Genomic DNA, 57,671 nt, shown 5'->3' on the forward strand with positions numbered 1-57,671 from the left:
CATCGACCGAGCACTTACACCTATCGGTTATTCGTTCTGTTAAAGATCGGTGCAGATCGCTGCGTTTCGTTTCCGCCGCTGCGTTGTCTGCTGAGGAGGTGAAATATACGTTACAGCCCTCGCTCCGTCAACACCTATTTTGAAAAAAGAGAGGGTTTTTAAGATATCAACACCTAAGTCAATGATTTAAATGGATATCATCCATAAAGAATTTTACAAGAACTTTTGGGCAAGCCGGAAAAAAAGGCTTCCCAGCTTGTTGTCGTCGGCAGATAAGCTGCGAAAGCGGGCATATTTTCCCCAGTTTTTCCGAAAAACCCGCTTTCCGGCAAATTATTCGGCGCAGACTTTATGCCTTAGTCATTAATTGTTAAGCTAAGCGCATCCCCACCGCCCAGGAGCCCTCCTCATGCAGCAAACCTTGCGTCAACGATTGGAGGGCCTACCCGCGCCGTTTTACGCCTTGATGCTAAGCGACGTGCTGAGCGGGCTGGCGATGGGCGCCGGTTACGTCGCCATCAGCTGGTGGGTGGTGCAATCCGGCGGCGCGCGCGATATGGCGTGGTTCGGCTCGATCACCGCGCTGGTGATGTTGCTGTCGCTGCCGCTGACCGCGCCCTTGGGCGACCGCCTGCCCAAGAACCGGCTGATAGGCGGCGGCATGCTGTTGGCGATGTTGAGCGCCCTGCTGTTGGCGCTGATGGCGGCCATGGGCTGGTATCGCATCGGCTGGGTGATTGCGGTGGAGTCGCTGGCCATGCTGGCCTGGTCCATCGTGCTGCCGTCCATGCTGAGCATCGCCGCCGAGATGGTGCCGGCGGCCAGACTGGGCGATGCGCTGTCCTTGCAGAAAAGCTCGCAGTCGGCGGGCAATCTGATCGGCCCGGTCTTGGGCGGCGGCCTGATGGCGGCGACCTCGCCCACCCTGACCCTGCTGGCCTATGCCTTCTTGCTGGTGGTGGCCGCCGCGGCTTCCTTATATGTGCGCGTGCCGCCGCGCGCGGCAGGCGCCGTCCGCAGCCCCTGGCTGGAAGATATCCGCAGCGGCTTGTACGCGCGCTGGCGCATTCCGCTGGAACGCTATTGGACCTTGGCGGTATTCATCACCCTGGTGGCCTTCATGCCGCTGGTGACCACCCTGCTGCCGGTCAAGCTGCATGCGCTGGGTTTGTCCGCCGCCTGGCTGGGCGGTTGCGAGGCGGCGATCAGCGCCGGCATGCTGCTGGGTTCGCTATGGTTCACCCATGTGCTGCTGCGCCGCTTCAGCCGTTACCAAGCGCGCACCCTCGGCATGCTGGTCTGCGGCATATTGATGCTGGTGGTGGCGCTCAGCGACAACCCTTGGCTGATCCTGACCTGTTTCGCGGTGATGGGGCTGATGTTCGCGCTGAACCAGCTGATCGGCCAGACCCACCGCACGCTGGCGGTGCCGGAGAATTACCGCGCGCGCTTTTCCGCCATCAATGTGATGCTGGTGAAGATAGGCTCGATGCTGGGGCCGGCGCTGGCCGGAGCGCTGCTGCATGTGCTGCCGCTGGACCGGGTTTATCTGATCTTCGCGTTGCTGCATTTGGCCACCGTGCTGCCCATGCTGCTGTTGCCGGGCTTGAAGGCTTTCCTGGAGCTGGACCACGAGGAGGTGAAGGATTGGTATTGGCAGCATCACCCGGAGGCGTTCCGCGATTTGGCGGCCGTGCCAGCCGCCGCCAAGCCGGCCTGTGAGACGCGCTGAGGCGGATGCAAAAACGGCGGCCATCGGCCGCCGTTCGCGTTTCTATATATAAGGAGTAGATCAGAGCACGTAACGCGCCAGATCTTCGCGCTCGGCTACTTGTTCCAGCTTGCTGTCGACATAGGCGGCATCGATCTCGCAGCGGCCGGCCTTGGCGTCGAACGCCACTTCTTCCAGCAGCTTTTCCATCACGGTGTAGAGACGGCGCGCGCCGATGTTCTCGGTTTTCTCGTTGACCCGCCAGGCGATCTCGGCCAAGCGCTGGATGCCGGATTCGGCAAACTCCAGTTCCACGCCCTCGGTGGCCATCAACGCCTGGTACTGACGGGTCAGGCAGGCGTTGGTGCTGGTGAGGATGGCCTTGAAGTCGTCCACGGTCAGCGAGGAGAGTTCAACGCGGATGGGCAGACGGCCTTGCAGTTCAGGGATCAGGTCCGACGGCTTGGACAGCTGGAAGGCCCCGGAGGCGATGAACAGGATGTGGTCGGTCTTGACCATGCCGTACTTGGTGGACACGGTGGTGCCTTCCACCAGCGGCAGCAGGTCGCGCTGCACGCCGGCGCGCGAGACGTCGGCGCCGCCCTGGCCTTCGCTGCGGCTGGTGACCTTGTCGATCTCGTCCAGGAACACGATGCCGTTCTGCTCGACGTTCTTCAGCGCTTCAGCGCGCAGTTCCTCGTCGTTGACCAGCTTGGCGGCTTCCTCGTCGATCAACTGCTTGCGCGCCTCCGTCACCTTCATCTTGGCCGTCTGTTTCTTGCCGGAGCCCATGCCCTGGAACATGCCTTGCAGCTGGCTGGCGAAATCTTCCATCCCCGGCGGGGCCATCACATTCATCTGCGCCGCCGGCGCGGCGATTTCGATTTCGATCTCTTTATCGTCCAGCGCGCCTTCGCGCAGCATCTTGCGGAATTTCTGGCGGGTGGCGCCGTCTTCCGGCTTGGCCTCGGCTTCCGGCTCGCCGCCGAAGAAACCGGCCTGCTGACGCGGGCGCGGCAGCAGCACGTCCAGGATGCGGTCTTCCGCCGCGTCTTCCGCGCGCGGGCGGTTGCGCTTGATGGCGGCGTCGCGGGTGTCCTTGATCGCCACTTCCACCAGGTCGCGGATGATGGTGTCCACATCGCGGCCGACATAGCCCACCTCGGTGAACTTGGTGGCTTCTATCTTGATGAAGGGCGCGCCGGACAACTTGGCCAGGCGGCGGGCGATCTCGGTCTTGCCCACACCGGTGGGGCCTATCATCAGGATGTTCTTGGGGGTGATTTCGCTGCGCAGCGGCTCGGCCACCTGCTGACGGCGCCAGCGGTTGCGCAAGGCCACCGCCACCGCGCGCTTGGCGGCGTTCTGGCCGATGATGTGTTGGTCCAGCTCGTGGACGATTTCCTGCGGGGTCATTTGCGTCATGACGTTCTCCAGCCGGAAGCGGCGCTCCCGGCGATTTGATTCTTGAATCGGGCGGCTCAGTTGGCTGCCGGCTCTTTGCCTTCCGGCTCTTCGGCGTCGTCCAGCAGCTCGATCACATGGTTGTGGTTGGTGTAGATGCAGATGTCGCCGGCGATCTCCAGCGATTTCTTCACCACCACTTCCGGCGCCAGATCGGTGTTTTCAAACAGCGCGCGCGCCGCGGACTGGGCGTAGGCGCCGCCGGAGCCGATGGCGGCAATGCCTTGCTCCGGCTCCAGCACGTCGCCGTTGCCGGTGATGATCAGGGTGCTGTTCTTGTCGGCGACGATCAGCATCGCCTCCAGCCGGCGCAGCATGCGGTCGGTGCGCCAGTCCTTGGCCAGTTCCACCGCCGACACCAGCAGATTGCCCTGATGTTTTTGCAGCTTGGCTTCAAAACGCTCGATCAGGGTGAAGGCGTCGGCGGTGCCGCCGGCAAAGCCCGCCAGCACCTTGCCGCCGTGCAGCTTGCGCACCTTGCGCGCCGAGGCCTTGATCACGATGTTGCCCAGGGTGACCTGGCCATCCCCGCCCAGCGCCACGCGATTGCCGCGGCGAATGGACACGATGGTGGTTCCGTCGAACTGTTGCATGTTTTGTATTCCAATAATGTCGCCACCGGCACTCCGCCGTGGCCAATGCTGCAAAATATGCAGGCAAAACCATGGATTGCAAGCGCCGGGCCGCTCCGGCGCGCCGGCGGACGCGACGCTTGGCAAAATCCTTTTCCCGTCATTTATTTACCCATATCAATGACGTGAGGATATACGCGTTTTCCAGCTTGGATAATGAGAATAGTTTGTATTATCATCACCGTCATGAACCAGCGAATTCTTCAATACTCGGCGCTCTCCAGCACCGTGGGCCTGCATGCCCTGGTCTTCGTGCTGATGGGCGGCGCAGTGGCGATGCAGGCGCCGATCACGCTGCCGCGCGTCGCCAGCATGGAAATGATCAGCCTGGCCGCGCCCAGCAAGGCCGCCGCGCCGGCTGCGCCCAAGCAGCAGCCCAAGCCCGAGAAAAAGCCGACGCCGCAGGTCAAGCCCACCCCGACGCCGAAGCCGACTCCGGTCAAACCCAAGGTAATGGCCACGCCCACGCCGGCCGCGCCCAGCGCCAAGGCCATCAGCGTGCCCACCGCCGCCCCCGCGGCGGAAAGCAAGCCCAGCGCGGCCACCAGCTCCGCCGAAGGCGGCAGCTCGCGCGGCCAGTCCGCCGACGCCAAGCCCTCGATCACCGAGCCGATGTACCGGGGCGGCTATCTGAACAATCCCAAGCCGGCCTACCCGGCGCTGTCCATCGAGGAGGGCGAAACCGGCACCGTGCAGCTGCGGGTGCACGTATCCGCCCAAGGCCAGCCGCTGGACGTGGCGCTGGCCAACACCAGCGGCTTCCCGCGCTTGGACCGCGCCGCCCTGGCGGCGGTGAAGAAATGGACCTTCACCCCGGCCAAACGCGGCAATGAAGCCATCGCCTACACCTTTATCGTTCCCGTTGAATTTTCTTTGAAGTCTGCCAAATCATGAATCTAATGACTGTATTCCAACAAGGGGACGCCGTGCTGGTCGCGGTGTTCATGATCCTGGTCCTGATGTCGGTGCTGACCTGGTACCTGATCCTGGTTCGCGGCGTCAGCACCTGGCATATCCGCCGCGCCAACAAGCAGGCCGAGGCCGCGCTGTGGGACGCCCCCAACTGGAAACAGGCGGAAACCCAGCTGCAGGATTCCCGCGCGCCCTTCGCCAACCTCACCCGCCAGGGCCTGGCCGCGCTGCGCCACTACCGCAGCCAGGCTGAGCGCCCGCTGGGCCAGAGCTGCGATCTGGACGAATTCCTGACCCGCGCCATCCGCAAGGGCCTGGCCCAGGAAAACGGCAAGCAGGAAACCGGGATGACCGTGCTGGCCTCGGTGGGCTCCACCGCGCCCTTCATCGGCTTGTTCGGCACGGTATGGGGCATTTACCACGCGCTGGTGAACATCGGCGCGGCCGGCCAGGTCACCATCGCCGCGGTGGCCGGCCCCATCGGCGAGGCCCTGGTGGCCACCGCCGCCGGCCTGGCCGCCGCCATCCCCGCGGTGCTGGCCTACAACGCCCTGACCCGCATGCAGCGCATCATGGCTCAGGACATGGACTACTTCGCCCACGATCTGCACGCCCAGTTGCTGACTCAGTCCGGAGAGATCGATGGCCTTCGGTAGTTTCGACAAGGGCGGCTCCGCCCCGATGGCCGACATCAACACCACCCCGCTGGTGGATGTGATGTTGGTGCTGCTGGTGGTGTTCATCATCACCACCCCGCTGCTGACCAATACTGTCAAGCTGGATCTGCCGCAGGCCAGCGCCGCCGCGCAGCAGAGCCAGCCCAAGGAAATCCGCCTGGCCATAGACGCCGCCGGTGCGGTGTTCTGGAACGACGTCAAAGTGCCGGAAAGCGAGCTGGACGCCCGTTTCGCCGCCGCCGCCCGCGACAACCCGCAAGTGGAGCTGCACTTGTTCGCCGACAAGAGCGTGCGTTACGAAACCGTGGCCAAAACCCTGGCCAGCGCCCAACAAGGCGGCATCAGCAAGATCGGCTTCGCCACCGAAGCGCCGTAAAGACCGCCTGCGAGCAGGCCGGCGCCCGCCGGCCGCTCGCGCAGAGCCGTCACGCAAGCCCACGCCATTGGTTTGCTTGAGGACTCTGCCAGCCGGCCCCTAAGAACGTGTTTACGATCTCGCGAGCTAAGGCGAGACAAGGCGAAAATGGCTGAGAAAGCGGAATGTACGCGTGATACATGAGCATTTCGAAACCGTTTTTAACGCTGTGTCGCCGACGCGCAGCAGATCGTAAACAGGTTCTAAGAGCCTGAGCCGCAGTAGACGCGAGATCCGCGTCCCATACCCGCCAGCGCGCAGCCGCTTATCCAGCCGCTATTTCGCGCCGGTTCCTCATCCCTCTCCACCCACTCCACGGACTGCCGCCGCGCAGACCAGGAGGGCCTTCGTCCGCTCCTTGCCCGGACCAGGCCGGAGAAGCGCGCAGTCAGGCAAAGAAGAGCAGAGCCGGCCTTAGCCGGCCGGCGATTATAACGACACAAACAAAATGAGAACCCTGATGGAACATCTGCCCACCCCAAGCCGCGGCAGCGGCATCGTCGCGCGCAAGTTGCCCGCGAAAATCGGCGCCGGCATGCTCGCCGCCGCCCTCTCCCCCGGACTGGCCCTGGCCGCCGACGCGCCCACCAAACTGGAAACCGTGCGCGTGGAAGGCGAAACGCCGGTGCGCGGCAGCCTGAAGACCGAATCCAGCGCCATCGGCAAGCTGAACCAGAAGCTGAAGGACATCCCGCAATCGGTCACCGTGCTCAGCAAGCAATTGCTGGAAGACCAGGCCGTCTCCAATTTGAAGGACGCGCTGCGCAACGTGCCCGGCATCACCTTCGCCGCCGGCGAAGGCGGCCGCACCGGCGACCAGGTGGTGATCCGCGGTTTTTCCGCCTTCACCGACACCTATCTGGACGGCATGCGCGACATCGGCCAGTACAACCGCGACACCTTCAACCTGGAAAAAGTGGAAGTGCTGAAGGGCGCCAGCTCCATGCTGTTTGGCCGCGGCTCCACCGGCGGCGTGGTCAACCAGGCCAGCAAGACGCCGTTCGCCGGCTCTCTGGTGGCGGGTGAAATGAGCGTCGGCAGCAATCGCTTCGCTCGCTCCACCTTCGACATCAACCAGGCGTTCAGCGACAGCGCCGCGATGCGCGTCAACCTGATGGCCACCGACGACGGCAGCGACCGCGGCCCGGTGAAGAACCAGCGCTTCGGCGTCGCGCCGTCCCTGGCCTTCGGCCTGGGCGAACCCACCACCCTGGTGCTGTCCTACTTCCACCAGAAGGAAGACAATGTTCCGGACTACGGCATCCCGTTCAACGCCAACACCCAGCAGCCCATCGACGTGCCGCGCGACCGCTTCTACGGCCTGAACAGCGACTTCGAGAAAACCCAGACCGACATCCTCACCGCCAAGCTCACCCACCGCTTCAGCGACGACTTGGTGCTGAGCAACCAATTGCGTTTCAACCGCTTCTGGCGCGATGTCTCGCCGACCGCGCCGCGCATCCCGGGCATCACCCCCAGCAACCCGGTCACGGACAGCTCTCGCATCAATCGAAGCAAACCCATGCGCGACGGCATCGATTGGTCATGGAACAACCAGACCGATCTGGTCAGCAAGTTCGATACCGGCAGCGTGCGCCATACGCTATTGACCGGCTTGGAGCTGAGCAAAGAGAAATCCGACACCAGCCGTTACGCCTTGCTCAACACCCCGCCGAGCACCACGGTAGGCGCGCCGGATCCCGGCGTGCCCGTCGACCTCAGCCGCTACCGCAGCAGCAACACCCAGTTCGACGCCAGCAATATCGGCCTGTACGCGATGGACACGCTGGAGCTGAACCCGCAATGGAAGGCCGTGGTGGGCGCCCGCTTCGACCGTTTCAGCGGCGACTACAAGATCCGCGCCGGTAATCGTGACAGCTCCGTCAGCCAGGACCCCAGCCGCAGCTACGACGTCAGCCGCACCGACAATGTGTGGAGCTGGCGCGGCGGCCTGATCTGGCAGCCCAGCAGCGCCCAGTCCTACTATCTGAGCTACGGCACCTCGTTCAACCCCTCGGGCGAGGCCTACGCGCTGGACAAGGCCACCGCCAAAGTGGATCCGGAAAAAAACCGCAACATTGAACTGGGTGCCAAGTGGGATCTGTTCGACGGCGACGCCAGCCTGCGCGCGGCGCTGTTCCGCATCGAGAAGACCAACGAACGAAATACGGATGCCAACGACCCCAATACCGTGCTGCTGTCCGGCAAGCGCCACACCGACGGCGTGGAAGTGGAAGGCGCCGGGCGCTTGACCGAGCGTTGGGATGTCTTCGCCGGCCTCACCCTTATGAAATCCCGCATCGACAAGGCCGCGCCGCCGGCCTTGGGCGCCTCCGGCACCGAAGGCAATATGCCGCGTTACACGCCCAAGGTCACCGCCAACCTGTGGACCACCTACAAGTTCACCGAAGAAGTGATCGGCGGTTTCGGCCTGACCCATGTGGGCAAGCGCTACGCGCATGAAGCCAACACCAACTACCTGCCGGCCTACACCGTGGCCAACGCGATGCTGGCTTACGAGACCCGCAAGTACAAGGTGCAGCTGAATGTGAACAACCTGGCCAACAAGACCTACTTCGACGGCGGCTACCCGGCGCACGCCACGCTGGGCACCCCGCGCGAAGCGCAACTGACGGTCAGCTTCAAGTACTAAGCAGGTGATTACGATCTCGCGAGCCAGAACGAGACCAGGCGCAAACGGCTGAGAAAGCGGCCTGCGCCGATGGCGCATGTGCGCTTCGAAGCCGGCTGCTCATCGCACAATGTCCCTACCGGCGCGCAGTAGATCGTAAACCGCTTGCAAGCCGGCTCCGGCCCCCGGTTCGCCGGGGGCTTGGCCCCATTACGGAGACCCCATGTTATTGCACATCCCCGCGGTGCTGAGCGCCGAAGAACTGGCGCTGGGCCGCGAACTGCTGGCCCGCGCCGACTGGGCGGACGGCCGCATCACCGCCGGCAGCCAGTCCGCCCAGGTCAAACGCAATCTGCAGCTGCCGCAGCAACTGCCGGAAGCCCAACAACTGCAGGCCATGGTGGAAGGCGCGCTGCAGCGCAACGGCCTGTTTTTCTCCGCCGCGCTGCCGGCAAAAATCTTCCCGCCGCTGTTCAACTGCTACCAGGCCGGCATGGACTTCGGCAACCACGTGGACAACGCCGTGCGCCGCCACCCCTTCGACAACGGCTGGGTGCGCACCGACGTGTCCTGCACCCTGTTCTTCAGCCGCCCGGACGAATACGAAGGCGGCGAACTGGTGATTGAAGACACTTACGGCAGCCATAGCGTCAAGCTGGACGCCGGCGACATGGTGCTCTATCCGTCCACCAGCCTGCACCGGGTGGAACCGGTCACCGCCGGCGCGCGGCTGGCTTCCTTCTTCTGGGTGCAAAGCATGATCGGCGACGACGGCAAGCGCCGGCTGCTGTTCGACATGGACGCGGCGATCTCCAGCCTGCGCCAGCAATTGGGCGACAACGAAGCCCTGGTGGCGCTGACCGCCAACTACCATAACCTGCTGCGGATGTGGGCCGCGCCGTGAACGCCCGTTGACCATCCGCCAGCTTGTCCCGCACTTGCGCGCGGGATCGCGGACAAGCTCAACAGCGACACAAAAAGCACACACATTCGCAAGCGCTAATATGCGAACATGGAACGCTTAATCCCATCCGGCGGCGCGGACGCCGGATGCGCGTTTTCTCCGCCCTCGCGCCGTATAATCATCACCGCAACATCACACTTTTCGATTCCACTATGCGTACACTCACTCTCGGGCTGGCCGCCGGCCTCTACAGCAGCTTCAGCGCCGCCGCGCTGCAACCGGTCAGCGAAGCGCCGCTGGCGGTCAAAACCGCCGTCAGCTGCCAGCACAATAAAGACAACAGCCTGGACTGCGTCACCAGCAAGCAATTCACCATCCTGCACCCCTCCGGCCGCGAACAGCTGTCCCGCATCGACTTCACCTACCCGGCCGAAGACCGCCTGCGGGTGGAGCAGGCCGAAGTGATCCAGCCCAACGGCAAAGTGATCAAACTGGGCAAATCCCAGATCGAAACCCGCGCCGCGCCCAATCCGGACGCCGGCGTCAGCCGCGACATGCAAACCTGGATGGCCTTCCCGGAATTGTCGGTGGGCAGCACAGTGTCCTACCGCATCAAGACCCACAGCGTGGCGCAGCCCTTGGTGCGCCAGCTGCGCTACCAACTGGACCTGGGCCCGCAAAAAGCGCGCGAAGACAGCTTCAACTTCGACATCCAGTCCATGCGTCCGCTGATCTGGCGCGGCATGATGCTGGACGATTACGCGGTGGACGCCAGCGCGGACCGCAAACGCGTCAAGGTCTCGCTGCGCCGGCCGCGCTACCTCAACTACATCAACGAGTGGAACAACAGCGCGCTGCGCGAATGGCCGCAGTTGGTGATCGCCACCTCGGACCAGCCGCAAGACCACTTCGGCGCTCACGCCCGCCGTTACAACGAAATCCTGGCCGCGCCGCTGCCGCCGGCCGCCGCCGCCGTGGTGGCCGCCAACCAGGGCAAGCCGGCCGCGGAGCAGGCGGCCGCCTTCATGCAGCACATCAACCGCAACTACCGCTACCTCAACGACACCCGTCTGGCGGAACGCGGCCTGGTGCCGTTCACGCTGGCGGAAATCGAAAAGCACGGCTACGGCGACTGCAAAGACCTCTCCACCCTGCTGACCGCCATGCTGCGCCGCTCCGGCGTCGCCGCCGAGCCGGCGCTGATCTACCGCGGCAAGTTCGCCCCGCCGCTGCTGCTGCCCGGCATCGGCGCGCCCAACCACATGATCGTCCGCGCCGACATCGCCGGACAGACCTGGTGGCTGGACCCGACCAACCCCTTCTTCCAGCCCGGCCGCATCATGTCTGACCTGCAAGACCGCTGGGCCTTCATCATCGGCAAGGACGGCGTGGTCAGCCAGACCCAGGTGCCGATGGAGCCGGCGCGCACCGATCTGAACATCAAGCGCGAAAACGCGCTGCAAGCCGACGGCAGCGCCGACGTCCGCGCCGATATCGAACTGGGCAACTCCACGCTGATCGACACCATTCTGCAAGACCGTTACCAGGGCGTCAGCGCCACCGACCAAAGCCTGTGCAACCGGCTGAGCAATCAACCGGAAGGCTGCAAGGTCCAGCGCGACAAGACCTCCTTCATGGTGCCGTCCGTCTACCCGTTGCGCATGAGCGTGCGCGACCCGCGCATGCTGGAGAAGATCTCCGGCCTGTTTCTCTACGACTCCCACTTCAAGGGCGTGTGGGACAGCTTCGACAGCTACAAGCGCAACGGCAACCTGGCCGACGTCTACCTGGGCGACGCCAGCGCCATGCAGTCCGACGTGCTGCTCAAGGGCGCCAAGGCCATCCAGCCGGCCTTCGAGTGCAAGGTCAGCTCCCCCTGGTACGAGGTGAACGCCAAGCAGCAGCAAACCCCGGCCGGCATCCGCGTCCAGTACCGGATCAGCAATAAGGTGCGCTGGCTCAGCCACGCCGAGATCAACAGCCCGGAATTCGCCAAGCTGATAGACGATGCCCGCGCCTGCGTGTCCCAGATCCGCCAGATCGTCAAACTCTGAAAACCGCTTCCATGCCAGCGGCGCGCCCCAAGATGTTGAACCGGCTCTGACGCCCTGCCCACCCGCGCCGCAAAGGATGCCGAAGGCATCCTTTTGTTTTTGTAAGAACTGGATTATTAAGAAGTAATTTAAGCAGCACCCTGTCAAGCATGGGCAGTACAAATAAATAAACGCTTGCCCCTACTGGGCCAGTGGCCGAAAATGAACATTTAGAGGTTATGCAATCGACAAATAAGAGAGAAACAGACCATGACGCACCCCGCCGCCGGCCCGGCCAGCAAGGAAATCCGGCTCGCTCCTCATGAACTGATCATCACCAAGACCGACCCCACCGGCCACATCACCTACGCCAACCGCGTGTTCATGCGCATCGCCGGCTACGCCGAGCACGAACTGCTGGGCAAACCGCATAATCTGATCCGCCATCCCGACATGCCGCGCGGCGCCTACCGGCTGATGTGGAAAACCCTGCAACAGGGCCAGGAATTCTTCGCGGTGGTGAAAAACCACAGCAAAAACGGCGACTACTACTGGGTGCTGGCCAACGTCACCCCGGACTACGATCTGCGCGGCCAACTGCAAGGCTATTACTCCGTGCGCCGGCCGCCCAGCCAGGAAGCGATCAAGGCCATAGAACCCGTCTACGCCCAGATGCGCCAGATCGAAGCCAGCCACAACAAGGCCACCGCGCCTGACGCCTCCGTGGCCTGGCTGCTGCAAGTGCTGGCGGAAAAAGGCGTCAGCTATCAGGACTTCATCCTGTCCCTCAACGCCCAGGTGCTGCAAGCGCCGGGAGTCGCCGCATGAACCACGACAAAAAACCGCCCTTCCTGCGCACCCAGCTGGGCTGGTGCATCATCAGCTTCAACCTGCTGGTCGCCTTCTCGCTGCTGGACGGCTTCCTGTTCCCGGAAATCGTCGGCCACATCGTGGACGCGCTGCTGCTGGCCGTCTCCATCGCCCTGTCCCTGCTGCTGTGGCGCCACAGCGGCCGCATCTTCGGCCTGCTCAACACCCTGCACGAACAACTGGGCTACGCCAGCTCCGGCGAACTACACCACCGCGCCACCGGCACCCGCAACCTGGGCGAAGTGGGCAAGCTCGCCTGGCAGCTCAACGATTTCCTCGACCTGATCGAAACCTATTTCAAGGAAATCAACACCTGCTTCAAGGCCATCAGCGCCGGCGACTACAGCCGCCGCCCGCTGAGCCAGGGCCTGCCGGGCATCCTGGCCAGCTCGCTGGGCAGCGTCAACCACGCCATCCAGACCATGGCCGACAACGACGGCTACATCCGCCGCAACCGCCTGTCCTCCCAGCTGGCCGCGCTCAACAACCCGCATTTGCGCAAGGACCTGGCCAGCAATCAGAGCGATCTGGAAGACATCAGCCAGGCCATGGCCGACGTGGCCGCCATCACCCAGGACACCGCCGACGGCGCGCGCGTCAGCCTGGAAACCGCCCAGCACCTGTCCGGCCACCTGGACACCATCGCCGACAGCGTCAGCAGCATGGACACCGCCAGCACCGCGCTGGCCCAGGAATGGCAGGGCATAGAAACCTCGCTGGCCGACATCTCCGCCATCGCCGACCAAACCAATCTGCTGGCGCTGAACGCCGCCATTGAAGCCGCCCGCGCCGGCGAAACCGGCCGCGGCTTCGCCGTGGTGGCCGATGAAGTGCGCAAGCTGGCCGAACGCAGCAAGAGCACCGCCAACAATGTGCAGGACGTGCTGGAAAACCTGTCGCTGCGCATCGGCAATATGCAGACCCAGGCCAGCGCCGCCGGCAATGTGGCCAGCCAGGTCAAGGACTCGGTGGAAACCTTCCGCCAGCGCTTCAGCAGCCAGGTGGAGCAGTCGCAGCAGGTAATGGCGCAGGTGAACCGCGTGCACGACAAATCCCAGCTCAGCCTGCAAAAGGTGGGCCACGTGATCTTCAAGCAGACCGCCTATCACTCGATAGAGGAGGCCAAGCCGCTGGAGCAGGGCAGCGAGCTGCAAGGCTGGCTGCAACTGCAAGGCCAGCAGTCTTTTGGCCAGACCCGCTCCTGGAGCGAGCTGGCAGCCACCGAGCAGCAGGCCAGCCAGCACATCGGCGCCGCGCTGGCGGTGTTTGGCCAGGAAGGCCCGCTGGACGAGCAGGAGATCGTCGAGCGGATGCAGAAGCTGGAGCAGGACAGCGGCCGCATCCTGCGCTATCTGGACAAGCTGGGCGAGGAGAAGCACGGCCAGTAAGCCGCGCGACAGTGTCTGCCACATCGGCAAGACGGCATTGGAGCCTCGGCGGACATTCAAGCAAGCAGGAATCAAGCGGGGCCGCTTTGGGCTGCTCCGCTTTTTTGCGTGCGCCGGCTCGGCGGCAAACGGTGTCGGTGGGTATCGTCTAGCGGCTCCACCCACCCTACAAGACCATCCGCCGTAGGGTGAGTGGGACGCAGCGATACCCACGCGGAAACGCGATGGAATCGATGCTTGGGTCTTGGCGGCGGGCTTTGGTGGGTATCGCCTATCGGCTCCTCCCACCCTACAAATACCCCCGACCAAACCATCCGCCGTAGGGTGGGCTGAGCGCGGCGATGCCCACGCGGCAACGCGATGGGACCGATGCTTGGACCTTGGCGGCGGGGTTTGGTGGGTATCGCCTTTCGGCTCCTCCCACCCTACAAGACCGTTCACCGTAGGGTGGGTGGAGCGCAGCGATACCCACCGCAAGACGCTTAGCGGTTTCGCAGGCGGATGCGGCGGAAGCGCGCTTCCAGGCTGAAACGCTGTCCCAGCGCCAGGTAGATCTGGTGTTGGCTATCGACATGGCGGTAAACCCGGACCCGGTCGGCGCCCAGCAGCATCATGATTTCCAGATAGTTGAAGAAACCCATCCACTGGCCGCGGCCGGCGCGGTCGTCAAAATCGATGTCGCGCGCCACGCGGCTGAGCAGACCTTTACCGACGTATTCCCGGTTGTCCTTCAGCCATTGCAGCAGGTGGGCCGCGCATTCGCGGCCATAGGCGTGGTTGGCGAGGAGATCCTTGCTGGGCGTGGGCATTTGCCAGTAATGCGGGTAGGTGCGGCCGGGGCAGAAGCGGACGAAGGGGAGCAGTGCGCTCTGTTGTTCCAGGGCGTTCAGTTTGTAGCGGCGGCGCGGGGGAAAGTTTTGAGGCTGTTGCATGGTGTTTCTCCTGCTGTGACACAAGATAAACCACCTGCCGAGAGAAGCGGAGGTATTAGGCAGGCGCGTGGCAGGATTGGCGTACCGGATGAATCCCAGACCGGTGAGTGCATGGCACTCTCCCACCATGCGCCTGCCAAATGGCGCGGCCATGGTAAAGCAGCCTACGCAGTGGTGCGTAGGCCTGTTAGTTGGGATTCATAACGGGACGCCAATCCCGTGTGCCGCGTGTGGGCGGCAACGGGGGGATTGTTGCCGAGGGGGCGCTTGGGGTCAAGGTGGGGTGGTTGCTTTGCTTGAGCGTTGCTTACTTGTTGAGTGATCTGGTTTTGAATCCGCTGCGCGGATGATGATTTTGGTGCCGCTTTCCGCGCTAACCGAGCGAGGCAAGCGTAGCGTCGCGAGGGGACACCTGGGCGCTACACGAGGTGGTCTTTTTTGAATGAAGAGGGGTGGTTTAGCGAAGCGGGGCATTTCTGTGGATAACTTGGCTCCATTGCTCTTGTCTGTGGATAAGCCTAGCTCCCTAAAAGAAAGCATGTATCCGACGCGCCCCAGGTCCCTTCAAGCCTGCCGACGGGTGGCAGGCCCGAGGTCTTAAGCGGCTGCTTGTTCGAGCAGCGCGACGTTAGCGCGCTGCGAGTTCAGCCGCGCCTCGGGACTGACGGGAACCGGCGGGAAACCGTAGGCCAGGCTTGCAGGGCGGCCTTTGGGGTGAAGGGGAATTTGGCCGCGCAAATTCCCCTTCCTGCCCGCCGGGCAGCCCCGGCAATGAAAATCATCATCCGCGTAGCGGATTCAAAACCCTCATTTCACCTACAGATGGCTTACCTCTCCTACGCCCCCACAACAAATGTAAAAAGGGCGAAAACCCCAACCGAGGTTTCCGCCCTGCGACAACATCCGTTCTAACAAACCCTTGGCGCTAGGACCCCGCGCCCTGCCGCGCCGGCTCCCCGGCCGCCTCCGCCTCGGCGGCCGCGCCGCCGGCCAGACGCCGCAAAGACCCAAAAGCCCCGCACATCGCCAGGCTGGCCGCCGCGGCCGCCGCGCCGAACCAGCCCACCGCCGTCAACGGCGCCAAAGCCCGCGCCAACGCGCCCAGCCCCAAAGCGCCCAGACCGTCGCCCACCACATCCTGCGCGTTCCACAGGCTGTTCACCCGGCCCAGCAAATGATCCGGCGTATTGCCCTGCACCAAGGTGAACTGCAACAAGGACGCGATGGAGCCGAAATAACCCAGCAAGGCCAAGGCCAGCAGGCCGTAAGCCAGATGATGGACCAGGCCCAAGGACGCGATGCTCAGCGACGAAGCCAGCACGCAGCTCAACATCACCGCGCCGGGGCGGCTCAAACCGCCCACCCAACCGCTGGTGAACGCGCCTATCATCGCGCCCAAGGGCACCGCCGAATACATCAGGCCCACCTCGAAAGCGCCGCCGCCGTAACCGTCCTCCGCCAGCGAGGGATACAACACCCGCACCGCGCTGAGCAGGGTTTGCAATGTGCCCACCGCCACCACCGCGCCCACCACCTTGTTCTGCCACAGGAACTGAAAACCCTCCAACAAGGAACGCAGCGGATGCGCCGGCTCCCCGCCCTGCGGCTTCAAGGACGGCAAACGCGTCAGCGGGATCAGGGTGGCCAGCGTGCCGACGCCGGCCAGCAGATAGTTCCAGTTGACCCCGACGGCGGCGATGATCAAGCCGCCCAACAAGGGCGACAGCACGCCGCCGATGCGCATGGTCAGCATGCTCAGCGCGCCGGCGGCCGGCAGGTTTTCACGGCCGACCAGCACCGGGATGGACGCCATCAGCGAGGTGATGCCGATGCCGCTGAAAAAACCGTCCCAGGCCGACACCACGTAGAGCGCCAGCACCGAGGGATTGGTCATGAAGCCGTTGAGCGCCAGCGCCAGAAAGCCCAGACCGCACAGCGAGCGGCCCAGCAGGATCAGCCGGCGGCGGTCCATGCGGTCCGCCAGCACGCCGCCGCACATCAGGCCGGCGAACATGCCGACGCCGTCCAGCGCCATCGCCGCGCCCACTTGCAGCGTGGAGCCGGTGAGCTGATGGATTTGCACCGGCACCGCCACCATCAGGATGCCGAAGGCGAACACCGAGATCATGCGGGCGATGAAGATGGAGCGGAAATGCGGGTTGAGCCTGAGCAGGCTGAAATCAACGAAGATAGGCGACTTTTTCATGACAAAGTTTTATCTCGACAGGGGTGGAGGCCGCTTGGCATGCGCCGGCGCGCCCGGCGGACGGCGTGGTTTGCTTCCCGCGCGCGCCCGGCAAGATGGTGTTCCGTTATGGATGCCGCATGGTAACATCAGCAGTCTGTATTAGGAATCATTTGCATTTGATCATGTCAATCCGTCCCGCCTCGGCCCTGCCCGCGCCCACGGCGCCGCCAAGCCGCCGCCTGACTCTGTTGCTGTGCTGCCTGGCCGCGCTGGCGGCCATTGCCCTGTTAAGCCTGATGCTGGGCGCCAAATCGATTCCGGCCTCCGTCGTATGGCGCAGCCTGCTGCACGGCGGCGGCGATCCGGACAGCGTGATCGTACTGCAAGGCCGCTTGCCCCGCACCCTGCTGGGCCTGCTGGCCGGCGCGGCGCTGGGCCTGTCCGGCGCGCTGATCCAGGCGCTGTCGCGCAATCCGCTGGCGGACCCCGGCGTGCTGGGCGTCAACGCCGGCGCCAGCTTCGCCATGGTGCTGGGCGTGGCGGCCTGGGGCGTGGACAGCCAGCTGGGCTATCTGGGCTGCGCCGCCGCCGGAGCGCTGGGCGCCACCTTGCTGGTGTACGCGGTGGGCGCGCGCGGGCGCCGCATGGACCCGCTGCGCTTCGTACTGGCCGGCGTGGCCGTCAGCGCGGTGCTGATGGGCTTGTCCACCGCCATCACCCTGCTGGACCCGCTGGCCTTCAATCAGCTGCGCTACTGGAACGCCGGCACGCTGGACGTGCGCAGCATGACCCCGGTGGCGCTGGTGGCTCCGGTCATCGCCGCCGGCGGCCTGCTGGCGCTGCTGCTGGCGCGGCCCTTGAACACTTTGGGCATGGGCAGCGATCTGGCGGTGAGCCTGGGCGGCCGGCCGCTGCTGATCCAGGCCGGCGCGGTGCTGGCCATCACCCTGCTGTGCGGCGCCAGCACCGCCGTGGCCGGCCCCATCGCCTTCATCGGCCTGATGATTCCCCATCTGGCCCGCTGGCTGGGCGGCGCCGATCTGCGCTGGACCCTGCCCTTCACCTTACTGCTGGCCCCCATTCTGCTGTTGAGCTCGGACATCGTCGGCCGCCTGCTGACGCCGGGCGAGCTGCGGGTCTCCATCGTCACCGCCTTCATCGGCGCGCCGGCCTTGATCTGGCTGGCGCGCCGCCACGCCGCGCCCGGAGGCCGCTCGTGAAGCCGGCGGTGTTGAGCTGGGGCAGCCTGGACGGCCGCTGCAACGGCCGGCTGGCGCTGGGCGGGCTGTGGACCTGTTTGCTGTTGGCCGCCGCCTGCGCGGCGCTGGCGGCGATGAGCTTGCGCGCCGGCGCCTTGCCCATGAGCCTGGAACAAGTGTGGCAGGCCTTGCAGGGCCAGGGCGGCCGGCTGGAGGTGGCGGTGGTGCAGCAATGGCGGCTGCCGCGGGTATTGATGGCCTTGGTGGTGGGCGCGGCGCTGGGCATGAGCGGCGCGATTTTCCAGTCCTTGATCCGCAACCCGCTGGGCAGCCCGGACGTGGTGGGCTTCAACACCGGCGCCTATACCGGCGCGCTGGTGGTGATCACCCTGTTCAACGGCGGCCATTTCCAGATCGCCGGCGGCGCGCTGGCCGGCGGCCTGCTGTCCGCCGGCCTGGTGTATCTGCTGGCCTGGCGGCAAGGCGCGCACGGCTTCCGCCTGATCATCGTCGGCATCGCCGTCAGCGCCATGCTGAGCGCGCTCAATCACTGGCTGCTGATCAACGCCAGCCTGGAGGCGGCGATGAGCGCGGCCACCTGGGGGGCGGGCACGCTCAACGGCATGACCTGGAACAAGGGCCTGCCCTCCGCGCTGTGCTGCCTGCTGGCGATGGCGGCGGCGCTGACGCTGCAGCGGCGCATGCGCCTGCTGGAGATGGGCGACGACTGCGCCAGCGCGCTGGGCGTGCCGGCGGAGCGCACCCGGCTGTGGCTGATGGGCCTGGGGGTGGCGCTGATCGCTTCCGCCACCGCCGCGGCCGGGCCGATTTCCTTCATCGCGCTGGCCGCGCCGCAAATCGCGCTGCGCCTGCGCCGCACCCAGGCCACCAGCCCGCTGACCGCGGCCTGGACCGGCGCGCTCTTGCTGCTGGCCGCGGATTACGGCGCCCAGCAGTTCTTCTATCCTCGTCAGCTGCCGGTGGGCGTCGTCACCATCTGCATTGGCGGCCTGTATCTGCTGTGGCTGTTGCTGCGTCAAACCGGAGCCCGAAAACCGTGACTTCCCTGAATTTGAAACTGGACGCCGCGCCGGCGGCCGGCGCGGACCTGCCGCGGCTGCGCGGCGAGCGCCTGCGGCTGGGCTACCGCCAGCGCACCATTTGCGAGCAGTTGGACGTGCGGATCCCCGACGGCTCCTTCAGCGTGATCATCGGCCCCAACGGCTGCGGCAAATCCACCTTGCTGCGCAGCCTGAGCCGGCTGTTGAAGCCGCTGTCCGGCCAGGTGTGCCTGGACGGCCGCGACATCCACAGTTTCCCGGCCAAGACGGTGGCGCGGCAGCTGGGCTTGCTGCCGCAAAGCGCGGTGGCGCCGGACGGCATCGCCGTGGCGGACCTGGTGGCGCGCGGGCGCTACCCGCATCAGAGCCTGTTGCGGCAATGGAGCCGGGAGGACGAGGAGGCGGTGAGCCTGGCGCTGGCGGCCACCGGCACCGACGCGCTGGCGGACCGGCTGGTGGACGAATTGTCCGGCGGCCAGCGCCAGCGGGTGTGGGTGGCGATGGCGCTGGCGCAGCAAACGCCGCTGCTGCTGCTGGACGAGCCGACCACCTATCTGGACATCGCGCATCAGATCGAGCTGTTGGAGTTGTTCCGCCGCTTGAACCGCGACGGCGGCCGCACGCTGGTGGCGGTGCTGCACGACATCAACCACGCCTGTCGCTACGCCAGCCATCTGATCGCGATGCGCGACGGCCGCATCGTGGCCGAGGGCGCGCCGCGCGACATCGTCACCGCGGATTTGATCGAACAGGTGTTCGGCCTGCGCTGCCTGATCATCGACGATCCGGTCAGCCATACGCCGATGGTGATTCCGCGCGGGGCTTGAGAACCGGAGTTCAGCCCCCTCCCGCCGGCTCAACCTTCCGCCGGCTCCCGCCACAGCCAGGCCAGTCCGTCCAACAGGCCGCCGCGCCAGCACAGCCAGTCGTGGCCGCCTTCGAACGCCTGGTAGCGCACGCAATGGCCGGCGCGCTCCAGCGCCGCGCGCTGGCTGGCGTTGACGTCCAGCATCACTTCTTCGCGGCTGCCCACTTCCTGATAGATCCGCAGCCGTCCCGGCGGCAGTTCGCCGGCCTCCAGTTGTTCCGTCAGCCGGCCGCGGCTGCCGGGCAGCCGTCGTTCGCTGACGGCGCGGGCGCGTTCGTGCAGTTCCACGTAAGGCCACCAGAAGGAGCCGGACTGGCTGAGCACGCAGCCGAAGCGCTCCGGCCAGCGCAGGCCGGCGAACATCGCCGCCAGGCCGCCGTAGCTCTGCCCCGCCACCGCCGTGCGTTCCGGCCGCGCGCTGAACGGCGCGACGCGCTCCGCCTGCGGCAGCAGTTCCTGTTGCAGCGCCAGCCAGAAATCGGCGTTGCAGGGCAGGTCCTGCTCCCGATGCCGGTTGTCGATAACGTCCACCAAGAGATAAACCGCCGGCGGCAGCCGGCCGCGCCGGGTGTCCGCGTCCAGCGCGGCGAACACCGGCATGCGCTCGGCCCAATGCTGGCCGTCCAGCAAAATGGCCAGCGGCCGCTCGCCGCGCTCCTTGGCCGGCAGCGCGCCGGTTTGGTACAGCCAGACCCTGCGCGTCTTGCCCAGCCGCGCGCTGTCCCACTGGATCACGCTCAGCCGCGCCGGGTCCGCGCCCTGGCGGCGCAGATCCCAGGCTTGCCAGGCATGCTGGTCCGGCGCCGCGTCCAGGTGCAGCGCGGACAAGGGCGCGCCCCAGCTGCTGACATAGCCGGCGCGGGGGTTGAGCGGGTCCGCCGCCGCCCGGCTCATGATGTCCAGCCACCATTGGCGGTGGCGCAGCCGGCTGGCGCGCGCGTCGGCGTCCGGCGCCGGCGGAGCCTGCTCGGCGGTGACCGGAATATAGGCGTAGCTGCCGCGCCAGTTGGCCGGCAGCTCGGTCTGCCACCACCAGACGTCGGTGTCGCCCAGCCGCGCCAGCGACTGCGGCTGGGCGCGATGGTGATCGGTGACGGAATTGACGTCCACGTAGACGCGGGCCAGCGGAGAACGGGCGGCGGGTCCGTTGGGGTCCTGCCAGAGGAAGGTCACGCATACGCTGCCGTCCGGCAGGCGTTCGGTGAGCGGCGCGCCCACGGTGGCCAGACGCTCCCACCAGGCCGGCTGGCCCGCCTCGGGGTGTTGCAAGCAAGCCGCACTGCGCGCAGCGTGTTGATTCCACGCCGTTTCTTCCATTGTCTGCATCTTGTTTCCTGGCGTTTTCCGCGGTGCTTGAGCAAGAATGTTCGCACCTTATTTGCATAATGCGAATGAGAAATACTATCATTTGCCCCTGGTGATCGCAACGACCCGCAAGGGCCGTCCGCGCTCCTCGTTCCCCTCGCCGCAGTAGCCAACGATTCCTCGCCAGCCAGACGACGCCGCCGAACTTCAGAAGCGCGCCGATCTCGAGTCACGCACAAAAAAAACAGGAATCGCAGCACGATGGAACACAATCTGAAACGCCTCCCCCTTGCCCTGTCCGTCCGGCTGGCACTGGCCGGCATCGGCGGCCTGACGCTCTCGCACGCGGCGCTGGCGGCGCCCGACGCTCAGGACCAGCAAACCGCGCTGCCCACGGTCACCGTCACCGGTGAAAAACTCAAACGCTCGCTGAAGGACACCAGCACCGCGGTGACGGTGATCCGCGACATGGATCACGGCGGCGACAAATCGGTGTACGACAGCGTGGCCGCCACGCCCAACGCCAGCAGCAACGGCGCCGGCATCGTCAATATCCGCGGCGTGGAAGGCACCGGCCCCGGCACCGGCTACAACACCCTGGTTTCCGGCTCCCGCCCGCGGGTCAGCACCACGGTGGACGGCATGCCGGAAAGCTGGAACGGCCAGCGTTACGTGGACGCCAGCCCCTGGGACGTGGAACAGATAGAAGTGCTGCGCGGCCCGCAGTCCACCACTCAGGGCCGCAACACGCTGGCCGGCGCCGTGGTGATCAACACCAAGGACCCCAGCTTCGATTGGGAGGGCGCGCTGCGCGCCGGCTACGAAAACAAGAACGGCAAGGCCACGCTGGCCGGCATGGTGTCCGGGCCGATCACCGAGGAGCTGGCCTTCCGCATCGCCGCCGAAGGCCTGAACGGCCACAGCTACGTCAATTATCCGGGCGGCAACACGCCGTGGGACCCGTCCGACCTCAAGCACAGCAGCGCGCGCGGCAAACTGCTGTGGAAGCCCGGTGCCCTGCCCGGCTTCAGCGCCAAGCTGACGGTGTCGCACCGCAAGAACAAGGGCGAATACCTGAACTATGTGGACGGCAATTACTTCGATTACCAATACCACCGCCTGTCCACCGAGGCGCGTTATCAGGATTCCTTCAACAACACCGTCAGCACCGATCTGCAATACCAGTTCAACGACGCCTGGAGCGCCCAGTTGCTGCTGGGCCACGCCGACAACGTCAGCGCCTTCGTGGACAGCAGCGATTTCCGCATGCGGCTGGATGAGAAGAGCAATACCGCCGAGGCGCGGCTGAGCTATGCGCCGCAAAACGGCGCGCTCAGCGGCGTGGTGGGCGCGTATTACTACGATAGGGATCAGGACATGAACGCGGCGCCGCGCGTGGCGGCCAAGGACAAGCTGAAAACCCTGGCCGTCTACGGCGAGGCCACGCTGGCGCTGAACGAACGCTGGAGCCTCAATCTGGGCAGCCGCGTGGAGCGGGAGACGCAGCGCCGCAACACCACGCTGCAGCCGGGCATGCCCAAGCAGGCCCGCGCCGACTTCGATATCGGCGAAACGCTGTTCCTGCCCAAGGCCGGCCTCAGCTACAAATACAGCCCGGACACCACGCTGGGCTTCTCGGTGCGCAAAGGCTACAACGCCGGCGGCTCCGGCCTGGACAACAACAACGAGTACTACACCTACAACAAGGAAGAAGTCACCGCCTACGAGGCCAGCAGCCGCTCCAGCTTCCTGGAGCAGCGTCTCAGCCTCAACGTCAACGCCTTCTTCAACCAGTACACCGGCTACCAGGCCATCCTGGGCTCGCGCTTCACCAATATTCCCAAGGGCGAAAGCTACGGCCTGGAGCTGGAAACCAAGGCGCGGGCCACGCCGCGGCTGACGCTGAGCGCCGGCCTGGGCCTGCTGAACACCAAGGTGACTCAGAGCGACGCCGCCAACCCCGGCATCCAGGGCAATCAATTCAACTACGCGCCCCATCTGACGGTGAACCTGGGCTTCAAACAGCGGCTGGACCACGGCCTGTTCGTCGGCGGCAGCCTGAACCGCGTGGGGTCTTACTACTCCGACATCAACAATGAACGCAGCCGCTCCGCCGGCGACTACACCGTGGCCAACCTCAACGCCGGCTACGAAAGCGCCGCCTGGACGGTGCGCGGCTACATCAACAATCTGGGCAACCAGGGCGTGCTGTACGCGCAGCTGCCGGCGCGCGGCAACAATCTGGGCGTGGTCGGCGCGCCGCGCACCGTCGGCCTGACCCTGGATTACCGCTTCTACTGATTCCCTCTTGATAGCCCTTTTGCCCGTCGGCTCGCGCCGCGGGCTTTTTTTTGCCTGGCGCTCAGGCCATGCGGCGCCCCAGATCGCGCAGCACCTCGCGCGCCGCGTTGTGGCCGGGCGCGCCGGTGACGCCGCCGCCGGGGTGAGCGCCGGCGCCGCAGGTGTACAGGCCGGGAATGGGGCCACGGTAATCGGCGTGGCCCAGCATGGGCCGCGCCGAGAACAGCTGATCCAGGCCCAGCGCGCCATGGAAAATGTCGCCGCCCACCAGGCCGAAGGTGCGCTCCAGATCCAGCGGGCTCATGATCTGCCGCCCCAGCACCGCGCCCTTGAAATTGGGCGCGTAGCGGGCGACGGTGTCTATCATCAGGTCCGCCACTTCCTCGCGGTGATCGTCCCAGCTGGCGCCGTCCGGCAATTGCGGCGCCACGTGCTGGCAAAACAGGCTGGCCACGTGTTGGCCCGGCGGCGCCAAGGACGGGTCCAGCGTGGACGGGATCAGCACTTCCACGATGGGCCGGCCGGACCAGCCGCGTTCGCGCGCGTCGTGATAAGCGCGCTCCATATAGGCCAGGCTGGGCGCGATGATGATGCCGCTGCCATGGTGCTCCGCCTGCGCCTTGCCCGGCAGACAGCTGAAATCCGGCAGCTCGGATAGGGCCACGTTCATGCGGAAGGTGCCGGAGCCGCAGCGCCAGCTCTGCATCCTACGCAGGAAATCCGCCGGCAACGCCGCCGGGTCCAGCAACTGGGTGTAGAGCAGCCGCGGATTGAGATTGGACACCACCACGCGCGCGTCCAGCCGCTCGCCGCGGTCCGTCACCACGCCCACCGCCCGGCCCTTGTCCAGCAACACTTCGCGCACCGCGCTGTCGGTGCGGATCTCCGCGCCGCGCTCGCGCGCCGAGCGGGCCATGGCCTGGGTGATGGCGCCCATGCCGCCCAACGCGTGGCCCCACGCGCCTTTGCGGCCGTTGACCTCGCCGAACACATGGTGCAGCAGGACATAGGCCGAACCCGGCGCGTACGGGCTGGCGTAGTTGCCCACCACGCTGTCGAAGCCGTAAACCGCCTTGATCGGATCGCTGTCGAACCAGCCGTCCAGATAATCGTCGGCGGACTTGGTGAACAGGTCCAGCAATTCGCGTTGCTGCGCCCGTTCCAGCTTGCCCAGCCGCCGCCCCAGCCGGCCGGCCTTGAGCAGCTCCGGCAAGGCGTTCAGCCAGCCGCCCGCCACCGCATTGGGCGGCGTTTGCAGCACCAGCTCGCGCAGCAGCTCGGCGGCGGCGTCCAGATGCCGCGCGTAATCGTCCAACCGCTCGGCGTCGCGGCGCGAGAAACGCGCCACTTCGGCCGCGGTGCGGCCCGGCCCCACTTTCAGATAGCCCCCGTCGTCCAGCGGCAGGAAGTTGGACAAGGGCCGCTCCACCACCTTCAGGCCGTGACGCGCCAGCTCCATGTCGCGGCTCACCTTGGGATTGAGCAGCGACACCGTGTAGGCGGCCACCGAGTTGCGGAAGCCGGGATGGAATTCCTCGGTCACCGCCGCGCCGCCCACCACGCCGCGCCGTTCCAGCACTGTCACCTTCAGCCCGGCCCGCGCCAGGTAATGGGCGCACACCAGGCCGTTGTGGCCGCCGCCCACAATGATCGCATCCCGCATCGCTTCGCTCCTCGTCTCAGGGGAAGCCTCATTCTCGAATCAAGTTCGGCAAATTGCAGCGCGCATAGCGACGAACTGTCGGATATTATTGATCGGATTGACGAAAAGTCCGGCATAGCGCCAAATCGCCCACCCCGCACGGAGCCGCCATGGACGCCACCGATCAGCAATTGCTCGCGCTGCTGCGCGAAAACGCCCGCGCGCCCACCGCGGAGCTGGCGCGCCGGCTGGGCCTGTCCCGCACCACGGTGCAAAGCCGCATCGAAAGACTGGAGCGCGGCGGCGTGATCCTGGGCTACAGCGTGCGCACCAGCGCCGCTCACGACGCCGCCCAAGTGCGCGCGCTGGTGATGATCGCCGCCGAGCCGCGGCTGAGCCCGTCGATTGAAAGCGCCTTGCGCCGGCTGCCCCAGGTCCGCACCCTGCACTCGGTCAGCGGCGTCCACGACTTCATCGCCGGCGTGGAGGCCGCCGGCGTGGCCGAGCTGGACGGGCTGATCGACCGCATCGGCGCGCTGGACGGCGTGGAGCGCACCAGCACCGCCATCCTGATGACCACGCGGATAGACCGCTGAACCCGCCGGACCGCGCGCCAGCGCGGTCAAGGCCTGAAACGGCCGCGACATCGCCGCTCTCAAGCCGGCGCCCTCTCCTCTGCAGGCCGCCAGCCCCCACACCAGCAAGACGCACAGCAGGCGCGCGCGCCGGCCGCGGCCCAAGGTCTTAAACACGGGCCGGCGCCGGCCATGCGGCCGCCCGCCCAGGCGGGGGCTCCGGCGCGCCGCTCGCTTGATTTGCATCGCTCATCGTCCAGGCTCTTTCTTTGCTCCGGCGCCTAAACACGCTGGGCAGGGTTTGAGACAGCGCGCGAGGGCGGTCCGCCTCCGCGCAAAAGACGATGACTGTATTACATAAACTAATTATTGTTAAACGATAATAATTTGTCGTTCCATATGTATATTCTACGCAACACGCCTCCAAACAATCCAAAAGCCGCGCCCAGCCAGGCTTGAGGGCTCACCGCGCGCCGCACGGCGGCGGGCCCGAGCCGTGTGCTTGCCGCAACAGCATGCAAATCAAACTTGCACAGCAAAAAATGATCGTTTTACAATAAAAAATAATTGTTTTGCGATACTTTAGTAATTCCGGCCTCATTGTCTTTCCAACCCGTCACAAGGAACCCTCATGAACTCCACGCGATTGAGCCGCTATTGCGCCGCCATGGCCTACATCACCGTCTTGGGCATTGGCGCCATGCTGCTGCTGGACATCCTGTTCTGGCTCTTTCCCAAGTCCATCATCGACGCCGGCTTGACCGTCACGGTTGACACCGTCAGAGGGTTTTACGGCTCAAGCGAGTTCGATCTCCCTAGCTTGCCGCTGTGGCAACGCGCCGGCGGCGCGGTCCTGTCTTGCATCCCGCTGCTGATCCTGGCCCAAGGCCTGTATGCCTTGCACCGCTTGTTCAAGCTCTATGCGCGCAGGGAATACTTTACGGAACGCTCCGCGTCCTTATTATCCAAGGTGGGCTCCAGCGTGGCGCTCTGGGTGCTGGCGGACCTCGTCTCCCAACCGATGATCAGCGCCTGGCTGACCATGATGCGGCCGGAGGGACAGCGGCTGATCGCCGTCAGCTTCCACACCGAAAACCTGGAAAGCCTGTTCATTGCCGCCGTGGTCATGATCATTGCGCGCATTCAGCGAGAAGGCATTGCGCTGGCGTGCGAAAATAAGCAATTCATCTGAAAGCGACACATGCCCATCAAAATCCATCTGGACATGCTGCTCGTCCAGCGCAAGGTCAAATCCAAGGACCTGGCCCAGGCCATCGGCATCACCGAGCAAAACCTGTCGCTGCTGAAGCAAGGCAAGGTCAAGGGCTTCCGGCTCTCCACCCTGGAGGCGATCTGTCTGTATCTGGACTGCCAGCCGGGCGACTTGCTGCAGCTGGTGCCGGCCGAGCCGGACGCGGCCGGCAACGGCGAGTAAGCCGGCTTAACCATGCCCCAAGCGATTCACGTCCATGCCGCCCGCCAGGCCGGGCCGCTGCTCTTGCGCCGCTTCGACACCCCGCTCGGCACCATGATCGCCTGCGCCAGCCAGGATGGCCTGTGCCTGCTGGAGTTCACCGACCGGCCCATCGTGGACGCGGAGCTGGCGGCGCTGCGCCGCCTGCTGTCCGCCGAGATCGCCGACGGCGACAGCCCGCTATTGCGCCAGGCCGAACGCGAGATCGGCGAGTACTTCGCCGGCTCGCGCCGCGATTTCGACGTGGCGCTGCACCTGCCCGGCACCGCCTTCCAGCAGGCGGTCTGGCGATTGCTGCTGAGCGTGCCCTACGGCCGCACCCGCAGCTATCAGGAACAGGCCGCAAGGCTGGGCCGCCCGCAATCCGTCCGCGCCGTGGCCGCCGCCAACGGCGCCAACCGCCTCTCCATCATCGTCCCCTGCCACCGCGTGCTGGGCAAAGACGGCGCGCTCACCGGCTACGGCGGGGGGCTGGAGCGCAAGGCCTGGCTCCTGGCGCATGAGCGCGAGCGCGTCCTCTAACCATCCGCCCACGCCTTTCACACCCTTAGAACCTGTTCAAAGTCTGCTGCGCTTCAGCGATTCGACGTTGAAAACACCTTCGAAATGCTCATGTACCACGCGTACATTCCGCTTCCTCAGCTGTTTTCGCCTTGTCTCGCCCTTGCTCGCGAGACTTTGAACAGGCTCGGAGAGCCTGCTCAGGGTCCGCTGTACTTCCGCGGGATTGTAGACAAGGGCGTTGAAGCCGCGTCTTAATTCCCAAGCCCAGGAACTATGCGGCGCGCCCAATGAACTAACTATCGCCAAAGCATGATTGATTGACGGAAGCCATAGAGCTGATTGAAATTGCTCAATGGCTTCCCGCGGCAAGCTTCACTAAGCTGATCCCAGCAAGTCATTGAACACCTTGACCTAAGGAGTCTGTCATGAGCAGCGCGTCCAAGTGCCCGTTCCATCACGCCACCGGCAATCCGGCCGTGGTCAACGCCCAATCCAACCGCGACTGGTGGCCCAACCAGCTCAACCTCAACATCCTGCACCAGCACGCCCCGGCCTCCAATCCGCTGGACCCGGACTTCGACTACCCCGCCGCCTTCCAACAGCTGGACTACCCCACGCTGAAAAACGACCTCAAGGCGCTGATGACCACCTCTCAGGACTGGTGGCCGGCCGACTGGGGCCATTACGGCGGCCTGTTCATCCGCATGGCCTGGCACGACGCCGGCACCTACCGCACCGCCGACGGCCGCGGCGGCGCCGGCACCGGCAATCAGCGCTTCGCTCCGCTCAACAGCTGGCCGGACAACGGCAATCTGGACAAGGCGCGTCGTCTGCTGTGGCCGATCAAGCAAAAATACGGCAAGCAGATTTCCTGGGCCGACCTGATGATCCTGGCCGGCAACGTGGCGCTGGAATCCATGGGCTTCAAAACCTTTGGTTTCGGCGGCGGCCGTCAGGACATCTGGCAGCCGGAGGAAGACGTTTACTGGGGCGCGGAAACCAAATGGCTGGCCACCAGCGCCGAGGCCAACAGCCGCTACTCCGGCGACCGCCAGCTGGACAACCCGCTGGCCGCGGTGCAGATGGGCTTGATCTACGTGAACCCGGAAGGCCCGGACGGCAACCCGGACCCGCTGGCTTCCGGCCGCGACGTGCGCGAAACCTTCGCCCGCATGGCGATGAACGATGAAGAAACCGTGGCCCTGGTGGCCGGCGGCCATACCTTCGGCAAAGCCCACGGCGCCGGCGATCCGGCCTTGGTGGGCCCGGAGCCGGAAGCCGCGCCGCTGGAAGCGCAAGGCCTGGGCTGGATCAACCGCTTGGGCGACGGCAAGGGCGAATACACCACCACCAGCGGCATCGAGGGCGCGTGGAAACCCAATCCGACGCAGTGGGACAACGGCTATTTCGACACCTTGTTCGGCTACGACTGGGAACTGACCAAGAGCCCGGCCGGCGCCCATCAGTGGGTGGCCAAGAACGTCAAACCGGAACACCTGATCCCGGACGCTCACAACCCGGCGAAGAAACACCCGCCGATGATGACCACTGCCGATCTGTCGCTGCGCTTCGACCCGATCTACGAGCCCATCGCCCGCCGCTTCCATCAAAACCCGGCCGCCTTCGCCGACGCCTTCGCCCGCGCCTGGTTCAAGCTGACCCACCGCGATATGGGGCCCAAGGCCCGCTACCTGGGGCCGGAAGTGCCGGCCGAAGATCTGATCTGGCAAGACCCGCTGCCGGCGGCCTGTCAACCGCTGATCAACGACGCGGACATCGCCGCGCTCAAGGCCAAAGTGTTGGCCTCCGGCCTGTCGGTCAGCGAACTGGTGTCCACCGCCTGGGCCTCCGCCTCCAGCTTCCGCGGATCGGACAAGCGCGGCGGCGCCAACGGCGCCCGCATCCGCCTGGCCCCGCAAAAAGACTGGGCGGTGAACCAGCCGGCGCAATTGGCCCGCGTGCTGAAAGCGCTGGAAGCCATCCGCCAGGACTTCAACGCCGCGCAGAGCGGCGGCAAGCAAGTGTCGCTGGCCGACCTGATCGTACTGGCCGGCGGCGCGGCGGTGGAAGCGGCCGCCCAGGCCGGCGGCCACAAGGTCAGCGTGCCGTTTGCGCCGGGCCGGACCGACGCCAGCCAGGAACAGACCGACGTGGAATCCTTCAGCGTGCTGGAGCCGCAGGCGGACGGTTTCCGCAATTATCAGAAACAGGCTTATTCCTTGCCCGCGGAGGCGCTGCTGGTGGACAAAGCCCAGCTGCTGACGCTGAGCGCGCCGGAAATGACCGTGCTGGTGGGCGGCCTGCGCGTGCTGGGTGCCAATGCGGATCAAGCGCCGCACGGCGTGTTCACCGCTCGTCCGGGCGTATTGAGCAACGACTTCTTCGTCAACCTGCTCGATATGAACGTGGCCTGGCAGCCGGCTTCCAGCGCCAATGAGCTGTACGAAGGCCGCGACCGCAAAACCGGCGCGCTCAAGTGGACCGGCAGCCGGGTGGACCTGGTGTTTGGCTCCAACTCGCAGCTGCGGGCGCTGGCCGAGGTCTACGCTCAAAACGATGCGCAGCAGAAGTTTGTCCGCGACTTCGTCGCCGCCTGGAACAAGGTGATGAATCTGGACCGCTTCGATCTGAAATAAGCGCGGTTCATCCCTGCAAGCAACGCGCGGCCTCTGGGCCGCGCGTTTTTTTGCGCCGCGCTCAGCAAGGACTGTGCGCAAAAAAAAACGAAACGCCGGTCAAGGCGCTTCGTTTCGTGGTTCCGGCGTCGGATCAGACTTTAGGATGCGATCTTGGCGCAGGCTTCCTGCCGCCAGATCACCGAAGCCAGCTTCATCCGCTTGTCGAACAGCAGCTTGTACTGACAAGCCCGGGCTGGCCCGCCGTCCCTGGGGCTCAGATTCAGCACATAATCCCACTCCCGCACATCGATCATCCCTTCGGCGAAATGCGGGCGGCCGATCAGGCCGTAAACCTGTTCCTTGCTCAGGCCCGGCTGCACCTTGGCCAGATTGTCCGGATTGGGCACGCTGCCTTCCGGCTGCCAGCTGTTGTCTTCAATGCCGGGCCAGACCGGACTGGCCTGTTCGGCCAGACGGCCGTCGTCGGTGATCTTGCTCAGGCGGCTGCTGCCGCAACCCATCAAGGCCGCGCCGGCGGCCGCCAGCAGCAGGCAGCGGAAAGCGCCGCCGAATATAACTTGTTTCATCATCTCTCTCATTCACTATCAGCTGATTGATCTTGCCTGCCGCTTACCACTGAAAGCCCGCGCCCAGGCTGGCGCCGCCCTGACCGCGGGTATTGGTGGAGCCGGAGAACTTCACCACCCAGCGGCCATTGTCGGACAGCGAAGACAAGCCCACCGCGATGGCGGACTCGCCGCCGGTGGTGGCCGTGGCCACGGCCAACATGCTCTTGCCGGGCAGGAATGCCTGCGGCAGGCCGGCCATCGCCATCGCGCCGGCCGCCGCGCCCAGCGCGTCGCGGCGCGTATCGGACAGATCGGACCTGAGCTGCTTGAATTGCTGCTGATTGTTGAAGTTGGCCGCATTCAGCTGGTCCACGTTCACCGCGTCCGTGCCCTGCGCGCCCGCCGCCACATTGTGGATGGTCACCGGCCTGCCGCCGTCCCCGCCCACCAGGGTGACGTCGTTGCCGGCGCTTGTCGTCGTCGTCCGGCCGCTGGGATCGGAATACTGCACCGGCCCGCTTTTCTGCAGCCGGTCGATCGCATCGCCGACATTGTTCACGGTATTGCCGTAAACGGTGTAGTTCGGACCGTTCACCGCGCCGGTCTGAGCATTGTAGGACGCGCCGCCGCCCAAGGCCGCCGCGGTTCCGGCGCCGGCGTTGTCCACCTTGGCGCTCACCCGCTGCACCGCCTGGTTGGTCGCGTTCAGCTGGCTGCCGTTCACTGCGTCGGTGCTGGTCCCGCTCACCCGGCCGGCGGCGACATTGCTGATTTGACGCTCATTGCCCGCGCTGCCCACGCTCACCACGCTGGAAGGGGCCGCGCCGGCGTAGCTGTAGGTTACGCCGTCCACCACGCCGCTGGCGGTGGGATTGGCCGCCGCGGTCCGGCTGTTGGCGCCCAAGGCGACGTCGTTGACGTTGCTGGCCTGGGCGTTGCTGCCCAGCGCCAGCGCATTGTTGGCGTTGGCGGCGGCATTGTCGCCCACCGCCACCGCATTGCTGGCATTGGTGTTGGAACCGGCATGATTGCCGATGGCCACATTATTGCTGCCGGACACATTCTGGCCGGCCTGGTTGCCGGCGGCGAAATTGCCGCTGCCGGTCACGCCGCGCCCGGCATAGCTGCCCACCGCGGTATTGTTGTCCCCCGTGACATTGCTGCCGGCATTCGCGCCGTTGGCGGTATTGTTGCTGCCCTTGATGTTCCAGCCGGAGAAGGTGCCGCTGCTGGTGTTGTAGCTGCCGGTGACGTTGCGGTTGGAGTTGTTGCCCAGGCCGGCGTTGAAATCGCCCTGGATGTCTTGGGCCGCATTGGCCCCGCTGCCGGTGTTGCCGGTGCCGGTGACGTTGCGGATGGTGTTGATGCCGGTGCCCACGTTGGCGTCGCCGGTCACGTTGTAGCCGGAGTCGTTGCCCATGAAAGCGTTATTGTTGCCCTGCACATTGGTGCCCGCGTTCTGACCGATCGAGGTGTTGTAACTCCCCGTCACATTCACGCCGGCGGCGGCGCCAAAGGCCGAGTTGTTGGTGCCGTTCATATTGCTGCCGGCGCCCACGCCATAGATGGAGTTATTGCTGTTGCTCGCCACCGCCGGGTCCACCGAACCCGCGCCGTAGACATTATTGCTGCCGACGCTGGAGATCGTGTCGGCGCTCGCCAAGGCGGACCAGGAACAGGCCACGGCCAGGCTCAATGCGCTCAAGGCCAGAGAGGGTGAGGACAAACGCTTTGCTTCAGATGCTTTATTACTCATTTCACAGACCACATTCTTCAGATTGATGGAATTCACGTAAGGCAAGTCTTTGCAGGCAAGCCCGCCGCCGGCTCCAGGCTTAGGGCGGGATAAACGCGAAGACGCGCATTCCCGCCGAAAACCCATGGCCGGCCGCGGTTCGGTCCAGGGGCGCGACGCGGCTCCGCCGGCGGCGCTGGCTTGTCACTGCATTCAGGCACTCCGCTCGCGACACGCCGCGCTCGAACAGGGCAAGCTCTTGCAAACCCTTATTCGGCGCGGCGGGGCTACGCTATGCCTTTGATTTTTATGAATCCTAACATTCTGTTAATATCTGTGAAAATTGAAATAATTGAATCGATTAATTCGTTTTATCTATCAATATGCATGATTGATAGATAAAATTCAAATAGGATATCAACGGCTTACACGCCGCGTTTCCGGAGCCGGCGCCAAAACCATCCGGCCCCAGCGCGCTCGCCGCGCCGCGTCTCACAAAGCGCAGCGGACTTTGAACAGCTTCTGAGATAATTCCGTTCTTGCCATCCTCATCCGCGCCATGTCCATCCGCCCGTCTGCACCGCCCATCCGCCGGCTGAGCCCGCGCGACATCCCCGCCAACTGGCTGGACGCCTTCCAGCGCCGTCAGGATGTTGATCTGGTCTATCGCGCCGGAACCGATGGCCGGCAATGCGTGGCCGAGCCCTTCATCGACGACTGGTCCCCAGCGGAACGACGCGAGCTGACGCGGGAACTGGCGCGCATCGCCGCCGACGGCGCGGTGTTGGCGCTGGACATGGACGGCGGCCTGGCCGGCTTCGCCGCCATCGACCCGCAAGCGCTGGGCCCGGACGGCGGCTACCGGCAACTGAAAGAACTGCAAGTGGACCGCCGCTGGCGCGGCCGAGGGCTGGGGCGGGCGTTGCTGGCGGCGGCGGCCGCCGCCGGCCGGGCGCTGGGCGCGGACGCGCTCTACATCTCCTCGCATTCCGCCGTTGAAACCGTAGACTTCTACGAAGCCTGCGGCTGCGCGCCCGCTCGCTGGCTGTACGCGCCGCAACTGGCGCTGGAGCCTTTCGATTGTCAGCTGGAATTGGCGCTGAGCGCGCAGACTGTTGATTTTACTTAGCTATCCGCTTAGAATTTTGACCTGCTCATCTTGATGAGCGCCCTTCTTTATCCTCGCAAAGGCTTTGCATGTTGGAGATTGCAGCAATCCGATAACGCCGCCCGGTTTCCCGGCTGGCCGTTATCAAAATGCCCCTGAGCTGGTAGCGCCCGCATCGCGGCGGCTGCCCGTTTTCGCATTTGATTGCCGAATGATCATCCAATATGAATATCTCCAAGCCGGAGCAAAGGACGTTGCACGTCCTGGCCAAAGGCGGCCGCATCGCGCACCTGCGCGACGACGCGGGCCGTATCTTCACCGTGGAATGCTATACCCGTGAAGGGTATCTGCTGTCCGACTGCACCCTGCTCGTGTTCCAGAAGCTCAGGACCAAACGCCTGATCAGCTCCAAGAACGGCCAGCCTTACCAAATCAATAAGGCCGGCCTGCGCGCCGTGCGCGGCCAACTCGACAACCAATGACACCGCCGCCGCGCAGCCGCGCAAAAGCGGCGGCCGCGCTGGCGCGCCAGGAGAACGCTATGACTCTCATGCTGAGAAACGAACAAGACCGCGACATCGACGCCATTTTCGAACTGACCCGGGCCGCCTTCCTCGCCGAAGAACACTCCAGCCACACCGAGCACTTCATCGTCAACGCGCTGCGCCGCAGCGGCCAGCTCACGCTTTCCATCGTGGCGCTGGACGGCGAACGTCTGCTGGGCCACATCGCCGCCTCGCCGGTGCTCGTCTCCTCCGGCGCCGCCGGCTGGCACGGCATCGGCCCGCTGTCCGTGCATCCGGAACGACAGGGCCAGGGCATAGGCAGCCTGCTGATGAAACAGGCGCTGGCCGCGCTGCGCGAGCTGGGCACGTCGGGCTGCGTGGTGTTGGGCGATCCCGGCTACTACGCGCGCTTCGGCTTCCAAGCGCGGCCAGGCCTGATTTTGCCGGGCGTGCCGGCCGAATACTTCATGGCGCAAAGCTTGGGCGCGCCGCTGCCTTCCGGCAGCGTCAGCTACCCTCCGGCGTTTGAAGCCACGGCCTAAACGGTTTGGCGAGCCGGTCCGCGCCGCTGCGGCGGCCGGGCTGGCTGGGACCGCGCCCGCCGCAGGGTTCTGAAACCAAGCCCGACACTGCGGCTTGATGGCTTATTATCAACTTAATTGTTTCAAAAATGATTTAATGTCAATTAAATAATTGTCATAAATGACAGTATCGCCCACTCTCATGGCTAGACAAGAATCTACCCGCTTACTTAATAAGCAAATTGTTTAGCCGAAATGGCTGCTTAGAGCCCGGTCAAAACCTAGCGAGCAAGGGCGAGACAAGATGAAAACGGCGGAGCGAGAAGCGCGACTCGCCGTGCAACGCCTCACGACGCACAGCGGGCTTTGAATAGGCTCTTCCACAAGAAAGGGCGATTCCATGGCTTACCTCCCGGACAATGAACACTCCTCCCCGCTCGCCGCGCAGCTGAACCGACGCCAGCTCTTGCTGGGCGCGAGCGCGGGCGCCGCAGGCCTGATCCTGCCGGCGCCCGCCTCCGCCTTCCTCGGCTCAAGCGCTTTCCAGCTGGCCAAATACCAGCGGCTGATTCCCGAACTGTTCCAGCCCGTGCCGCGTCCGCCCGCCTACACCCCCAATCTGGTGATAGGCTCCGGCTTTGGCGGTGCCATCTCAGCGCTGCGTCTGGCCCTGGCCGGCCAGCAAGTCACGGTGCTGGAACGCGGTCACCGCTGGCCCAAGGGCCCGAAACGCGACATCTTCTCCAACGACACCTTCCCGGACGGGCGCGCGTTCTGGCATCGCCGCCAGGCCAAGATGCTGATAGGCGTGAACAAGTATTTCGACTCCTTCGGCGGAGTGCTGGATTCAACCGATTACCCGAATATGAACGTCTGGCGCGGCGCCTGCGTCGGCGGCGGATCGGTGGTGTTCACCGGAGTGATGATTCAGCCGGAACAGCGTTATTTCGAAGCCCTGTTCGGCCATTGGGTCAGCTATGCGGAAATGAACCAGACCTACTACCCCAGGGTCCGGCAAATGCTGCGCTTGGACGCCATGCCGACGGACATCTACAACAGCATTCCCTTCCACCATTCCCGCGTCTGGGACGCCCAGGTACGCAAGGCCGGCTACACCACCACGGCCAACGACTCCATCTTCAACTGGGACGTGATCCGCCAAGAACTGCGCACGCAATCCTGGCCCTCCGCCACCATGGGCTTGTCCAACCACGGCAACTCCAACGGCGCCAAATTCGACCTCAACCAGAACTACCTGGCCCAGGCGCAGGCCACCGGCCGCGCCGCGATCTATCCCGGCCACGAGGTGCTCAGCATCGCCTGGGACGGCAGCCGCTACGAGGTCGACGTGGTCAAACGCGCGCCCGACGGCCGGCAACTGGACCGCTACCGGCTCAACTGCGACCGGCTCTTTCTCGCCGCCGGCTCCATCGGCAGCTCGGAACTGCTGGTCAAGGCGCGGGCGCAGGGCACTTTGCGCAATCTCAACGAACACATAGGCCAAGGCTGGGGCAGCAACGGCGACACCATCGTCACGCGCAGCTTCAGCACGATATCGCTGGCCACCCAAGGCACGCCCAGCGCCTCCCGCATCCACGACTCGAACAGCGGGCTGCCGCTCACCCTGGAAAACTGGTACGTGCCGGGCTTGCCGCTGGACCTGACCACGGTGATCGGTTCGCTGGGCATGGCCTTCGATCAAAGCAATCGCGGGCATTTCAGCTATAACCCGACCACCGACCGCGTGGAGCTGAACTGGCCGAAGAACGGCAACCGCGACAGCGTGGCCGCGGCCAAGACGGTGAACGATAAAATCGCCGCGGCCACCCGCACCGTCCCGGGCTTTCCAGGAATCATAGCCGGCGTCACCGGCATGAACTGGACCGCGCATCCGCTGGGCGGCGCGGTGATAGGCAAGGCCACCGACGCCTGGGGCCGCGTCATCGGCCATCCCGGCCTGTACGTGATGGACGGCGCGCTGCTGCCCGGCAGCGCCGGCGCGGTCAATCCCTCCTTGACCATCTCAGCGTTGGCCGAGCGCAATATCGAGCACATCATCAAAAACGGCAAGTAAGGCCCGCCGCCGCCAAGCCATGGCGGCGGCCGCGTCTCACAAGGCCGTTCTTTGCAGCAAGCGCGCGCTGCCCTCGCGCGAGGCCCGCAGCGCGCGCTCGGCTCGACGCCGCATGTCCCGCTCCCAAACGCGCAGCGCCGCCGCCGCCTCGGCCGCCGTGCCCGTCGGCGCCAAAGCCCGCGCCAGTTCCGTGCCGTCGCAGAGCGCGGTATTGGCGCCCAGCCCGCCGGCCGGGCTCATCGCGTGCGCCGCGTCGCCCAGCAAGGCCACCCGCTCGCACCGCCAGGCCGGCACCTCGGCCGCCATGCGGATGGCGCGCGCGCCCAGGCACTGCGGATCGCCATGGACGAAAACGGCCTGCAAACGCGGGTGCCAGCCGCGCGTCGCCCGCAACACCCGCGCCCGCAGCGCATCGCTGCTCAAACGCTCCGCCGGCAAAGCCCCGCCCAAATCCTCGGCCCGCGCCACGCAGGCCCAATACCAGTAATCCAGCATCGGGCTCAGCGCCGCCTCCGGCGCCAGCCGCCGCGCCAACTCCGGCAAGGGCGCGCGAAAACGCATCGCCTCGATGACCGCCGTCAGGCCATCGCCGAACACCACGCACACGCCCTGACCCAACTCCGGCGTCAACGCCTCGGACGGCAGCGCGTCCCGCGGCGTAAGGCCGTAAAGCACCACCGCGCCCTCATCCGCTGGATCTCCGTCCGGCGCCAACTGCCGGCGCACCGTCGACGCCACCCCGTCCGCGGCGATCAGCACATCCACCTCGAACTCAGGCCGGTCCTGGAAATCCAGCAAGAAGCCGCCGGACGTCTCCCTGAAACCGCGCAGCGCGTGCCCCCAGCGGATCCGGTCCCCCAGGCCGCTGCTCAGGATTTCCCGCAGCGTCTGGCGGTTGGCGCTGAGATCGCGCTCCGCCGCGTCCTCGTCCTGCGCCGACGGCCGCCAATGCGCCGGCTTGCGTTCCGACCAGGCGCGCAGTTGCGGATCGACGAAACAATCGTCGCCGCCCAGCGAGCAGCTTTGCCGGAACAACTCGAACAGCCGCGGCGTCAAGACCTGCCGCAAGGCCTGCTGACCATCGCCGTCGATGCGCAGCCGATAACCCTGCCAGCGGCTGTCGGCGGCCTGGTCGCGTTCAAACAGCGTGGCGGCGACGCCGGCGCGCGCCAGGCCCTGGGCCAGGCACAGCCCGCCCAGGCCGGCGCCGACGATGCCAATGCGTAGAGATTGCATAGCTTGTCCTTTGCTCATCAGGAGGAAACCCGGTCAGGACCGCTGCCGCGCCGGCGGCCATCCCGACCCTTGCCGACGATTGTGCGCGCCTCCGCCAAAGCTGCTATAACGCTGTTTTGCCAACAAATGGTGAAAAATGGCCAAGATCGACATCACGCCGCCGGAAGACGCGCCGGACCTCAGCGAATGGACCGGCGGCCCGCCGCTGATCGCCGTCCCCGGCAACGACCGGGAAGACAGCGATTACCGGCTGGGCAGCCGCGAATACGACTGGCACAGCCATGCGCGCGGACAGCTGCTATGCGTGGAAACCGGCCTGATCCAGATCCGCACCCCGCGCGGCGCCTGGGTCCTGCCGCCGCACCGCGCCGGCTGGATTCCGCCCGGCGTCCCGCACCGGGTGCGCGTCAGCGGCGCGCTGACCGGCTGGAGCCTGCTGCTGAGCCCGGACTGGAGCCGGACGCTGAATCCGCAGCCGCAGGTGCTGGCGATCACCGAACTGATGCGCGCCGCGGTGCGCCGCGCGGTGACCTGGACGGATTACGCGCAATGGCGGCCGGAGCAGGAACGCATCGCCGCGGTGCTGCTGGACGAGCTGCGGCAAGCGCCGCAGCAGGCGCTCTGCCTGCCGATACCGGAACATCCGCGCCTCGCGGAACTGGCCCATCGCCTGCTGACCGAGCCCGCCGGCAAACACGCGCTGGCCGACTGCGCGGACGCGGCGGCGATGTCGCCGCGCACCTTGCGCCGCCACATTCAGGCGCAGACCGGCATGAGTTTTGGACAATGGCGGCAACAGGCGCTGCTGATACGCGGCATGGAAATGCTGGCGCGCGGCGTCGCCGTGGCCGTGGTGGCCGACGACTTGGGCTATGCCTCGCCCAGCAACTTCATCGCGATGTTCCGACGCGCCTTCGGCGATTCGCCGGCGCGGTTTTTCGCGCGGCAGGGGCCGGCATAAGGAGAATACGGGGGAAAAGAAGGAGGAGATGGTGGACCGAAGGAGGATCGAACTCCCGACCTCTGCATTGCGAACGCAGCGCTCTCCCAGCTGAGCTATCGGCCCAAATCGACAGCCATGATATGACAAGGGCCTTGCGCTTGCCAAGCCCGATCCCGCGGCTTCCGGCCAAGCTGGCGCATCCCCGCCACAATTCGCCATTTCAATGGCATGCCCGCCCACGGCGGGACTACACTGATCCGGCTTATTCCCACCTCATCGCCGGAGATTTCCATGCTGCGCATCCTGGGCCGCACCAGTTCCATCAACGTCCGCAAAGTGCTGTGGACCTGTCATGAAATCGGCATCGACTACCAACGCGAAGACTGGGGCCGCGGCTTCCAGTCCGCCAGCAGCCCGGAATTCCTGGCGCTCAACCCCAATGCGCTGATTCCGACAGTGGTGGACGACGGCCTGGTGCTGTGGGAATCCAACACCATCTGCCGCTACCTGGCCGACTCGCGCCGGGCCAGCCACTTGCTGCCCGCCGATCCGCGCAGCCGCGCCCAGGTGGAAAAATGGATGGACTGGCAGGCCACCGAGCTGAACGGCTCCTGGGGCTACGCCTTCCACGGCCTCAGCCGCCACAGCCCGGAACACCAGGACCCGGCGCGGATCCAGGCCAGCATCCAGCAATGGGGCCACTATATGACCATTCTGGATCGCCAGCTGGCTTCACAGGATACGCCCTATATCTGCGGCGACGATTTCACCCTGGCCGACATCGTGCTCGGCCTATCCATCCACCGCTGGCAGCTGACGCCTTTCGACAAGCCGGAGCTGCCGCATGCGCACGCCTATTATCAACGGCTGATTCAACGGCCGGGGTTTTTGACGCATGGAAGCGTGGGGGTGGCGTAACCCCAGCGAGGAGCAAGCGGGAAAATATCTTGGAGAACAGTGTGACCGACATTATTAAATTTCGAGACTCCGAATTGGTGATTGCTCTGGTTGGAGCAGTGGGTACCGACTTGCGAAAAGTCATCACACCTCTTCAAGAGAGATTGCGCTTATATAAGTACCGCTCTGAAGAAGTCAGAATTTCTAAGGAAGTCATAAAGCCTCTATTCACAGAAGAAGAACCCGAGTCTGCATTTGAACGTATTTCCTCTTATATGAACAAGGGAAACATAACTCGTTCATCCACCCAAAACAAAGCAGTCTTGGCCAATGGTGCATCGGCCATGATCTACAAGCGTAGAAAAAATAATTTTAACAATGCCGCCATAGGAAAAATGGCCTTCATTATTAATCAACTCAAAACCCCAGAAGAGATCAAGCGGCTACGGGAAATTTATCAGACAGGATTTTATTGTATTTCCATACATACAAGTAAAGAAAGGCGTCTTGCAAGTCTCATTCGAAAACCAATGACTCCATCACAAGCAGAAGAACTGATTCAACGGGACGAAGACGAAAGCGAAGACTATGGCCAAAAAACCAGAGATGCGTTTCACTTATCTGATTTTTTTATCAGTGATGACGGTCATGAGGACATGATAACCAATAGTATTGCGCGGATTGTTGATATTATTTTTGGAGCCCCCTTCAAAACGCCCACCTTTGATGAGTTTAGTATGTTCATGGCCTTCTCTTCCGCGCTCAGATCTGGCGATTTATCTAGGCAAGTGGGGGCTGTGATTACTAGCAAAAACTGCATCATCTCTACAGGTGCCAATGATGTACCCAAAGCTAATGGCGGTGTTTATTGGCCAGAGATAGATAAAAATGGTCAAGTTATCGATAGCATGGATGGGCGTGACTTCATGATTGGCCATGACTCAAATTCAAAAGAAAAACAAGAAATTATTGTAGACATTATTGGAAAACTAGGCAATGACTTTAACGAAACTCAAATCACTGAAATAAGAGAAATTCTAAATAAATCAAAAATAAGAGACATTACAGAATATGGTCGGGTTGTACATGCTGAAATGGATGCGATTTTAGCTTGCGCTCGCAATGGAACTTCTATAATTGGAGCCACTCTATACTGCACCACCTTTCCTTGCCATAATTGTGCCAAGCATATAGTAGCCTCTGGAATTAAACGAGTGGTTTATGTTGAACCTTACCCTAAAAGCAAGGCTATTAATTTTCATAAAGACTCGATAAGTGAAAATAGTGCAGATGGAGAAGAAAAAGTTGTTTTCGAACCCTTCATTGGTGTTGGCCCACGACGATTTTTTGATCTATTCTCAATGCATATCAGCGATGGCCAACCAATACAGAGGAAGAATCGGGATGGTACGGCTGTAACGTGGCCAGGAGACGAAGCTCCCACGTTACGTATGCAAATGCAGCCATTCAGCTATATAGAGAAAGAAACTATCGCAGCGAACGAGTTTACGCTTACAATCGCCAAGCTTAGCCAAGGAGGACAAGATGAGTAAGAACCGCACCGAAGAGCTGCTACTAGTTCTCAGCTCCGCAGGGAAGAGCATTGACACTTGGCCCGCCTGGAAACAGGCTCTGGTCTCCAGCCGCTCTCAGACCACCAACTCCAACACACGCCCACAGACCAACCTCAAGCCCCCCAAGCAGGACAAGCGCTGAATATGCTCCCGCCCAGAATGTTGAAGCCCGGCACCGCCGGGCTTCTCACTTCTTGGCTTGACTTAAGCCTTCCTTACCTTCCCCTCCAGCTCAAAACTCGCCTCCACCGCCCGGTGGTAGTCGTGCTGGCCATCGACATGGGCGAACACGTCCAAGCCGCGCAGCCCCAGAGATAGAACACGTTCCAGATGGTTGAAGAAGGCCACCCAAACGCCGCGCTGCTGCGCATTGGCGAAGTCGATGTCGCGGGCGATGCGACCGAGCAGGCCGGAGCCGACCAACAGCGGATTGTCCTTCAGCCATTGCAGCAGATGGGCGGCGTATTCGCGGCCGTCGGCGCAGGCCTGTGGATAAGAGTCGTAGCTGGGCTCGATCTGCCAGTAATGGGGATAAGTGCGGTCGGGGATGAAGCTGACGAAGGGCAACAGAGTTTCGACGGCTTCTCTTGAGGCGCCTTTGTAGCGGCGGCGCGGGGGAAAAAATGGATTCATATACAAGCTCCTGAGCAAAGCCTGTCGCTGAACTTGCGCAGTTCAGCGCCAAGACCACATGAAAATGAAAAATGCGACTCTGATTTCATTTGCCCATGTAGTTCTCTGAACCCATCACTATGGGAACAGACTAGAACGTAAGGGATTGGCGTACAGCCGTCACCATCGTGGCCGCGCAACGCGGCGCGATGGTTGGCACGCGCGCGGTTTGCAACGCGTGTTCCTTACTATTCAGGTTTGCACTCCCGATGCCGCCATTGCGCGGCACAAGGCGGATTGTTGCCGCTGTGGCGGGTGGGGTCAAGAGCAGGAGGAAGCCTGGGGGTAGACTTCCTCAATCAGCAACGCAAGCCGGTGGGCGCATCGAAGCTTTCCATCTCTCCCAACGAGGCGATCAGCTGTTCCAAGCGGGCGGCGAATCGGTCCACGGCTTCGATGAAATCATGGGACGATAGCGTATCGCTGGGCAAGTGTTTGACCAGCATGACGGCTCCGGTGCTGTCGTCAAACGCCAAGCTGCCCTCGCCGGCCTCGGCCAGCGTCAGATTAAGGACCAGCGCTTGTTGCCAGAACCCGGCACTGCCGTTGGCGCTGAATTCACCCAGCATGCCGTACAGGATGAGACTGTCGGGCAGGCTGCGAATAGAGAGCATCAACCGCTGGTCCAGCAACAGGAAACATTGCCCGTGCGAGTCCAGCGTAAGTTCCATGCCGATGGCGCGGCCCAGGCTGTCTAGAAGTTCTGCGTTTTTGTCCATGAAGATACCTTGTGAGCGGACCGGCAACGGTTCGCGGCGCTCATTGAATGGCGAGGCCTATCAGCTCTTCGCTGCGTTTGATCATGGCGTGGGCGGCCAGGTTCAGTTGCTCCGCGCCTTGGGGATGACTCTCCAGATAGTGGTGCAACGCCTCCACCAGACCGGCGGTTTTACGGGTGAGGGCGGCCGCGTCGTCGTCTATATTGGGGGCGCCTTCACGCATGGCCTTGACCAGCGCCAGGGCGTCAGCTCTGCCGACGGCCAATTGTTCGAAGTGGGTGCCGATGCGAAAGACCTGCTGAGCATTGCGCTCCTTCAACGCTTGGCGTTGCACGGCTTGGGCTTCCGGTCTTCTTTCCTTGTTGATTTGCTGCTTGAGCTGGCTGATTTCTCTCTTGAGTTCGCCCATGCGGCCCTGATTGAGGAAAACGTCCCATTCCGCTTTGACGCCGGGCTGTTGCAGCATGCCGCTGCAACGCTCGCCGATGTCGGCGACCTGGCGGTTGAGGCTGTCCATCCTGGCTTGCAGGCGCTCGGCATAGGCATGGGCCTTGTTGGGGTCTTCGGTGACCCAGCTGGCGCTGAACGGCACGAAGTTTTCCGCGCCGCCGGCGCGTAGCATGCGCAGCGCCATGGAGGCGCAGTTTTCCTCAGTGCTGGCCAGGGTATAGCCAATCCGGCCTTCGGCGGCTTCTTGCTTGACGTGGCGAGCCTCGTGGAGGATGGCTTTTTCATTGAGGCCGAACAATACGAATTTTGCGGTTTTGCCGCTGGCGGCCACTTCTTTATTGCGTCCCATCATCGGCAGATAGACTTTGCGGGCGCTGACGCCCCAGCCGCCGTCCCGCGTGCGTTTTTGTTCCGCGCGGGGGTAGTACTGGGCTTTGGCCATCAGGTCCTGGCTGGCGGCTTTATAACCCGCGGTACCCAGTTGCTGACGCGCGTCTTCGCCGTCGCTGAGTTTCTGCGCGGTTCGGCTGGAAACCTCTTCTTGCTTGTCCTCCCGGTAGCTGCTCAGGGAACCTCCCTGCCGCTGGCCAAACAGACGGCCGATTTGCCCGCCCTGGGCGTCGCTAAACGGCCACCAGCTGATGTGCTCCTGCACATGCTTATTGGCGTTCACATCGATTTTGTTCTTGATGGTGACGGAGGCGTGGCCGGGATGATCCATGCCCTTGCATTCCCAAGAGCGGAATACGACTTGCCGCGCCAAGGGCTTGGCGTCGCCCTGGCCATGAAAGCGTTCGGCCACGGCAATCAGTTGCTCCACCACCCGCTGCTTGAGCGGCGCGCCCTGGAGCCGGCCCATGCTGTCCAGCGCCGCTTGGGCGCTTTCCTGGCCATAACGCCGGGAGAGCGTGTTGATGAAGACGCCCAGAGCGGTTTGGTTTTCAGCCTGTACGCGCTGGCTATAGCTTTTGACGGCTTCCAGGTTTTTCAGCAGCGGTAGTTGGGACAGGCAGGCATAGAGCCGACCCTTGAAGCCTTGGCTGGCGACGGTCACCGTGGGTTCAGGCGTCTTTTCATTGACGACGACTCTGCCGCCAAGCCTGGCCGCCTGGACGAAAGTATTGAGATTGAGTGTGGTCATGGGCTGAAACGAGCGGGATGATGAAGCGAATGGTTTCGATAGTGAGTAAACCCCTGTTTCCCTGCTATCAAATTTCGCTCACCCGCCCGCGCGCCGCGGCCTTACGCGGCGCTCGGCTCAGGCCCGCATATGCAGCCCGTAGTAAACCGTCTCGTTCCAGTAGCCGGTAGTCAGCCCGGACAGGTATTGCGCCGCGCGGAACAAGTCCGCCGCGCTGCAGCAGCCGGCGCTGACATTGCCGCGGTAGAGCCCGCTATTGGGATCGAACACCCAGATGTAGTCGCTGCCCTTGTAGACGCCGACGGCGTGGCCGGAAGCGCCGCCGTTATGCATCAGGTTGAGGAACAGCGCGTCGCCGCGCACCATCCGATTTTCGATGATGTCTTGCCAGGCTTGGGCGCTGGCGCCGTGGGAGTTGTTGCAGTAGTGGCAGAAGGTGAGGCCGAAGGTTTCAGCGTGATTGGCGTCTCCCACCCGATTGTGGGCGGCCACCGAGGGATAGACCCGCTGCTCCAGGTAGGAGGCGAAGCGGAACAGATAGGCGCCGTTGTCGAACTGCTGGTAAAGCGCGTCCGCCTGTTGGGTGGTGGGCAGGTAGTCGCCGGCGCTGCTGCCCCAGTTGCGTTTGCCTACGCGGTCCTGGATGTGCTTGAGCCACAGGCAGACCGCGGCCTCGCACACTCCGGCGGCGTTGGCGCCGTTCCCGGCGTTATTGAAAGCTCTTTGCAAAGACCACGCCATCGCATCTCCCCTTGTTGTTCACGGTTTCCACTTGCAAAACACGCGCATGTCATGGCGCGATATTTTGAAATAAACCGTAAACGGCGTTTGCGCCAGTGGATTCCAGCGCGAACGCGGCCCGGCGGCGAGGCCGGGCCATGGAGATTCAATGCCATGCTGACAACGCGTCAGCGGATCGTAAACAGGTTCTCAGCGCCGGAACAGCTCGGCTTCGCTCGCCGGCTGCAGCCGCGGCGGGCCGGACAACGCTTGCAGGAAGGCGTGCAGCGCCTGCTTTTCCGCGGCGCTGAGGCCCAGCGGCTTAAGCAGCGGCGAGGGCTTGGGCAGGGTGTATTTTTCCACGCCCACCGCTTCCACCAGATTACCGCCGCTGTTGTAGAACTCGATCACGCCGGCGCCGTCTTCATCCAGCGGCATGTCGCCGGTGTGCATGTAGTCGCCGGTGTAGAGCAGATCGCGCAGGGTGGGGGTGCGGAATTTGCCCAGATCGGCGCGCAAGCCGGTGACGCCGCCGCGGCCCAGGTCTTCCTTATTGCGGCCGATGTAGTTGAGACCGGTGTTGTGGAACTGGTTGTCGGACAGCAGCGGGCTGTTGTGGCAGTTGATGCAGCGCGCCTTGGTGCGGAACAGATGCAGGCCCCACAGCGCCTGGTCGTTCAACGCGGCGCGCTCGCCCTTGAGGAAGCGGTCGAAGGCGCTGTCCTGGCTGATCAGGGTTCGCTCGAAGGTGGCGATGGCCTTGGCCATGCGGTCCAGATCCACCCGGCTGTCGCCGTAGGCGGCGGCGAATAGCGGCGCGTATTCCGGCGCGGCGGCGATCTTGGCCACGGCCTGGCCCAGCGGCTGATGCATTTCCAGCGGGTTGACCACCGGGCCCGTGGCTTGCTCTTCCAGGCTGGCGGCGCGGCCGTCCCAGAACAGCGCGCCGACGTAGGCGGTGTTGAGCAGGGTCATGGCGTTGCGGCCGCCCAATTGGCCGATGTGGCCTTGGGACACCGGACGCGGATCGCTCCAGCCGTGTTCCGGCGCGTGGCAGCTGATACAGGCGATGCGGTTGTTGCGGGACAGCCGGGGATCACGGAATAGTTTGTCGCCCAGCACCACTTTTGCGGCGCTATAGGGGTTGTCGGCCGGAAACGGCGCCGCGGGCAGCAGGCCCAGATCTCGGAAGCCGGCTTGCGCCGACGCGTCCAGCGTGGGCGCGGGCCAAGCCGCCTGGCGCTCCGCGCCGGGCTGGTATTGGCTGTAACGGGTCCGCCATTGCGCCAGCTGGGCGGCGTCCGGCGCCTCGCCGTCGCTGTCCGGCAGCGGCGGTTTGGCCGGACGGATGGAGAGGGCGACCAGCAGCGGCTGCTCGGCCTCAGCAGCGAGCCGGGCGGCGCTCTGTTTCCCGCCGTCGCGGTCCAGGCCGTAGAGTTCGCCGCCGGCGTCGCGCGCCCATACCCGCGCGGCGGCATTGGCGGCGGGATAGTCCGGATCCTGTTGCAGTTGCAGCCAGCGGATGGCCTCGGCCACCGTGGGCAGCCGCCAGTTGTCCTGCTGGCACAGCCGTTGCTGTTGCAATGCGGCCAGCGCCGGGTTGAGGCTGGCCGCGCCGGCCGGCCGCGGCCGGATCTGCCACAGGATGACGTCGCGCCAGCCGTCCGGATGTTGGTTGTCGTCGACGCAGGCGGCCTGGGCCGGTGCGGCCAGTTGGCCGTCGGCGCTGACCGGGATGTAGGCTGGCGGCTTTGTCTGATTTTGTTCCGGATTGGGATCGTCGGCCAGTTTGGGGCCGCGCACCAGACGCAGCCGCGCCGGCTGGCCCAGGCTGAGGCTGACGCTGGGCAGGGTGCGGTGGGTGTCGTCGAAGGCCACCGCCAGCGAACCTTCGCCGCGGCGGCTGGTGGCGGTCCAGTAGAAGGCGGCTTCGGCGTCCGGGAAGACGTGGCGGTCCATGGCCGGCAGGCCGCGCGAGCGGTCGTACTGGCTCCAGTCCAGCAGGGTTTTCAGTTCGCGCTCGGTGGGCAGCCGCCAGCCGCGTTCCGCGGCGATGTCTTCTTCGCTGTCTTCGAAGCCGCATAGTTTTTGCTTGCTCACGGCCTCGGTGTAGGTGACGGCCAGGCAGTCTTCCTGACCGGGTTCGCATTGGGCCGGGCGTTCCGGATTGCGGCTGGCGCTGGCGTAATAGCTGTGGAATTGGCTACGCAGGCCTTGCACGGATTTCACTTCCCAGATCAGGCCGGTCTGCTTGTCTTTCACGCAGCCGGCGCGTTCGCCGGCGTCGGTCAGCGGTGCGCCGTCCGCTTCGGCTAGTGCGGTGAAGCGCGGGCCGGGCGGCTGTTCGCGCAGCGCGGCCAGGCTCAGGCGGAAGTGGCTGGCCGCGTAGTCCGCGGCCACCACGCTGCGGGCGATGCCGGCGCTGTCCAGCAGGATTTGCAGATCGCCGGCCTGTTCCAAGCGCATGCTGCGCCGGAAGCGGGCGGCGGTGTCGGCGCTGATCTGGATGCCGTTGTTGGGATTGTCGTCTTCGTCCAGCGTCAGCAGCAGCTGCACTTGGCGCAGCACTTTGGGATCCGCCGGGTTCTGGCTGCCGGCCAGTTGCAGCGGAGTCAGCTGGGGCGCGCCCAGGCTGCGGCCCAGTTCCAGCTGGCCGATGCGGAAGACGACGGTTTCGCCGTCCAGATAGCGGAATTCGCCGTTGGCGGTGGTCTTGCCGGCATGGCTGCCGCTGTCGTAGTCCAGGCCCGCTACCGGGCTATCGACAAAGACGCCGGTGCGGACCGGCTGGGCGGCGGGGCCGCCGGAGCAGGCGGCCACGGCCAGGCTGCCCGCCAGAATGAGGGAGAGTGCAAGGCGCGAGTGCATTTTTGTAATTGAGAATTATTTTCAAAACGGCAGATTATGCGTTTGTAGAGTTGTTCGTACAAGAAGCATGTCGAGGATAGGCAAGCCGGGGTCGCGCCTTGCTCACTCGCGGTCACAAAGGTGGGCTTGCGGTTCTAGATCAGGAGAGACTGAATGCCGCGTCTTTCGCGACGCGGCATTAAAGGGATTGCGAGCAGCCAGTCATCAGAGCGGACGGCCCAAGCCGCGGAGGGGGGAGGGATTCTCGGAACGAACCGAGGCATAGCCCAGCGTGGACTTGGCCATGCCATGCGGCGGCGGCTCGTCGGCCAGCTTGGGACCTCGCACCAGACGCACCCTTGCCGCTTGGTCCTTGCCCAGACTGATACTGGCTAGGCTGCGGTGAGTATCATCGAAGGCAACCGCCACCGTCCTCTCCTCTGAATAGCTGGTGTCGGTCCAATAGAAGGTGGCTGCCGCATCCGGAAATGCGTAGCGGTCCAAGGCCGGCAAACCAAGGGCTTTGTCCCGCTGGCTCCAATCCAACAGTGTCTTCAGCTCTCGTTCTGTTGGCAGCCTCCAGCCACGATCTCCACCCGCCGTCTCATCGTTGAAACCGCAAAGCTTCTGCTGTCTGACAGACTGGACATAAGTGGCGACCAGGCAATCCGACTGATCGGATTCGCATTGGGCCGGCCGCGGGAGGATGCCGCCGGTGCTGGCGTAGTAGCTATGGAACTGGCTGCGCAGGCCTTGTTCAGCTTTCACCTCCCAGATCAGGCCGGTCTGCTTGTCCTGCACACAGCCGGCGCGCTGCGTGGTCCCATCCAACGGCACGCCATCGGCTTCGGCCAAGGGGATGAAGCGAGGAGTGGAAGGCTGAGTGAGCAAAGCAGCCAGGCTGAGCTGGAAATGATAGGCGGCGCGATCAGCGCTGATCAGGCGGCGGGCAATGCCGGCCTGATCTAGCAAGGTTTGCAGATCGCCAACCTGTTCCAGATTTTGGCTGTGGTTAAAGAGGGCGGCGGTCTCCGCCGCGATCTGAATGCCATTGTCGGGATTGCCGTCCTGGTCCAGGGTCAACAGCAGTTGTACCTGACGCAGCACCTTAGGGTCCGCCGCGTCCGACCTGCCGGCCAATTGCAGTGGGCTGAGATGGGGTGCGCCCAGACCGCGACCCAACTGCAACTTGCCAATGCTAAAGGCGACGGTTTCGCCATCCAGATAGTGGAATTCACCGGTTGCGGTGGTTTTACCGACGTGGCTGCCGCTGTCGTAGTCCAAGCCGGCTACCGGGCTATCGACAAACACGCCGGTACGCACCGGCTGAGTGGCGGGGCCGCCGGAACACGCGGCTACCGCCAGGCAGGCCGCAACAAGGAGGGGAAACTGGAAATGCCGGTTCATTCTTACAACAAACAATCATTTTTAGGACGAGCGATTATGCGTTTGTAGACTTCTCCGCACAAGGAAAATGTCGAAAACAAGCAATCCAAGGTCGCTATTAGGCTTTTGGCATGCCGCATGTCAATGCAGACATCTCGCTAACTGGACGATGCGCAGCGCCAAGACGTGCGGACCAGCGGCCGCAGACCTCCCCAAATTGTTCAATGCCTGCCCGGCCATTAGAACCTGTTTGCGATCCGCTGCGTGTTGGCGGGGTAGTTAGACAAGAGCGTTGAAACTGTTGTCGAAATGCAAAAGCTACCACTTTACACTCCGCTTTCTCAGCCGCTTCCACCTTGCCTCGCGAAACCGTGAACGGACACGAAGAGCAGAGGCGCAATGACTGAAACTAAAAAAAAGCAGCCCAAGGGCTGCTTTCGTATTGGACGCGCGGTTTCAGCGTCGCGCGGCGTCCGGCCACACCCAGTCGCCGGGCGGCGGGGTCTGGCTGCCGGACGGGCTCAGCACATCGGACCAGGCCTTGATGCTGCCCGCGTATTTGCACAATGCGGCGTAGGCGGAGACATTGCCGGCGTTGCCGTTGTATACGCCCACTTGCACGCCCTTGGGCGACAACAACGGGCTGCCGGAGTCCCCGCCGCGGCCCACCGTGCCGTTGGCCAGCAGGGACACGCCGTTGGCCAAGGGCGACGGCCCCAGCCGCTGGATATTGGCGACGCGGACGTCCATCAGACTGGCCGCCAGCTGGCCGCCGGTCTCCGCCATGCGCAGATTGGCTTGCATCGCGCCTATCGCGCCGTTGCAGTCCTCCTGCGCCACCACCGGCACCGTTCTGGCGCCGTCAAGGCCGGCGATGGGGCGGGATAGTTTCAGCAGGGCCAGGTCCACCGCTACGCCGTTGTGGTCGAACTTGATCCAATTGGGCTTGGCGTTGTTGCGCGCGGTTTCCACGCGCTGGGCGAAGTGACGGCCGTAATGAGCGGTCACGCTGTTCCAGTTGTCCAGAATGCAGTGCGAGGCGGTCAGCACCAGGTCCGGCCCCACCAGCGAGCCGCCGCAGATATTGCCGCCGGACGAGCCGCGGAAATCCAATTTGACGTAATGGGTTTCGGTGGGAGAGAACGGCGCGGCGGCGGTCAATTGCGCGCTGGCCAACAGGCATGCGGCGACAATGAGTTTATTCACGGAATATCCTTTTCAAAATCGTTATTGCGGTTTTCATCATCCAAAAATACCGGACGAGGCCGCCTTGATTCGCTCGGAATCTGCCAATTCCTCGTTGCGAGCCTGCCGTCCGGTTGCAATGATTATGTGATTTTCGAAATGATTTTCATGTGTGAATTTTCCATGCCCGGCCGCCGTTAAAATAACAAAGTCATAAGTTTTTATTAAAACTTCTTACTGCGCACGCGGCTAATCCGCCTGTGGCGCGCCGCGATACGATTGTGCTGAAACTGAAATAGCCGCTTTGTTAATTTTCACCGCTTTTCCAACAGTTTTAATAATCCATATTTAATTAACTTTGGATTGAATTATGATTTTTCGGATTAAACAAATAAAAACCGCATCGTAAACGATGCGGTTTTTATTCAGGGGGACGCCAAATGCGCTCAAGGCATGAACGCGACAACGCGTCAGCTTATCCACAGATCGGCAAGAACCGCCTTCTTATCCACAATCACGCCTGCGCCGCCGATCCTTGGTCCATCGGCAGCAAACGCGGCGTCCAGGCCAGCAAGGCCGCCCATAACGGCGCCAAGGCCAGCAACGTCAGCCACAGCGGCGCGCCGGCTTGCAGGGCGCGCAGTTGCAAGCCGCACCAGCAGAGCAGCGGCCCCGCCAGCGCGCCGACCAGCGCCAGCAGACGCGGCGACGGCCGCCAGACCGCCAGCAACCGCAACCACCAGCAGCTGAAGCTCAGCCACAAGACGACTCGCCACAAGGGCAGGCCGCCGACGCCGACGAGGCGGTACAGACCCAGCCCGGAGACGGCGAAGTCCAGCAGACAGGCGGCCGCGCTCAACAGCAGCGCGCGGGTTTTAAAGCCGGCCGGCAACGCTTGCCAGGCCAGCAGCGCGCCGGCCAGCAACAGCACCACGTAGCGGTCGCGGAAGCTGAACAGCAGCCAGGCGCCGACGCCGAAGATCAGGCTGCCCAGCAGCAGCCTGGGCCAGGGCTTGCCCGCCTCAGGCGTCATAGCCCAGATTGGGGGCGAGGTCGCGTTCCGCCTGTTCCACGCTGACGCCGCGGCGTTGGGCGTAGCTGGCCACTTGGTCGCGCTCGATCTTGCCCACGCCGAAATAGCGCGAGGCCGGATGGCTGAGGTAGAAGCCGGACACGGCGGCGGTGGGCAGCATCGCATAGCCTTCGGTCAGCGTCATGCCGATGGCCGGCGCGTCCAAGAGCTCGAACAGCGCGGTCTTGACGGTGTGGTCCGGGCAGGCCGGGTAGCCGGGCGCGGGGCGGATGCCTTGGTACTTTTCGTCGATCAGCGCTTCGTTGTCCAGCTGCTCGGCGGCGGCATAGCCCCAGAACTCGCGGCGCACGCGAGCGTGCATCAGTTCGGCGAAGGCTTCGGCCAGCCGGTCCGCCAGCGCCTTGAGCAGGATGGAGGAGTAGTCGTCGCCGGCGTCCTCGAAGCGTTTGACGTGCGGCTCGATGCCGATGCCGGCGGTAACGGCGAAGGCGCCGATATAATCCTGCACGCCGCTGTCCCGCGGCGCGATGTAGTCGGCCAGCGCCCAGTTGGCCTTACCGTCCATCTTGGGCAGTTGCTGGCGCAGGCCCACCCAGCTCATCAGGCTGGCGCGCTTGTCCGGATCTCGGATTTCAATATCGTCGTGGTTGACGCTGGCGGCCGGGAACAGGCCGATCACCGCGTTAGCCCCCAGCCAGTTCTCGGCAATGATCTGCTTGAGCATCACTTGCGCGTCCTCGTACAAGGCGCGCGCGGATTCACCGACGATCTCGTCGTTCAGGATGCGCGGGAAGCGGCCGGCCAGCTCCCAGCTCTGGAAGAACGGCGTCCAGTCGATGTAGGCGGCGATCTCGGCCAGCGGATAGCGCTCGAAACGGCGCACGCCCAGCCATTGCGGCGTGGGCGGCTGGTAGGCGGCCCAGTCTATCGCCTCCTTGTTGGCGCGCGCCTGTTCCAGGCTCACCACCTTGCGGCTCGCCTTATTGGCGTGGCCTTCGCGCGCGCGGTCCTGCTCGGCCTGGTTTTCCGCGACGAAGCCGTCGCGCAGGGTGTCGGACAGCAGGTTGGAGCACACGCCGACGGCGCGGCTGGCGTCCGGCACGTAGATCACCGGGTGCTGGTAGTGCGGGGCGATCTTGACCGCGGTGTGGACCTTGGATGTGGTCGCGCCGCCGATCAGCAGCGGGACGCTGAAGCCCTGGCGCTGCATTTCCTTGGCCACATGGCTCATTTCTTCCAGGCTGGGGGTGATCAGGCCGGACAGGCCGATGATGTCGGCCTTGTGTTCGATGGCGGCGTCCAGGATTTTCTGGCAAGGCACCATCACGCCCAGATCGATCACCTGGTAGTTATTGCAGCGCAGCACCACGCCGACGATATTCTTGCCGATGTCGTGGACGTCGCCCTTGACCGTGGCCATGATGATCACGCCCTTGGCCGGCGCGTCGGCCAGGCCCAGACGGATCTTTTCCTCTTCGATGAAGGGCTCCAGGTGGGCGACGGCGGCCTTCATCACCCGCGCGGATTTGACCACCTGCGGCAGGAACATCTTGCCGGCGCCAAACAGATCGCCCACCACGTTCATGCCGTCCATCAGCGGACCTTCGATCACATGAATGGGGCGCGCGGCTTTCTGCCGCACTTCCTCGGTGTCTTCGACGATGAAGGTGGTGATGCCCTTGACCAGCGCGTGCTCCAGCCGTTTTTCCACCGGCAGCGCGCGCCAGGCCAGGTCTTCGCCCTTTTTCTCGCCGGCGGCTTCGCCCTTGTATTTTTCCGCCAGCGCGATCAGGTGTTCGGTGGCGTCGCCGCCGTCCTTGGGCGCGCGCATCAGCACCACGTCCTCGATCCGTTCGCGCAGCTCCGGGTCCACCTCGTCGTAGACTTCCAGCGCGCCGGCGTTGACGATGCCCATGGTCATGCCGCGCTGGATGGCGTGGTAGAGGAAGACTGCGTGGATGGCCTCGCGCACCTTGTTGTTGCCGCGGAAGGAGAAGGAGACGTTGGACACGCCGCCGGAAATCTTGGCGTGCGGCAGCTGTTGCTTGATCCAGCCGGTGGCTTCGATGAAGTCCAGGCCGTAGCGCGCGTGCTCCTCGATGCCGGTGGCCACGGCGAAGATATTGGGGTCGAAGATGATGTCTTCCGGCGGGAAGCCCACTTCGTCCACCAGGATGCGGTAGCTGTTCTCGCAGATTTCTATCTTGCGGGCGTAGGTGTCGGCCTGGCCGGCTTCGTCGAAGGCCATGACGATCACCGCGGCGCCGTAGCGGCGGATCAAGCGCGCCTGTTCGACAAACTTGTCCCGGCCTTCCTTCATGGAGATCGAGTTGACGATGCCCTTGCCCTGTATGCACTTGAGGCCGGCCTCGATCACGTCCCACTTGGAGGAGTCGATCATGATGGGCACGCGGGCGATGTCCGGCTCCGACGCGATCAAGTTGAGGAAGCGCACCATGGCGGCGTGGGCGTCCAGCATGCCCTCGTCCATATTGATGTCGATGACCTGGGCGCCGTTCTCCACTTGCTGGCGCGCCACGTCCAGCGCGGTGGCGTAGTCGCCGTTGAGGATGAGCTTGGCGAAGACGCGGCTGCCGGTGACGTTGGTGCGCTCGCCGACGTTGACGAACAGATCCCCGTCGCCGATGTTGAACGGCTCCAGGCCGGACAACCGGCACTTGGCCTCTATCGCCGGCAGCGGACGCGGCGCGACGCCGTCCACCGCGCGGGCGATGGCGGCGATGTGTTCCGGCGTGGTGCCGCAACAGCCGCCCACGATATTGATCAGGCCGGACTCCGCCCATTCTCGGACGTACACGCCCATCGCCTCCGGCTCCAGGTCGTAGCCGCCGAAGGCGTTGGGCAGGCCGGCGTTGGCGTGCACCGACACATAGCCGGCGGACACCCGCGCCATCTCCTCGACATAGGGCCGCAGCAGGTCCGGGCCCAGCGCGCAGTTGAGACCGTAGCTGACTGCGTCGGCGTGGGACAGCGAGTTGTAGAAGGCCTCGGTGGTCTGACCGGTCAGGGTGCGGCCGGATTGGTCGGTGATGGTGCCCGAGATCATGATGGGCAGCCGCGGCGTGTCCGGCCGCTCGTCGAAGTATTTGTGGATGGCGAACACCGCCGCCTTGGCGTTCAGGGTGTCGAAGATGGTTTCCACCAGCAGCAGGTCCGCGCCGCCTTGCACCAGGCCGTCTATCGCCTCGGTGTAGGACGTCACCAGTTCGTCGAAGCTGACGTTGCGGTAGCCCGGGTCGTTGACGTCCGGACTGATGCTACAGGTGCGGTTGGTGGGACCGAGCACGCCGGCGCAATAGCGCGGCTTGGCCGGATTGGCGGCGCTGGCCTTTTCGCACAGTTCCTTGACCAGCCTGGCCGCGGCATGATTGATTTCCCACACCAGGCTTTCCATCGCGTAATCCGCCATGGCGATGGAGGTGGCGTTGAAGGTGTTGGTTTCGATGATGTCCGCGCCGGCGTCCAGATAGGCCTGGTGAATGCCGCCGATCACGTCCGGCCGCGTCAGCGCCAGCAAATCGTTGTTGCCCTTGACGTCGCTGGGCCAGTCGGCAAAGCGCTCGCCCCGATAATCGGCCTCCTCCAACTGATGGCGCTGGATCATGGTGCCCATGCCGCCGTCCAGGATCAGAATGCGTTGGGATAGGTGTTGCCGGAGGGGATGCGAGGATGTTTTTGTCATGGCGGCTGAACTTTTTTTGTCTACAACGATAACAAGCGCAACGGACTCAAAAGCTCATCTTAACACTCGCAATCAACTGTCCGGACGCTTGCTTAAGAATAAAGAGAGAACATCCATATGGCCATTACGAATAAGCTGTGGCTGCTCGCGGGGCTGGCGGCGGCATGGTGCGGGGAGGCGTGGGCGGCGGGCAGTTTACGGATAGGCGTGGCGGATACCGACGCGGCGCCGGTGGTGATGCTGTCGCCGGACGGCGAGCACCTGCGCGGCGGCCTGTCCAAGGATATCGGCGAGATGCTGGCGGCCGAGATGAGCCTGCGTCCGGAATTCATTCTGATCGCCCGCAAGCGGGTGGAGGCCTCCATCGAATCGGGCCGGGTGGACATCGTCTGCAACGCCAATCCGGACTGGTTCGGCAACGCCGCGCGGCTGGGCTGGACCCATGAGATCTATCCGCAGCTGGAGCGTCCGCTGACGCTCAAGCAAGCCACCGAGGTGCGCCAGGTGAACGACCTCGCCGGCAAGCGCATCGTCACCATACGCGGCTACAACTACCCGACGCTGGAGCGCTTCTGGCGCGGCAACCCGGCCTCTCACAACGAAGAGGCGCGGATGGAGCTGCTGATCAAATCGGTGCAAAAGCGGCTGAGCGACGCCGCCATCGTGTCGGAACTGGAGTTCGCCGCCTGGGCGCGCAACTGGCCGCAGGACGCGGCGCAGTTCAAGCTGCACCCGCTGGTGGTCACCTTCATGCCCACCATGTGCGCGGTGGCGCCGCATTCCGACATCAAGGTGGCGCAGTTGAACCAGGCGATAGACCGTCTGCAGAAAAGCGGCCGCATCAAGGCGGTGTTGAAAACCTATCAGTGGCAGCCGCAGGAATGAGCGCCGCCGGCCGGCGGCGCCGGCTCTAATCCTGGCCGCGGAAGCGCTGCTCCAGCCGGTGCATCACCTCCAGCGCGGTTTCCATCTGCTCGGCGGGAATATCCGCCAGCGCATGCCGGAAAAACGCCTCGCGCTTGGGCTGCACCTCCTCTATCAGCGCCTGTCCGGCCGGCGCCAGCGTCACCAGGGTCTGGCGGTTGTCGGCCGGATCGGTGATGCGCCGCACCAGTGCCTCCTCCTCCATGCCCTTCAACTGCCGCGTCAGCGCGCCCGGATCCATCATCAGCCGGGTGGCCAGCTGTTTCTGCGTCGCCTGCTCCAGATCGGTCAGCGCGGCGAGTATGCGCCAGCGCGGCAAGGGATAGCCCACCTGCTGTTCAAACGCCGCATACATGGCGCGGCCGGTGCGGCCGATTTGCTGCAGCAGATTGGGAGCGCGTTCAGTCATGGATTACCGCCGTCTTGGTTTTGACATCGCGCAATTCTACATGCGGGACTCGCCGCACAAGCAATAAGCCAAGCACCGCCAGCGCCGCCACCAGCCACTGGCTGAGGTGAATGGCGTCCACCAGCGCCAGCCGCGAGGCGTCCAGCAAGGCGCAGCCGTTGATCCGGGCCGCCGTCGTCAGTTGTTCGAAACGGGCGGCGGTGTCCGGGCTGAGCAGGATTTGCGGATCGCGCAGCCAGGCCTGCCACTGCGGCGCGGCCGGCAGGGCGTTGACGCCGGCGACGTAGCGGTGGGTGACGAAGACGCCCACCAGCGCGGTGCCCAACATGCCGCCTATCATCCGCGTGGACTGGATCATGGCGGTGGCCACGCCCAGTTGCTCTCGCGGCGCGCTCTGCTGCACGAAGATGGTCAGATTGGGCAGCAACAGGCCCAGGCCCAAGCCGCCCACCGCCATCAGCGCGGCCACCAGCCAGTGCGCAGTGCCGGCGTCCACCCAGGCCAGCGCGCCGGCGGTGAAGGCGAACAGCAGCAAGCCCAGGCCCAGCAGCAAGGTGGGGCGGCGCAGCCGGGTGACGATGCGGCCGTTCAGGATGCTGCCCAGGGTGATGCACACCACCAGCGGCGTCACCAGCAGGCCGGCCTGGTTGGGCGACAGGCCGAAGCCGCCCTGGAACATCAGCGGCGCGTAGTACATCACCGCGAACATGCCGCCGCCCAGCAACAGCGACAAGCCGAACAAGGGCACCAGGCTGCGGTGGCTCAGCATGTCCAAGGGCAGCAGCGGGTTGGGGCAGCGCCGCTCCCACCACAGCAGGCCGGCCAGCGCGGCCAGGCCGCTCAGGCCCAGGCCGGCCATCAGCCACAGCGGCTTGTGCAGCGGCAGCCATTCCACCAGCAATTGCATCGAACCCAGCAGCGCGGCGATCAGCAGTCCGCCCTGCCAGTCCAGCTTGGACGCGGCGCCGGCGCGGCGCATCGCCGGCAGATAGCGCCAGACGAACCACAGGCTGG

The 57,671-nt window shown here is 64.3% G+C and carries 46 protein-coding genes and 1 tRNA gene (1 of these 47 running past the window's edge); 26 read left to right on the forward strand and 21 right to left on the reverse strand.

What is annotated here, in order from left to right:
* Positions 1-409: 409 nt before the first annotated feature.
* A complete protein-coding gene (locus ACODRW_RS03520) occupies positions 410-1,732 on the forward strand; it encodes an MFS transporter (protein WP_488905178.1) in 1,323 nt (440 codons plus the stop codon).
* A 60-nt stretch (positions 1,733-1,792) separates the two neighbouring features.
* Here the strand turns inward: ACODRW_RS03520 and hslU are convergent, their stop codons facing one another.
* Both hslU and hslV read right to left on the reverse strand, forming a co-directional pair.
* Positions 1,793-3,136, reverse strand: coding sequence for an ATP-dependent protease ATPase subunit HslU (hslU, locus tag ACODRW_RS03525; RefSeq protein ID WP_107801420.1), 1,344 nt, complete (start codon positions 3,134-3,136; stop codon positions 1,793-1,795).
* 56 nt (positions 3,137-3,192) lie between these two features.
* A complete protein-coding gene (hslV, locus tag ACODRW_RS03530) occupies positions 3,193-3,768 on the reverse strand; it encodes an ATP-dependent protease subunit HslV (RefSeq protein WP_107801419.1) in 576 nt (191 codons plus the stop codon).
* Positions 3,769-3,993: 225 nt separating this feature from the next.
* Between hslV and ACODRW_RS03535 the strand changes: the two genes are divergently transcribed.
* The 8 genes from ACODRW_RS03535 to ACODRW_RS03570 all read left to right on the forward strand — a co-directional run bounded on the left by ACODRW_RS03535 (position 3,994) and on the right by ACODRW_RS03570 (position 13,638).
* Positions 3,994-4,701 carry an energy transducer TonB gene (locus ACODRW_RS03535; protein ID WP_107801418.1) on the forward strand — a complete coding sequence of 236 codons (708 nt, stop codon included), beginning with the start codon at positions 3,994-3,996 and terminating at the stop codon, positions 4,699-4,701.
* Positions 4,698-5,375: a MotA/TolQ/ExbB proton channel family protein gene (locus tag ACODRW_RS03540; RefSeq protein ID WP_107801417.1), complete on the forward strand. Its 678-nt coding sequence runs from the start codon at positions 4,698-4,700 to the stop codon at positions 5,373-5,375. Before ACODRW_RS03535 ends, ACODRW_RS03540 begins: the two co-directional genes overlap by 4 nt.
* Positions 5,362-5,772: an ExbD/TolR family protein gene (locus tag ACODRW_RS03545; protein WP_488905179.1), complete on the forward strand. Its 411-nt coding sequence runs from the start codon at positions 5,362-5,364 to the stop codon at positions 5,770-5,772. The genes ACODRW_RS03540 and ACODRW_RS03545 overlap by 14 nt, the downstream gene beginning before the upstream one ends.
* Positions 5,773-6,271: 499 nt before the next feature.
* Entirely contained in the window at positions 6,272-8,464 is a 2,193-nt protein-coding gene (locus ACODRW_RS03550; RefSeq protein ID WP_488905180.1) for a TonB-dependent receptor, read from the forward strand.
* Positions 8,465-8,666: 202 nt separating this feature from the next.
* Entirely contained in the window at positions 8,667-9,347 is a 681-nt protein-coding gene (locus tag ACODRW_RS03555) for a Fe2+-dependent dioxygenase (RefSeq protein ID WP_107801415.1), read from the forward strand.
* 212 nt (positions 9,348-9,559) lie between these two features.
* Positions 9,560-11,401 (forward strand): DUF3857 domain-containing transglutaminase family protein, encoded by a 1,842-nt coding sequence (locus tag ACODRW_RS03560; RefSeq protein WP_488905181.1) that lies wholly within the window; start codon positions 9,560-9,562, stop codon positions 11,399-11,401.
* Between the two features lie 249 nt (positions 11,402-11,650).
* Positions 11,651-12,208, forward strand: a complete 558-nt coding sequence (locus tag ACODRW_RS03565) for a PAS domain-containing protein (RefSeq protein WP_107801413.1) — start codon at positions 11,651-11,653, stop codon at positions 12,206-12,208.
* A complete protein-coding gene (locus tag ACODRW_RS03570; protein WP_107801412.1) occupies positions 12,205-13,638 on the forward strand; it encodes a methyl-accepting chemotaxis protein in 1,434 nt (477 codons plus the stop codon). Before ACODRW_RS03565 ends, ACODRW_RS03570 begins: the two co-directional genes overlap by 4 nt.
* 482 nt (positions 13,639-14,120) lie before the next feature.
* On the opposite strand, the gene ACODRW_RS03575 is transcribed toward ACODRW_RS03570, so the two are convergent.
* Positions 14,121-14,570: a hypothetical protein gene (locus ACODRW_RS03575; protein ID WP_488905182.1), complete on the reverse strand. Its 450-nt coding sequence runs from the start codon at positions 14,568-14,570 to the stop codon at positions 14,121-14,123.
* Positions 14,571-15,495: 925 nt separating this feature from the next.
* On the reverse strand, positions 15,496-16,776 hold the full coding sequence (gene entS / locus ACODRW_RS03580) for an enterobactin transporter EntS (RefSeq protein WP_253314799.1): 1,281 nt from the start codon (positions 16,774-16,776) through the stop codon (positions 15,496-15,498).
* A gap of 164 nt (positions 16,777-16,940) precedes the next feature.
* On the opposite strand from entS, the gene fepD reads away from it, so the two are divergent.
* The 3 genes from fepD to ACODRW_RS03595 are packed head-to-tail and all read left to right on the forward strand — an operon-like array spanning position 16,941 to position 19,845.
* On the forward strand, positions 16,941-17,978 hold the full coding sequence (gene fepD / locus ACODRW_RS03585) for a Fe(3+)-siderophore ABC transporter permease (protein ID WP_253314798.1): 1,038 nt from the start codon (positions 16,941-16,943) through the stop codon (positions 17,976-17,978).
* The gene (fepG, locus tag ACODRW_RS03590; RefSeq protein WP_488905183.1) at positions 17,975-19,018 is read left to right on the forward strand and encodes an iron-enterobactin ABC transporter permease; all 1,044 of its coding nucleotides are present in this window, start codon (positions 17,975-17,977) and stop codon (positions 19,016-19,018) included. The genes fepD and fepG overlap by 4 nt, the downstream gene beginning before the upstream one ends.
* A complete protein-coding gene (locus ACODRW_RS03595) occupies positions 19,015-19,845 on the forward strand; it encodes an ABC transporter ATP-binding protein (RefSeq protein ID WP_227106000.1) in 831 nt (276 codons plus the stop codon). The genes fepG and ACODRW_RS03595 overlap by 4 nt, the downstream gene beginning before the upstream one ends.
* A gap of 29 nt (positions 19,846-19,874) precedes the next feature.
* On the opposite strand, the gene fes is transcribed toward ACODRW_RS03595, so the two are convergent.
* The gene (gene fes, locus ACODRW_RS03600) at positions 19,875-21,212 is read right to left on the reverse strand and encodes an enterochelin esterase (RefSeq protein ID WP_488905184.1); all 1,338 of its coding nucleotides are present in this window, start codon (positions 21,210-21,212) and stop codon (positions 19,875-19,877) included.
* A 240-nt stretch (positions 21,213-21,452) separates the two neighbouring features.
* Between fes and ACODRW_RS03605 the strand changes: the two genes are divergently transcribed.
* Positions 21,453-23,492 (forward strand): TonB-dependent receptor, encoded by a 2,040-nt coding sequence (locus ACODRW_RS03605; protein ID WP_488905185.1) that lies wholly within the window; start codon positions 21,453-21,455, stop codon positions 23,490-23,492.
* A gap of 61 nt (positions 23,493-23,553) precedes the next feature.
* Here the strand turns inward: ACODRW_RS03605 and ACODRW_RS03610 are convergent, their stop codons facing one another.
* On the reverse strand, positions 23,554-25,155 hold the full coding sequence (locus tag ACODRW_RS03610; RefSeq protein WP_488905186.1) for a phytoene desaturase family protein: 1,602 nt from the start codon (positions 25,153-25,155) through the stop codon (positions 23,554-23,556).
* Between the two features lie 149 nt (positions 25,156-25,304).
* Between ACODRW_RS03610 and ACODRW_RS03615 the strand changes: the two genes are divergently transcribed.
* From ACODRW_RS03615 to katG, 5 genes are all read left to right on the forward strand, one after another.
* Positions 25,305-25,730, forward strand: coding sequence for an Lrp/AsnC family transcriptional regulator (locus tag ACODRW_RS03615; RefSeq protein ID WP_048415377.1), 426 nt, complete (start codon positions 25,305-25,307; stop codon positions 25,728-25,730).
* Positions 25,731-26,340: 610 nt separating this feature from the next.
* Positions 26,341-26,901 carry a DUF2975 domain-containing protein gene (locus ACODRW_RS03620; protein WP_048415378.1) on the forward strand — a complete coding sequence of 187 codons (561 nt, stop codon included), beginning with the start codon at positions 26,341-26,343 and terminating at the stop codon, positions 26,899-26,901.
* Between the two features lie 9 nt (positions 26,902-26,910).
* Positions 26,911-27,144: a helix-turn-helix domain-containing protein gene (locus ACODRW_RS03625; protein WP_107801404.1), complete on the forward strand. Its 234-nt coding sequence runs from the start codon at positions 26,911-26,913 to the stop codon at positions 27,142-27,144.
* A gap of 12 nt (positions 27,145-27,156) precedes the next feature.
* Entirely contained in the window at positions 27,157-27,705 is a 549-nt protein-coding gene (locus ACODRW_RS03630) for a methylated-DNA--[protein]-cysteine S-methyltransferase (RefSeq protein WP_107801403.1), read from the forward strand.
* A 407-nt stretch (positions 27,706-28,112) separates the two neighbouring features.
* The gene (katG, locus tag ACODRW_RS03635) at positions 28,113-30,323 is read left to right on the forward strand and encodes a catalase/peroxidase HPI (RefSeq protein ID WP_488905187.1); all 2,211 of its coding nucleotides are present in this window, start codon (positions 28,113-28,115) and stop codon (positions 30,321-30,323) included.
* Positions 30,324-30,463: 140 nt separating this feature from the next.
* On the opposite strand, the gene ACODRW_RS03640 is transcribed toward katG, so the two are convergent.
* Both ACODRW_RS03640 and ACODRW_RS03645 read right to left on the reverse strand, forming a co-directional pair.
* Positions 30,464-30,892 carry an outer membrane protein assembly factor BamE gene (locus tag ACODRW_RS03640; RefSeq protein ID WP_488905188.1) on the reverse strand — a complete coding sequence of 143 codons (429 nt, stop codon included), beginning with the start codon at positions 30,890-30,892 and terminating at the stop codon, positions 30,464-30,466.
* 43 nt (positions 30,893-30,935) lie between these two features.
* Positions 30,936-32,600 carry a YadA family autotransporter adhesin gene (locus tag ACODRW_RS03645; protein ID WP_158274397.1) on the reverse strand — a complete coding sequence of 555 codons (1,665 nt, stop codon included), beginning with the start codon at positions 32,598-32,600 and terminating at the stop codon, positions 30,936-30,938.
* A gap of 568 nt (positions 32,601-33,168) precedes the next feature.
* On the opposite strand from ACODRW_RS03645, the gene ACODRW_RS03650 reads away from it, so the two are divergent.
* The 4 genes from ACODRW_RS03650 (at position 33,169) to ACODRW_RS03665 (ending at position 36,818) form a co-directional block, all read left to right on the forward strand.
* Entirely contained in the window at positions 33,169-33,738 is a 570-nt protein-coding gene (locus ACODRW_RS03650; RefSeq protein ID WP_488905189.1) for a GNAT family N-acetyltransferase, read from the forward strand.
* A 203-nt stretch (positions 33,739-33,941) separates the two neighbouring features.
* Complete coding sequence (locus ACODRW_RS03655) at positions 33,942-34,199, forward strand: YjhX family toxin (RefSeq protein ID WP_107801397.1); 258 nt, start codon at positions 33,942-33,944, stop codon at positions 34,197-34,199.
* A gap of 59 nt (positions 34,200-34,258) precedes the next feature.
* Positions 34,259-34,765, forward strand: coding sequence for a GNAT family N-acetyltransferase (locus ACODRW_RS03660; protein ID WP_488905190.1), 507 nt, complete (start codon positions 34,259-34,261; stop codon positions 34,763-34,765).
* A 379-nt stretch (positions 34,766-35,144) separates the two neighbouring features.
* The gene (locus ACODRW_RS03665; RefSeq protein ID WP_488905191.1) at positions 35,145-36,818 is read left to right on the forward strand and encodes a GMC oxidoreductase; all 1,674 of its coding nucleotides are present in this window, start codon (positions 35,145-35,147) and stop codon (positions 36,816-36,818) included.
* 36 nt (positions 36,819-36,854) lie between these two features.
* Here the strand turns inward: ACODRW_RS03665 and ACODRW_RS03670 are convergent, their stop codons facing one another.
* Positions 36,855-38,054: an FAD-dependent oxidoreductase gene (locus tag ACODRW_RS03670; RefSeq protein WP_488905192.1), complete on the reverse strand. Its 1,200-nt coding sequence runs from the start codon at positions 38,052-38,054 to the stop codon at positions 36,855-36,857.
* A gap of 136 nt (positions 38,055-38,190) precedes the next feature.
* On the opposite strand from ACODRW_RS03670, the gene ACODRW_RS03675 reads away from it, so the two are divergent.
* Entirely contained in the window at positions 38,191-39,015 is an 825-nt protein-coding gene (locus tag ACODRW_RS03675) for an AraC family transcriptional regulator (protein ID WP_488905193.1), read from the forward strand.
* Positions 39,016-39,044: 29 nt separating this feature from the next.
* Here the strand turns inward: ACODRW_RS03675 and ACODRW_RS03680 are convergent.
* Positions 39,045-39,120, reverse strand: a tRNA-Ala gene (locus tag ACODRW_RS03680).
* Positions 39,121-39,288: 168 nt separating this feature from the next.
* Here ACODRW_RS03680 and ACODRW_RS03685 point away from each other — a divergent pair.
* The gene (locus tag ACODRW_RS03685) at positions 39,289-39,915 is read left to right on the forward strand and encodes a glutathione S-transferase family protein (RefSeq protein WP_488905194.1); all 627 of its coding nucleotides are present in this window, start codon (positions 39,289-39,291) and stop codon (positions 39,913-39,915) included.
* A gap of 41 nt (positions 39,916-39,956) precedes the next feature.
* On the forward strand, positions 39,957-41,447 hold the full coding sequence (locus ACODRW_RS03690; RefSeq protein ID WP_488905195.1) for an anti-phage dCTP deaminase: 1,491 nt from the start codon (positions 39,957-39,959) through the stop codon (positions 41,445-41,447).
* A 225-nt stretch (positions 41,448-41,672) separates the two neighbouring features.
* On the opposite strand, the gene ACODRW_RS03695 is transcribed toward ACODRW_RS03690, so the two are convergent.
* From ACODRW_RS03695 to metH, 9 genes are all read right to left on the reverse strand, one after another.
* On the reverse strand, positions 41,673-42,101 hold the full coding sequence (locus tag ACODRW_RS03695) for a hypothetical protein (protein WP_488905196.1): 429 nt from the start codon (positions 42,099-42,101) through the stop codon (positions 41,673-41,675).
* Between the two features lie 338 nt (positions 42,102-42,439).
* Positions 42,440-42,859, reverse strand: coding sequence for a chaperone SicP (sicP, locus tag ACODRW_RS03700; RefSeq protein WP_488905197.1), 420 nt, complete (start codon positions 42,857-42,859; stop codon positions 42,440-42,442).
* Positions 42,860-42,899: 40 nt separating this feature from the next.
* On the reverse strand, positions 42,900-44,450 hold the full coding sequence (locus ACODRW_RS03705; protein ID WP_488905198.1) for a type III secretion system effector BopA family protein: 1,551 nt from the start codon (positions 44,448-44,450) through the stop codon (positions 42,900-42,902).
* Between the two features lie 117 nt (positions 44,451-44,567).
* A complete protein-coding gene (locus ACODRW_RS03710; protein WP_488905199.1) occupies positions 44,568-45,191 on the reverse strand; it encodes a hypothetical protein in 624 nt (207 codons plus the stop codon).
* A 189-nt stretch (positions 45,192-45,380) separates the two neighbouring features.
* The gene (locus tag ACODRW_RS03715; RefSeq protein ID WP_488905200.1) at positions 45,381-48,038 is read right to left on the reverse strand and encodes a cytochrome c peroxidase; all 2,658 of its coding nucleotides are present in this window, start codon (positions 48,036-48,038) and stop codon (positions 45,381-45,383) included.
* 204 nt (positions 48,039-48,242) lie between these two features.
* Positions 48,243-49,424 (reverse strand): Lcl C-terminal domain-containing protein, encoded by a 1,182-nt coding sequence (locus tag ACODRW_RS03720; protein WP_488905201.1) that lies wholly within the window; start codon positions 49,422-49,424, stop codon positions 48,243-48,245.
* Between the two features lie 435 nt (positions 49,425-49,859).
* Complete coding sequence (locus ACODRW_RS03725) at positions 49,860-50,609, reverse strand: trypsin-like serine protease (RefSeq protein ID WP_107801385.1); 750 nt, start codon at positions 50,607-50,609, stop codon at positions 49,860-49,862.
* A gap of 493 nt (positions 50,610-51,102) precedes the next feature.
* Positions 51,103-51,621: a DUF2878 family protein gene (locus tag ACODRW_RS03730; RefSeq protein ID WP_488905202.1), complete on the reverse strand. Its 519-nt coding sequence runs from the start codon at positions 51,619-51,621 to the stop codon at positions 51,103-51,105.
* Positions 51,611-55,324 carry a methionine synthase gene (gene metH / locus ACODRW_RS03735; protein WP_488905203.1) on the reverse strand — a complete coding sequence of 1,238 codons (3,714 nt, stop codon included), beginning with the start codon at positions 55,322-55,324 and terminating at the stop codon, positions 51,611-51,613. The genes ACODRW_RS03730 and metH overlap by 11 nt, the downstream gene beginning before the upstream one ends.
* A 117-nt stretch (positions 55,325-55,441) precedes the next feature.
* Between metH and ACODRW_RS03740 the strand changes: the two genes are divergently transcribed.
* Entirely contained in the window at positions 55,442-56,209 is a 768-nt protein-coding gene (locus ACODRW_RS03740) for a substrate-binding periplasmic protein (RefSeq protein WP_488905204.1), read from the forward strand.
* A 25-nt stretch (positions 56,210-56,234) separates the two neighbouring features.
* Here the strand turns inward: ACODRW_RS03740 and ACODRW_RS03745 are convergent, their stop codons facing one another.
* Together ACODRW_RS03745 and ACODRW_RS03750 are read right to left on the reverse strand one after the other, a co-directional pair.
* Positions 56,235-56,657, reverse strand: a complete 423-nt coding sequence (locus tag ACODRW_RS03745; RefSeq protein WP_107801381.1) for a MarR family winged helix-turn-helix transcriptional regulator — start codon at positions 56,655-56,657, stop codon at positions 56,235-56,237.
* Positions 56,650-57,671, reverse strand: partial view of an MDR family MFS transporter gene (locus tag ACODRW_RS03750; RefSeq protein ID WP_488905205.1) — the 3' portion only. 559 nt of this gene lie beyond the right edge of the window; only the last 1,022 of its 1,581 coding nucleotides appear in the window; its start codon lies off the right edge, out of view; its stop codon occupies positions 56,650-56,652. The genes ACODRW_RS03745 and ACODRW_RS03750 overlap by 8 nt, the downstream gene beginning before the upstream one ends.

The sequence above is a fragment of the Chromobacterium sp. FG89 genome, from assembly GCF_057808735.1.

Coding starts and splice junctions, on each gene's coding strand:
- ACODRW_RS03560 (WP_488905181.1), top strand. CDS start 9,560: ATGCGTACACTCACTCTCGGGCTGGCCGCCGGCCTCTACAGCAGCTTC.
- metH (WP_488905203.1), bottom strand. CDS start 55,324: ATGACAAAAACATCCTCGCATCCCCTCCGGCAACACCTATCCCAACGC.
- ACODRW_RS03565 (WP_107801413.1), top strand. CDS start 11,651: ATGACGCACCCCGCCGCCGGCCCGGCCAGCAAGGAAATCCGGCTCGCT.
- ACODRW_RS03685 (WP_488905194.1), top strand. CDS start 39,289: ATGCTGCGCATCCTGGGCCGCACCAGTTCCATCAACGTCCGCAAAGTG.
- ACODRW_RS03545 (WP_488905179.1), top strand. CDS start 5,362: ATGGCCTTCGGTAGTTTCGACAAGGGCGGCTCCGCCCCGATGGCCGAC.
- ACODRW_RS03570 (WP_107801412.1), top strand. CDS start 12,205: ATGAACCACGACAAAAAACCGCCCTTCCTGCGCACCCAGCTGGGCTGG.
- ACODRW_RS03650 (WP_488905189.1), top strand. CDS start 33,169: ATGTCCATCCGCCCGTCTGCACCGCCCATCCGCCGGCTGAGCCCGCGC.
- ACODRW_RS03660 (WP_488905190.1), top strand. CDS start 34,259: ATGACTCTCATGCTGAGAAACGAACAAGACCGCGACATCGACGCCATT.
- fes (WP_488905184.1), bottom strand. CDS start 21,212: ATGCAGACAATGGAAGAAACGGCGTGGAATCAACACGCTGCGCGCAGT.
- ACODRW_RS03575 (WP_488905182.1), bottom strand. CDS start 14,570: ATGCAACAGCCTCAAAACTTTCCCCCGCGCCGCCGCTACAAACTGAAC.
- ACODRW_RS03720 (WP_488905201.1), bottom strand. CDS start 49,424: ATGAACCGGCATTTCCAGTTTCCCCTCCTTGTTGCGGCCTGCCTGGCG.
- ACODRW_RS03540 (WP_107801417.1), top strand. CDS start 4,698: ATGAATCTAATGACTGTATTCCAACAAGGGGACGCCGTGCTGGTCGCG.
- hslV (WP_107801419.1), bottom strand. CDS start 3,768: ATGCAACAGTTCGACGGAACCACCATCGTGTCCATTCGCCGCGGCAAT.
- hslU (WP_107801420.1), bottom strand. CDS start 3,136: ATGACGCAAATGACCCCGCAGGAAATCGTCCACGAGCTGGACCAACAC.
- sicP (WP_488905197.1), bottom strand. CDS start 42,859: ATGGACAAAAACGCAGAACTTCTAGACAGCCTGGGCCGCGCCATCGGC.
- ACODRW_RS03705 (WP_488905198.1), bottom strand. CDS start 44,450: ATGACCACACTCAATCTCAATACTTTCGTCCAGGCGGCCAGGCTTGGC.
- ACODRW_RS03740 (WP_488905204.1), top strand. CDS start 55,442: ATGGCCATTACGAATAAGCTGTGGCTGCTCGCGGGGCTGGCGGCGGCA.
- ACODRW_RS03615 (WP_048415377.1), top strand. CDS start 25,305: ATGGACGCCACCGATCAGCAATTGCTCGCGCTGCTGCGCGAAAACGCC.
- ACODRW_RS03675 (WP_488905193.1), top strand. CDS start 38,191: ATGGCCAAGATCGACATCACGCCGCCGGAAGACGCGCCGGACCTCAGC.
- katG (WP_488905187.1), top strand. CDS start 28,113: ATGAGCAGCGCGTCCAAGTGCCCGTTCCATCACGCCACCGGCAATCCG.
- ACODRW_RS03710 (WP_488905199.1), bottom strand. CDS start 45,191: ATGGCGTGGTCTTTGCAAAGAGCTTTCAATAACGCCGGGAACGGCGCC.
- ACODRW_RS03665 (WP_488905191.1), top strand. CDS start 35,145: ATGGCTTACCTCCCGGACAATGAACACTCCTCCCCGCTCGCCGCGCAG.
- ACODRW_RS03535 (WP_107801418.1), top strand. CDS start 3,994: ATGAACCAGCGAATTCTTCAATACTCGGCGCTCTCCAGCACCGTGGGC.
- ACODRW_RS03610 (WP_488905186.1), bottom strand. CDS start 25,155: ATGCGGGATGCGATCATTGTGGGCGGCGGCCACAACGGCCTGGTGTGC.
- ACODRW_RS03620 (WP_048415378.1), top strand. CDS start 26,341: ATGAACTCCACGCGATTGAGCCGCTATTGCGCCGCCATGGCCTACATC.
- ACODRW_RS03555 (WP_107801415.1), top strand. CDS start 8,667: ATGTTATTGCACATCCCCGCGGTGCTGAGCGCCGAAGAACTGGCGCTG.
- ACODRW_RS03640 (WP_488905188.1), bottom strand. CDS start 30,892: ATGAAACAAGTTATATTCGGCGGCGCTTTCCGCTGCCTGCTGCTGGCG.
- ACODRW_RS03730 (WP_488905202.1), bottom strand. CDS start 51,621: ATGACGCCTGAGGCGGGCAAGCCCTGGCCCAGGCTGCTGCTGGGCAGC.
- ACODRW_RS03695 (WP_488905196.1), bottom strand. CDS start 42,101: ATGAATCCATTTTTTCCCCCGCGCCGCCGCTACAAAGGCGCCTCAAGA.
- fepD (WP_253314798.1), top strand. CDS start 16,941: ATGTCAATCCGTCCCGCCTCGGCCCTGCCCGCGCCCACGGCGCCGCCA.
- ACODRW_RS03550 (WP_488905180.1), top strand. CDS start 6,272: ATGGAACATCTGCCCACCCCAAGCCGCGGCAGCGGCATCGTCGCGCGC.
- ACODRW_RS03605 (WP_488905185.1), top strand. CDS start 21,453: ATGGAACACAATCTGAAACGCCTCCCCCTTGCCCTGTCCGTCCGGCTG.
- ACODRW_RS03670 (WP_488905192.1), bottom strand. CDS start 38,054: ATGCAATCTCTACGCATTGGCATCGTCGGCGCCGGCCTGGGCGGGCTG.
- ACODRW_RS03715 (WP_488905200.1), bottom strand. CDS start 48,038: ATGCACTCGCGCCTTGCACTCTCCCTCATTCTGGCGGGCAGCCTGGCC.
- ACODRW_RS03630 (WP_107801403.1), top strand. CDS start 27,157: ATGCCCCAAGCGATTCACGTCCATGCCGCCCGCCAGGCCGGGCCGCTG.
- entS (WP_253314799.1), bottom strand. CDS start 16,776: ATGAAAAAGTCGCCTATCTTCGTTGATTTCAGCCTGCTCAGGCTCAAC.
- ACODRW_RS03655 (WP_107801397.1), top strand. CDS start 33,942: ATGAATATCTCCAAGCCGGAGCAAAGGACGTTGCACGTCCTGGCCAAA.
- ACODRW_RS03745 (WP_107801381.1), bottom strand. CDS start 56,657: ATGACTGAACGCGCTCCCAATCTGCTGCAGCAAATCGGCCGCACCGGC.
- ACODRW_RS03520 (WP_488905178.1), top strand. CDS start 410: ATGCAGCAAACCTTGCGTCAACGATTGGAGGGCCTACCCGCGCCGTTT.
- ACODRW_RS03625 (WP_107801404.1), top strand. CDS start 26,911: ATGCCCATCAAAATCCATCTGGACATGCTGCTCGTCCAGCGCAAGGTC.